Origin of the sequence: Exiguobacterium sp. s150 (assembly GCF_018618435.1) — a bacterium.
Taxonomy (GTDB): domain Bacteria; phylum Bacillota; class Bacilli; order Exiguobacteriales; family Exiguobacteriaceae; genus Exiguobacterium; species Exiguobacterium alkaliphilum.
In genome coordinates this window covers 1-57,671 of record NZ_JACSMC010000016.1, presented here as the reverse complement: position 1 = coordinate 57,671, position 57,671 = coordinate 1, and the positions used below count along the sequence as shown (strand labels likewise).

The following is a 57,671-nucleotide window of genomic DNA, read 5'->3' as shown; positions in this document are numbered from 1 at the left end:
CCGAACGAACGACCAACTCGATTGGTTGTTTGCGGTCGAGGGGGAGGGAGACAACGGCTACGCCGACTTTTTCAAGACGGTCGGCGCTGTCATCATGGGACGGAAAACGTATGAGGAAGTGCTGGTGCTCGAGCCGAACGGCTATCCGTACAAGGACATCCCGAACTATACTTTGACGCGGAACCCGGACCGGGAAGCCGAACACGTCACGTTCACCGACGAGCCGATCGACCAGCTCATCGAACGGTTGAAGCAAGACGTCGATGGAGACATTTGGATCGTCGGAGGAGGTGAAATCATCAAGGAAGCGATGGCACACGACTTGATCGACAGCTATGAGATTGCCATCGCCCCGGTCGTGTTAGGCGAAGGCATCCCACTCTTCCCAGAAGGCACGAAAGAGACGAAGTTGAGACTGACGAGCCAACGGGCGTCGGGACAGTTCGTCATGGTGACGTATGAGAAGTAAACGAAAGACCAAGTTCATCGCGAACTTGGTCTTCTCTCATACATGCTTCCGTTGAAAATCCGAAATGGCTTCGTATTCTTCCGCCAAGTGACGCGACAAGCGGATGTAAATCGGCAACAGCTCCCGGTAAACGGTCGTCGCTTCCATGTTTGGCGCATGCTCATGAGTCACTTGTGGCACGGCCGTGAAGTCATCCACGTCGCCGAACGCATACTCTCCAAGCATGACGGCACCGAGACATGAACTCTCGTGGCTTTCTGGCACGACGACCGGCGTATCGAAGATGTCGGCCATCATCTGGCGCCATAGGCTCGACTGGGCGAAGCCGCCCGTCGCGTGAATCCGGTTCGGCGCGCCTGTCAACTCGTCGAGCGCCAGCATGACAGTATACAAGTTGAAGATGACGCCTTCGAGCACGGCGCGGATGAAATGCTCGCGTTTGTGGTGGATGCTGAGGCCGAAGAACGAACCGCGTGCGTTCGAGTCCCAGAGCGGGGCCCGTTCACCCATCAAATACGGATGGAACAACAGGCCGTCCGAGCCCGGCTTCACCGTCTCGGCGATCCGCGTCAACACATCATAGGCGTCCATCCCGAGCCGTTTCGCCGTCTCGACCTCGCTCGCCGCGAACTCGTCACGGAGCCAGCGCAAGATGATGCCGCCATTATTGACCGGGCCGCCGATGACCCAATGCTTGTCGGTCAAAGCATAACAGAAGATACGTCCTTTCGGATCCTCGACCGGCTCGCGGACGACCGTACGGATGGCGCCACTCGTCCCGATCGTGACGGCGACGACGCCTGGTTCGAACGCCCCGACACCGAGGTTTGACAACACCCCGTCGCTCGCCCCGATGACGAGCGGGAAGTCCCAGCCGAGCGTCTCAACAACATCCGATTTTAGCGTTACAATCTCCGTCGTCGGCACGAGTTCGGACAGTTGTTCCGGCGTGACCCCGGCGATGTCGAGCGCCTCCGCATCCCAGTCGCAGTTCTTCAAATTAAACAACCCTGTCGCCGAGGCGATCGAATGGTCGATGACGAAACGACCGGTCAGGCGATAGAAGACGTACTCCTTGATTGAGACGAACTTGGCCGCCTGGTCGACCACGTCCGGATGTTCCGCTTTCAGCCAACGCAGTTTCGACAGTGGCGCCATCGGATGGACCGGTGTGCCGGTGCGCATATGGAGCGCGCTCGCATCGAACTCGCGTTTGATCTCTTGCGTATACGGGTTGGCCCGGCTGTCGGCCCAGGTGATGCTGTGGGTGAGCGGGCGGCCTAACGCGTCGAGCGCGATCAAGCTATGCATCGCCGAACTGAACGACGCGAAGCGGACCGGACCGTCGGCATGTGCCCGAACGGCCGAGATGGCTTCCAAGACGGCTCCGTAGATGACGACCGGGTCTTGCTCGGCCGTCTCCGTGTCCGGGGTGAGGAGCGGGTACAGCACGTTATGTACCGCGAGTTGTTGCTGATTATGGAACAGGACGGCCTTCGTACTCGTCGTCCCGATATCGACACCAATCGTATACACACACATCACTTCCTAACTTAAATGATAAATAGGCTAATCAAGAAGACGACCGCGAAGCCGGTCAATCCGATAATCGTTTCCATGACGGTCCACGACTTGAGCGTGTCTTTCACATCCAAACCGAAGTAGCGGTTGACGAGCCAGAAACCTGAGTCGTTGACGTGCGAGAGTACCGTCGCACCCGAGGCGATGGCGATGACGATGAGGCCGAGCGCGGCACCGGTGATATTTTGAAGTTCGAGAAGCGGCGTGATGAGTCCTGCCGCCGTGACCATCGAGACGGTCGCCGAACCTTGGGCGACACGGACGACGGCCGCAATCAAGAAGGCGAGCACAATCGCCGGGAGTGCTGAACCGGCCATCATTTCTCCGAGCACGTCACCGACACCTGAGTCGATCAATACTTGTTTGAACACGCCACCGGCACCCGTGACAAGGATGATAATCCCGGCCGGTTCGAGTGCTTTCGTCGCAATCTCTTGCACCTCGTCACGTGTATAGCCGCGGCGTGTGCCGAGGAAGATGAACGTGAGCAGCGTCGCGAGCGTCAAGGCGACGAACGGGTGACCCATGAACGTGAAGAACGTGCGGATGCCGTTGCCTTCTTCAAGCAAGACGGCGGACAACGTGTTGGCGAGAATCAACACGAGCGGAATCGAGATGAGCGAGACGATCATCTTGAAGCTCGGCAATTCTTTCGACGTATCAATCTCTTCGAACTCCATATAGTCCGGGATAGTGACGTGAATTTTCTTGGCGATATACTTCGCAAAAACTGGTCCGGCGAGAATCGTTGCCGGAATCCCTGCGATGACCCCGAACAAGATGACCCATCCGAGCTCGGCACCAATCAAGTTGGCAACGGCAATCGGACCCGGCGTCGGCGGGATGAAGCTGTGCGTGACGGCGAGACCCGCGAGGAGCGGAATCCCGTAGTACAAGAGCGAGCGGCCCGTCTTTTTGGCGAGGCCGTAAACGATTGGAACGAGGATGATAAAGCCGACGTCGAAGAAGACCGGGACGGCGACGATAAAGCCGGTGAGGGCGAGCGCCCATTGCGCCTTGTCTTCTCCAAACTTATTGACGAGCGTCTGGGCGAGGCGTTCCGCACCACCCGAGACTTCTAACATCTTACCGAACATAGCACCGAGACCGACGACGACGGCGACGAAGCCGAGCGTGCCGCCCATCCCGTTCTGGATCGAGGCGATGACGTCCCCGAGCGGCATACCGGCCGCGACGCCGACGAGTAGACTGACGAGGAGAAGTGAGACGAAGGCGTGGAGCTTCGTCCGCATGACTAAGAATAAGAGCAAGAAAATCCCTGCGACTGCGATTAAAATGAGTGTCGAACCCGACATATGTATTTCCCCCTTTATTGGTTGTGTAACCGTTTACAAATATTTACAAAGGAAAAGGCCACCCCTGACCTTTTCCTTGCGGTTATTTCTTGACGACCGCGTGGCCCCCGAACTCGTTGCGGAGCGCGGCGACGACTTTCCCTGAGAACGTGTCGTCCTCGAGCGAGCGATAGCGCATCATGAGCGACATGGCGATGACCGGGGCCGCCGCCTGTAACTCGAGCGCCGTCTCGACCGTCCATTTTCCTTCCCCTGAGGAATGCATGACGCCGCGGATGTCGTCGAGCTTCGCGTCTTTCGAGAACGCGTTCTCGGTCAACTCCATCAACCATGAGCGGACGACCGAACCGTGATTCCAGACGCGGGCGACCTGTTCGTAATCGTAATCGAATGGGCTCTTCTCCAAGATGTCGAACCCTTCGGCAATCGCCTGCATCATCCCGTATTCGATGCCGTTGTGGATCATCTTCAAGAAGTGGCCGCTGCCGGCAGGTCCCGTATACAAGTAGCCGTTCTCGACCGAGAGATCTTTGAAAATCGGTTCAATCGTCGGCCAAGCGTCCGCGTCACCACCGACCATCGTGCAGGCGCCGTTGCGGGCACCTTCCGTGCCGCCGCTCGTCCCGCAGTCGAAGAAGGCGATGCCTTTGGCGCTGAACTGTTCGGCGCGTGCGACCGACAGCTTGTAGTTCGAGTTGCCGCCGTCGATGACGATGTCACCCGGTTCGAGTTTTTCAAGCAGTTCTGCCAGTACGGCCTCGGTGATGTCACCGGCCGGCACCATCGCCCAGACGACACGTGGTGTCTCGAGCGAGTTGACGACGTCCTCGAGCGTCGACACGATCTCGAACGCATCGGTCGCCTCGACCTGTCCTGCGTCCGTCCCGACGACGCGATGGCCGTGGTCGCTCAAGTTCAATGCCAAGTTGTATCCCATCTTGCCCAATCCAATCAAACCGATTTCCATATCGTCACCTCTAAAATCGAATTTTATTTCATCTCTGTCTCATCATATCAAAAATAATTCGAAAAAAATATTAAAAATGAAATTAATTTCGATTTCCATACAAAAGACGCACCCGTCTCCGGTCGCGTCTCGTGTCACACACTTTTCTTATACCGATACAGGAACGAATCGAGTTCCTCGGCCGGCATCGGCTTGTTGTAGTAATAGCCTTGCGCTTGATTGCAGTCCTCGGCCTTCAAGAACTCGGCCTGCGCTTTCGTCTCGACCCCTTCGGCGATAACGTTCAACCCGAGCTCGTGCGCCATCCGGATGATCGTCTTGACGAGGGCGGCGTCTTTCGAGTCCGTCTCGATGTTTTTCGTGAAATGTTGGTCGATTTTCAGCGTGTCGATCGGGAACAGCTTCAAGTAGCTGAGCGACGAGTAGCCGGTCCCGAAGTCGTCGATTGACAAGTGGACACCGAGCGCGACGAGTTCTTCCATCGTCTCGATGGCGCTCTGGGCGCTTTGGATGACCGTCTCCGTCAGCTCGAGCTCGAGATATTCCGGCGCGAGGCCTGACGCCTCGAGCGCCTGGCTGACGATGACCGGCAAATCTTTCTGCGCGAACTGGAGTGCCGAGATGTTGACGGCGACGCGGAACGGGGTGACGCCCGCATCCTGCCATGCCTTGTTCTGTCGGCACGCCTCGTTCAAGACGAACTCACCGAGGCGATGGATGCTGCCGGTCTCTTCGGCGATCGGGATGAACTCGGCCGGGGAAATCATTCCGAGCTCCGGATGCGTCCAACGTACGAGTGCCTCGACGCCAATCAAGGCCTCGGTTTCAAGATTGATTTGCGGTTGATAATGGATCGTGAACTCGCCGCGACCGATGCTTTTTCGGAGCGCCATCGCGAGCTGCGACTTCCGGGCGACGGACTCGTTCATCTCTTTCGTGAAGAACTGGAAGCCGTTCTTGCCGTCCTCTTTCGCCCGATACATGGCGATGTCGGCGTTCTTCAACAGGTCGTCGGCCGTGTGGCCATCTGACGGATAGAGCGAAATTCCGATAGAGAGGCTCGTGAACACTTCCTCGCCCTCGAGAATGAATAATTGGTTCAACGCGTTCGTGATCTGCTGGGCACGATGGGCCGCCAGGTTGCTGCCGGTGTTCGGTGACAGGATGATGAACTCGTCACCGCCGAGCCGGGCGAGCGTGTCGGTTTTTCCGATTGTCGTCAGCAAGCGGTCCGTCACTTGACGTAAAAACACATCGCCTGTCGAGTGGCCGAATCGGTCGTTGATGACCTTGAAATTGTCGAGATCGATATAGAACAGCGAGAACGTCGACTCGTTCCCTTGGGCGAGCAAGGCGTCGAGCCGGTCGTTGAACAGGCGGCGGTTCGGCAGGCCGGTCAACGTGTCCAAGTAGACGAGGTCGTTAATCTGTTCTTGAATCTGTTTCCGCTCACTGATGTCTCGGATGATGCTGCTGAAGAACATGCCTTTCTCGGTCGTCCACGTCCCGAGCGACATCTCGAGCGGGAACTCGGTCCCGTCGTGCCGTAACCCGACGAGCTCGACCGTCTGGCCGATGACGCGTGCTTCTTTTGTCGCCTCGTACCGTTGCATGCCACGCTCGTGCGCGTCCCGAAAACGCTCCGGTATGATGAGGGTGATTGATTGGCCAAGCATCTTCTCGGCCGGACAGCCGAACAACCGCTCAGCGCCATGATTCCATTCGACGATGCGACGATCCTGGTCGGCGACGATGATGGCGTCGTTCGCTGATTCGACGACCGATTGGAAGCGCATCTCGAGCTCTTCGGACTGCGTCTCGAGTTGCTTCTCGTTCCGTACCGAGATGAGCATGAGCAGGAAGAGCGTCATAACGCTGCCGCCAATCCAATAGGCGAGCAGGGCGCTGTCCATCGAGAAGCCGGATGCGCTCTCGGTCGTGGTCGGGGTGAACTCGGCGGCGGACATGCCGATGTAGTGCATCCCGGACACGGCGAGGCCAATCAGGATTGCGCTCGTCACCTTGCGCCAATGGAAGCGCGAGACGTCAGGAAGCGAGAACATCAAGTACAAGCCGACGAGCGAGGCGACGAATGCGACGACGGCGGATAGGAGCCACATGAACGGGTCGTACGTGATGTCGGCGTCCATCAACATCGCTTCCATGCCGACATAGTGCATCGATACGATCCCGATGCTGATGAAGACGGCGCAGATGACGAGGTCGCGCGGACGGGCCGACCGTTGACTGACGGTATAGAAGGCGAACCCGGACGAGATGATTGCCGGAATGATTGAGGCGATGACGATGCCGATGTGGTAAGAGACGTCGGCCTCTAGATGGAAAGCGAGCATCCCGATGAAATGCATCCCCCATATCCCGAGGCCGAGACTGAGGGCCCCGGCGCTCACCCAACGGATGCGGGAGACGTGCTCGGAGTATTTGAGACGGCTGCTGATATCGAGCGAGACATATCCGGAGAAGATGGCGACGGCGATGGAGAGGAGGACGAGCGGGAGACTGTACGTGCTATGCAAATGGTGTTCGATGGGGACCAACCCTTTCTCTAATAAAGTCGGGACAAATGGACGAAAGCTGATAGTTTCTCAAAAATGAGCTTTCCTAGCTTAGCATATTTGTCTTGACGTGAAGGGAATGTTTTCCACAGTGGGTCAATAGTTTGGCACATTGGCGAAAAGAACGGTCAGTCTTTGATTGCGGAATTTTTTTCGAAACGGTATCGTAAAAAGAAAAAGGGTGAGACATATGGAATCGATGAACGGCCTGGCCCGCATCCGCGGTGCTTATTCGACACTCGGTAAGAAAGAGCAACGCATCGCCGACTATATCTTGAAGCAACCGGAACGCATCATCCACCATACGATCAATCAAGTCGCCGACGACCTCGACGTCGCCGAGTCGACCGTTTTCCGTTTTTGCCAGCGCGTCGGCTTCAAAGGCTATCAGGCGCTGAAAATCGCGCTCGCCACCGATGTCGTCGCACCGCTCCAAGACATCCATGAGGACATCTCGAACGAGGACACGCCGCTTGAGATCGCCGAGAAGATTTTCACGTCGAACGTGAAGACGCTCGAAGCGACGCGACAGATTTTGGACGCGACGTCGCTCGACAAGGCCGTCACGCTGTTGTTGTCGGCGCGCCGCATCGAGTTCTTCGGCAGCGGGGGCTCGGCCATCATCGCACTCGATGCGTATCACAAGTTCGTCCGGAGCGGACTGTTCGTCACGGCAAACCTCGAGTCGCACATGCAGCTCATGTCGGCGTCGCAACTGACAAACGACGACGTCGCGGTGCTCATCTCACACTCGGGCGCCTCGAAAGACATACTCGACGTGGCAAAAGTGCTGAACGAGCGCGGCGTCCCGACGATTGCCATCACCAACTATGCGAAGTCACCGCTGTCGAAGCTGTGTGACGTCGCCCTCTACACCGTGTCGCAAGAGACGGAGTTTCGCTCCGAGGCGCTCGCCTCGCGCATCGCCGAGCTCAGTCTGATCGACGCCCTGTTCACCGCCGTCATGATGCGCCGTGGGGAAGAGGGAAGAGAATCGCTCCAAAAGATGCGTGAGGCCATCTCGCTCCGGCGCATGTGAAAAGGCTGACCCTCGGGCCAGCCTTTCTTCATTTCCGTTTGATTTGATCCGCGACTTTTTTGACGACTTTCTCGACACCACCCGGGGCATCTAAATCGTGATGGAGTGTGTTATCCGGGATTTTCATGACCGGCTTTTGACCTTGCGGGGCCGGGTCGCTCAAATAGACGAAGTCGCCGGCACCGTCTGGCGCGCTGCCCGTCGCCCATTTCCCTTGGCTCGACTCATTGCCTACCGACAAGTCCCAGAACTCGAGACCGTGTTTCTCAGCTTCCAACTCGTCCTTCGCCGGGAAGCTTGCCGGCACGATGATGCCGTTCTTCTGTTCAAGCTCATCGATTGCCGCCATCCATTGGTATTGGTGGTAGCGGTCACGGGCGAGCATCTTGCGGAACACTTTCCGGACACCTTCGTCCTTCATCATATGATACAACCGTGCGACTTGCAGCCGGCCCTGTGTCTCGGCGTGTAAGTTCGAGCGCATGTCGGCGAGCAAGTTTCCACTCGCGACGATATACGAACCGTTCCATGGAACCCCATTCGAATTCGTCGGCAGTCCGCCGAGCCCGCTGACGATTAAATGCTGCGGGTTCATTCCGCCAAGGATGGCCGCTGTCGCCGGGTCTTTGGCTGCCTCGGCCTGGTCGTCCGGTGACGCCCCGTCGAGCAGTTGTGAGATGAGGGCGCACAGCATCTCGACGTGACCGATTTCCTCGGTCCCGATATCCATGAGCATGTCCTTATACTTCTCCTCCCCACGACAGTTGAAGCCTTGGAACAAGTATTGCATCATGACGGTCATTTCCCCGAATTGACCGCCGAGCACCTCTTGAATTTGACGGGCGAGCTGTGGATCCGGACGATCGACGTTCACTTCAAACTGCAATTCCTTCTGATGGCGAAACATAGAATTCCTCCTTTGTTTGAACAAGTGGTAAATGCACGACAAAGGTATAGTTCCACTATCAATAGGTATCAAACCTGATTTTGAAAAAGATTTCCAAATACAAGTAGGGGTATGGGGATCATCTGAGGGTTACAATTGATCAAAGGGTGGAATTAATAGTAACAGATTGATTTTTGTCTAAACAGAGAGGAACGACTGCTATGAACAACCTTGAATTCTTGACGACCGAACACTACGACGTGTTCAAACAGTTGGCACAGCGTCTCAACAATCCCGGCGACGTCAAGAAAGAGTATTTTTCCGCCCTGTACGTGATTGCCGGGAATGAGCGGGTACGGAATCTGTTGTTGCCGTATATGGACCTTGCGGACGGCAAAATCAGTACGGCGACCATCATCGATGACAACACGTTCGAGAAGCAGGATTTCATCCTCGTCAAACTCGTCATTCATCTGTATAACAATAAGGAATGGGTGTTACCGACGGAACTGATCACATTACCGGAACCAGATTATCAACTTGCGATGCAGGCAATCACGCTCTGTCGCGATCAACAATTCGATTAGGTGGTCATCCCGGCCGACCAAGAGACCTGACTCAGGTCTCTTTTTTTGTTTCTCCTTAACGAATGAAGGGTAATTCACCCATGCATTCGAAACTGTCGCTGATTGCTAAAAAGGAGGGACACATATGTTACAAGATTTTCCGAAATCGTATTGGCGCGACGTCGTCGTGAAGACAGTGAACCCGCTCAATGAAGATATTCAGACCGATGTCGCTGTGGTCGGAGCAGGAATCGTCGGCGTACTCGCTGCCCTGCAATTGGCTGAACGAGGGAAGCAGGTCGTCTTGGTCGAAGCGGCCCGTTTCGCGACCGGCACGACCGGATATACGACGGCCAAAGTCTCAGCCCAGCACGGTGTCGTCTATACCGAACTCATCAAGTCGCTCGGTGAGGAAAATGCGCGGCTCTATTACGAGGCCAATATGGAAGCGCTCCGTTTCCTCGAGAACCAAATTGACACGCTCGGCATCGACTGTGACCTCGAGCGGCAACACGCCTATATGTATGCCTTTTCGTCTTCGAGCTCGGCGAAACTTCTCGAGAAGGAAGAGGAGGCGTATGAGAAGCTAGGCATTGACGGAGGCGATGCGACAAATGAAGTGAATGGTCTGTTGCCGTATGAGGTGAAGAAGGCGACCGTCATGCGCGACCAGCTCCAGTTCCATCCGGTCAAATACTTACAAGGGCTGATGAACCGCTTCCTCGAGCTCGGGGGGACGCTCTATGAAATGACGCGGGTGACCGGCATTGAATACGGGACACCGCATCGGCTCGACACAATCACGGGTCACTCCATCGAGGCGCAAGACGTCGTCGTCGCGACCCATTTCCCGTTCAACGACTTCAAAGGACTGTATTTTTCGAAAATGGAAGTGGAACGCTCGTATGTCGTCTCGTCTGAAGTTGAGACGTTCCCGGAAGGCATGTTCATCAGCGTCGACAAGCCGAGCCGTTCTGTCCGTCATGTGAAGCTCGCTAATGGAAAGAAGATGGCCATGTTCGGTGGCGAGAACCATTTGACAGGTCATAAAGAAGAGACGCTGGCCTGTTATGAGGAACTCGGCAACTTCGGGACACGTCATTTCGGTGCCGAGACGTTTACCCACCATTGGTCGGCCCAAGATTTGATCACTCTCGACAAAGTACCATATATCGGGCGGATGACGAACGATACGCCGCATGTTTTCGTTGCGACCGGCTTCTCAAAATGGGGGATGAGCCAAGGAATCGTCGCGGCGCGCCTTATCGCCGACTTGATCACGAACCAACCGAACCGCTATGAGGAGCTGTATGATCCAACCCGGTCGAAATGGAAACTTGCCGACGCGGCCCGCTTCATCAAGACGAATGCCGATGTGGCCAAGGAGCTCGTCAAAGGTAAATTGAAACCGACGGATAAACAAGTGGACAAACTCGGTCTAGACGAAGGAGCTATCGTCAAACATAACGGCGAACATGTTGCCGCTTATCGCGACCCGGATGGCCACATCTCAATGGTCGGGTCGGCTTGTACGCATATGGGTTGCACTGTCAACTGGAACCAAGCCGAGCGCTCATGGGACTGTCCATGTCACGGTTCGCGCTTCAAACCAAACGGCGAAGTCATCGAAGGTCCGGCAGTTAAGTCGCTTCCACCCAAAATATGAAATCAAGTTGTAAATGTTTCTAAAAAACAATGGGTTAAAACCAAATGCCAGCGTTTCCTGTCTGCAATGGGGGGAGCGCTGGTTTATTTAGAGTTTGAGAATGAGATACAAACTATCAACATTTTACCGCGATAAAGCTGGAAAAAATTCTCGTTTTATTTAGTAAGACGAGGGAACGTTGGTCTATATACCGAGTACTTTAAACAGAGAGGAGGGACAACGATGGAAGTGAATCATGGAAAGGCATTGAGTATCAAACTAGGAGCTTTGCTCGTTGTTTTTATCGCGGTTTTGACACTCGGATTTGAGGTTCCATGGTATCACGCCGCATGGATTTCAATTGCAGTCGGTTTCATCGCCTATGGGGTGGGCGATATGTTCGTGTTACGGAAATTTGGGAATCTCACTGCAACGATTGCAGATTTCGGGCTCGTCTTCTTCTTGACGTGGTTCTTCTTATGGCTCCTTGACTTTGATCTTGCAGCTGACTCGAGTTTTGCATGGATGGCACTCTATACGGCCATCGTGACCGCCATCGTGGAATTCTTCTTCCACAAGTGGCTATTGAACCATAAACGTAGAGAAGCGGACGTCCACGCCCGCCCATCGACACGTTAAGACAAGGAGGATCAGCAATGGCAGAAAATAAGTTAGCGATTCACGAGATTTTAGAGATTCATGAGATCTTGACGATGAAACAAACAGGTCTCGTCCGGGGATATGTGAGCGAGCCGCTCATCAAAGATGAGAAGTTACAAAAGATTGCCCAAAATCATTTATCACATGCGGAACAAGTGATTAAAGAGTTGAAAGAATTACTACCAGATCGTCAATGACAAGGAGGTCGTTCTATGGGAATCACAGAAAACTTGAAACGCGCGAGTAAACAGAGGGATGAGTTGATTGCGGCTGACATGCTCATCACAGCAAAATCGGCCATCCGGGCCTATGCGGTGGCGGTGACCGAGACGGCGTCACCGGAAGTTCGGAAAGTGCTCGTCAAACAGATGAATCAAGCGATTGAGGACCATGCCGAGATCGCCGACTATATGATTCAAAACGATATGTACATGGCGTATGATATCGAGAAACAGTTGAAGCACGATAAAGATAAAGTCGACAAAGCGATGGAATTGATTAAAGACTGACGAGGGACCAGCTGAAAAGCTGGTCTTTTCGTTTCAGAAGAGCGGACGCCTAGTATCGGATAAAGACTATGCGTGAGGGAGTACATACTCATGTGTATCAATACGAAACGGCTTACCCTCGTGTTTTTCATGTCAGCCGATTGAACAGTCTGGCGTAGAGTGCCATCCCGATGAGCGACGACAGCAAGATGAGCGTGAACACGGCGAGTGGGGAGACAAAGCCCGAGACGAGCACCGTCACCGGCGCGAGGAATTTGCCGATCGTGTTTTGGAGCGTGTCGGCCGCGAGATATTGTCCGCGAGACTCGGCCGGTGCATAACGGCTGACGAAACTCTGGCTGACCGGGGAACGAATCAACTCGCCGAACGTGAACACGGTCGTGACGACGAACAAGTACCAGATGTTTGACGAGAAGGCGACGAGGAACGTCCCGAAGCCGGCGAGGAACGTCGACAACAAGAAGACACGTCGCTCGTCCCACGCCCGGAACACGCGTGTGACGGGAATGATGAAGACGACGAACAATAGGCCATTATAGGCGACGAGCCAGCCGAACAGGACCGTGTTCGAGACGTCGAACGTGGCCGGTGCCTGTTCGATCAGATAGACGGGCAAATACACGTCGAGCTGCATAATCGGGATCAAAGCAAACACGCCGGCAATCAAGTAGAGGCGGAACAACGGGTCGCGCAAAATCGTCGCATACGACCGACCCTGGGTACGGAGCGTCATCGCGACCGTCTTCCCGGTCGCGGCCGGTCGTGTTTCACGGGTGAGTGCCGCGAGCAACATCCCATATCCGAACAGGACGACGGCGCAGCCGAGGAGGAGCGCCTGGCGATGTTCGAAGAAGAGGACTGCCCCGAGGATGGGACCGAGCACGGCACCGATATTGTTCGACGCCATGAACGTCGCGAACACGTCCCGCAAGTGTTCGGCCGGCACGAGGTCGGCGACCATGGCCGAGCTGGCCGGCTTATAGATGGCGCCCATGAAGCCGATGCCGATATAGGTGATGTAATCGATGTAGCCGTTCGTCGAGAAGGCGAAGGCGAGGAACAAGATCCCTTGCGCGAACGTCCCGACGAGCATAACGGGGCGGCGTCCGATTTCGTCTGCGAGCGAACCGCCGATTAAACTGCCAAGCAACAGAAACAGCGGCGGCACGGCCATGAGCAGACCGGCCAGCTCGACGCCGAGCGTCTGGGCGAAATAGACGGTGATGAACGGGAAGTACATCCAAAACAAGAGATTGAATAGCCCTTCTCCGAACAAGCGGACCTTCAGGTTGAGGTCCCAGCGGTATGATTCCATTGAGGTGCTCCTTTCCAGAGTCTATCTTTACTGTAGGGAGTCGGAGCGAAAAAGAATAGACTTATGTTGCGGGATTTGCTACGCTAAGAATAGAAAAAGCGAATATATAGGCGCTTGTTTGCGCTGTACTATAAAACGAACATATGTTTGTAAAAATGACCTCCGATTGATTCATCGGAGGTCATTTTTATTGAGTCGTCTTCGTCGCTTTGAAACTGCGAGCGAAGAATTCCACGAATCGCTCGTCATCTTCTAGCAGTAATTTTCCGGTCATTGAGAGACGTCTCGTCGGGTAACCTGTCGAACGACTCGGCGTGACGAAGTAATCATCAGGATAGCGTACCAACGTGGAGCGGATCAGTTCACGTAGCGTGGCGCCATCGTCTTCAATCCATTGTTCGGAAGGCGCATCGATATTATCGCGTGTGACCAGGATGCGCGACCCGTCTCGGAGAAACGGGTTGAAACTGATTCGTCGCGTCTCAGGTCCCTTGAACGTACGGAACTCGTGATTGATGCCCGACGGCGTGACTTCGCCGACGATATAGCCGGTCGACCACGCTTTGCCGCATCCATCCCAGACGGAGAAGATGTGGCCGGGGTAGACGAGCTTGGCGCCCCCGCGAGAAGTGACCTCATGGCGATGATGGTGCCCGAGGGCATAATAACTAAATCCGAGTTCGCTAACGACCGATGCTGGGAACTGATTTCGGTCTCCGTGGCTGAGAAAGATGTTCGGATACGAGTCGTTCCGTAGCGGGGTATGCGCAATCTGTCCTTTCAATCCTGCCTGGTTCGTTTCACAGCTCAGCCCGTATATGCCCGCACCGAGCGCTTCATCGAAGATATAACCGGGTTGGGGGAAGGTATGTACGTGCTCGATTTGACGCCAACACGCGTCGTAAGTGAGCCTGTTGATATCATGATCTCCGTACACCAAGTAAACGGATGCACCAAGAGCGGTCCACGTCTTTAAATACGGGATGAAATCTTCAGGGTCGCTCACTTCGATGTCACCGGCAATGCATACGGCCTTGATCGATTCCTCTCGAATCACCTCAGCGAGTTGGGCGAGCTTATCAGCTTGAATCGAAAAACTCGTCCGTTCGGCCGTGATGGCGTTCCCGGTATGTCTCGCGTGGTGTAAATCGGCAATATGGATGAAGCGTGTCATGGGCAGTGCCTCCCGAATCTGGTCTATCCTGATTTTCCCATGTGGAGACAGACATGTCGACAAGATTAAGCTTCCGACGCACAGGGAACACCTAACTGTCTACTATAAGGAGGGATTCGATGAAAGCCTTATTCTTAAACTGTTCATTGAAAGGCGGGGACACGACCTCGCACACGGAAGGGTTGATGAAAGATATCATCACGCACTTCGATAAGCTCGGAATCGACTCGGAAATCGTCCGTGTCGTCGACTACAACGTCGCCTTCGGGGTGACGGAAGATGAAGGGGACGGGGACGAGTGGCCACAGATCTTCGAGAAAGTGAAAGCCGCCGATATCCTCATTATCGGCACACCTCTTTGGCTCGGCGAAAAGAGCAGCGTCGCCACGCAAGTCATCGAGCGGTTATATGGAGGTAGCGCCTTGACGAACGACAAAGGCCAGGCCATCTACTACAATAAAGTCGGCGGTGTCGTCGTGACGGGGAATGAGGACGGGGCGAAGCACGCCTGTGCGTCCATCCTGTACGGCCTATCCCATATCGGCTTCACGGTCCCACCGAACGTCGACACGTATTGGGTCGGCGAGGCCGGACCAGGTGACTCGTATATCGATGCGGGCCGCGATAATGCCTTCACGAAAAAGAACGGGCGCGTCATGGCGTACAATTTGTATCACTTCGCCAGTATGCTAAAGCAGACGCCAATCCCGGCGAAAGGAAATACATTAGAGTAAGCAGGCGGCCTCGGCCGTCTGTTTTTATATCAAATAACAGCCATGGTCGAAATTGAAGGAAAGGATATATTTCTTAGGTTAGAGATGCATTTGATACTTTTTATGATTAGATTTATAATGAATAGAAGGTTTCGTTTGTTTCGTTTGTTTCGTTTGTTTCATTTATTTCGAAAAGGAGTGATTAGAATGGAAAAGAAATTGATGGATACGCTCTTTCAAATGATTGAAGATGATCCACAGTTTAAAGTTATTGAGACGACTAAAGATTTGACGAGTGACCGTCTACGGCTTCGGGCATCAATTAGCAGAGCGGTAAATCGCTTGAAAGAAATGGAAAAAGCGCTAGACATAGAACTGACTGATGAAGATATTCAACTGATTCACAAATACGCACTACCTGAAAATGCACTTGAGACTGTTCCTGAACATTTGACTGTAGCAGAAGTGGCGGAGCTAATTGAAGTGTCTCCTCAAATGGTTCGAAGAAAATGTATGACTGGTGAAATTTTGGCGCATAGAACGTTGAATGGCAAAGGAAAATGGCGAATTCCAGCGAAGCAATTCATGACACATCCTCGTTTCGAGGAATTGGTCATGAAATATCAAATTGTGAGAACGTCTAGTGATGAATTGGCGTCCAACATGGTGAAGTTCGCTGAAGAAAATGAAAGTTCTTTGCAAGATGCGTAAATATGTTTTGGATACAAATGTGTTTCGAGATGCTAGTGCGCCAGGAAATGATGATGCGACCAAGGCTAGGCGTCAACAAGCAATCGATTTCTTTAAGGAAGTATCGGCCGATGAAAAGGCGATTTTATTAATTCCTGAAGAAGCCAAACTAGAATTAATGGTTCAAATGGTCGCAAAGGATTTGAGACCAAGTGAAAAACGAAAGATTTCGAGATGGATTAATCAATGCTCGGTCTCTTCAAACGTACTAGAATCAGAGATGGAACAATATATTCGAATGATGAGTGGTTATATTGTTAAGCGCTATCGACAGGAGTTTGAACAAGAAACAGGATTGAAAGCTCAGTATCTTCGAACTTCCGACGCACGTATACTATACGATGCTTTTTCTGAGGATGGTGTTATTGTAACGCGAAATGTAAAAGATTTTTTGCTGTATCTAGTATTGAACGACCACGAAGAAAAAGTCCTCTACAACATTGGTAATAGCAATTTTGTGAGGATATCTGCTGAACTTCATGAGACAATCCATCGAGATACTCGTTTCAGCAATTTGTTTTCTATATTTATCGGATTGGCTGAACTTCATGACGAATAAAGATAGCACTGTCCGCCTAACGCCTTCACGAAAAAGAACGGTCGTGTCATGGCGTACAACCTCTACCATTTCGCGAACCTATTGAAGCAGACTCCAATCCCGGCGGAAGGCAACGTCATGGAGTGACGGACAGCGCGACAGCCCCTAGACATCTAGGGGCTGTTCACATTAGAACCTTGATCGGAGCTCGATCTTGCGGAACTCTTTCAGCAATAAAATCGAGATGTCGTCGATGAAATGATCCCCGACCCAGCATGGTTCAAAGTGGAGCCAATTCGCATACGAGTCCGGCTGAAGAATCAGAATCCCGTTCGACAGCCAGGCCGTTCGCGCCCGGGTCGCTACACCGTCAATATAAAACATGACGTAGATATCTTTCATTTCATGCAAATAAGTCACGTGCATCTCGACGCCGCGGCCATCCTCACACGTTCGTTTCAGCTTGAGCATGTGAATACGGGTGTGGACCAGAGCGTACGCCTGACATAAGAAGTACCCGCCATGCTCGAACGCATGGAACGCTTGGGCGACGAGTTTGTCAAAGCATGCCTCCATGTCCTGCCAGTTATGATTCCGTCTCCGGAACACGGGCCTGTCTCCTGGTTCATAAAGCTCTTTCGGGATGTAGACGTTATAGTCGTGAAGTTTACGCATCATGCCGGCTCCATCTGTGTCACAAGATATGCTGCTCTTTCATCATACGCCTGCTGAAACGAAAAAAGTTTTACAGAAATTAGTACATTCAATCGCCAAATGTATAGAAATCCCATTCATATCAACGTTTGTTCGCATCGAGACGAGCGGATAACTGTCACAGTACAAAAAAACGTCGCCCGAGTTCGACTCGACCGACGCTTACAACGATTATTTTTTCTCCACCGCATGCCCGCCGAACTCGTTTCGGAGCGCGGCGACGACCTTGCCGGAGAACGTGTCCTCCTCGAGCGAACGTTGCCGCATCATGAGCGACAGGGCGATGACCGGTGCGGGGACGCCGTATTCGAGTGCCGTCTCGACCGTCCACTTGCCTTCACCCGACGCATGCATGATACCTTTGATCTCGTCGAGTTTCGCATCTTTCGAGAACGCGCTCTCGGTCAGCTCCATGAGCCATGAGCGGACGACCGAGCCGTGGTTCCAGACGCGGGCGACCTGCTCGTGATCGTAGTCGAACGGGCTCTTCTCGAGAATCTCGAACCCTTCGGCGATCGCCTGCATCATGCCGTACTCGATGCCGTTATGGACCATCTTCAAGAAGTGCCCGCTGCCACTCGGACCGGCGTACAAGTAGCCGTTGTCCGTCGACACGTCGGAGAAGAGCGCCTCGATCTTGCCGAACGCCTCCATGTCCCCGCCGATCATCGTGCACGCCCCGTGCCGTGCCCCTTCCATGCCGCCACTCGTCCCGACGTCGAAGAAGTAGATGAGCTTTTCCTTGAAGTGCTCGGCGCGTGCCATCGACTGCTTGTAGTTCGAGTTGCCGCCGTCGATGACGATGTCCCCCGGTGAGAGTAGCCGATGCAAGTCTTCTAGCACGTGCTCGGTCACCTCGCCGGCCGGTACCATCACCCAGACGACGCGCGGCGCTTTCAAGCCGTCGATGACCGCCTCGAGCGAGTCTTTCGTCTCGAACTGGCTCGTCGACACGTTGCCCGGGTCGTAGCCGAGGACGCGGTGGCCCGCATCCGTCAAGTTGAGCGCGAGGTTCAACCCCATCTTGCCTAAACCAATCATTCCGATTTCCATATCGTCACCCCTTCATGAATCTATTCTTAATAGGGTTACCCGAAATCGGTTTGCTTCAAAAGAGCCGGTTTCACTTCACTGATCCGATAGGCGAGAATCTCGCCGACAGGGATGTTCCAGCCGTCGCTCAACTCGACGAAGTCGTTCAGCGGGCTCGCGGTTTGAAGCGTCTCCTTGAACGTCCGTTCGACGTCGAACTGTGAACTCCCATACGCGTAAAACGTTACCGTTTTTCCTTCTCTCAAATAACACGTCACGACAAAGCGCATCTGCACGGCTCCCTTGATTCAAATTTGGGTTTCAATTACATTTTCATGACAACTAATACAATTATTACAAAAAATCATCCATTTGTCTCGGTCTATCCGTGTGAAAATGAGCAAACAGTCCTAAAAACGTGAACAAATGATGACGGAACCGAAGCGAATCCACATCGGTCCTAGAGATAGAATGTGACTTTCGAGGCGGTGCGAATAATTGAGAACGATTTCAATCACTACAAACCGTGGTAAGCTAACGAACGACAAGTTAAACGTTTCATGGAAACGACCGATACAATTAAAAGAGCTGGCTGTTCGACAACAGCCGACAATCATTTACCTCATTTATAAAATTTTAAAATGTCGGAATAGTTTGCATGATAAAATCATACCTGTGTCAAATCATTAACGGGTTTTCAGAAAGGTGCCACGTCATGGAAGAGCAAAAGAAAAAGAGAGTCAAGAAACGTCGTAGAAAATACTCCCCGGCCAAACGCATCGCGTCGATCGCCGGTATCGTCATCGGGCTGTTCCTGCTCATCGGGGTCGGGGCCGCGTTTTACCTATATAACCAACTCGATTCGACCGTCGACCGGTTGAACGAGTCGACAGGGCTCAGCGCCGAACGGATGAACGTCCAGACGATCTCCGACAAGCAGCCGGTCTCGGTCTTGTTGCTCGGGGTCGACCGCCGCGCCGACGAACAAGGGCGCAGCGACTCGATTATCGTCATGACGCTCAACCCGAACCAGGACAAGAGCGCGATGCTGTCAATCCCGCGGGACACGAAGACGGAGATCGTCGGCAAGGGCGTCGAGGACAAGGTCAACCACGCCTACGCGTTCGGTGGGGCCGAAATGGCGCTCGAGACGGTCGAGAACCTGCTCGGCATCCCGATCGACTACGTCGCTGAAGTCGACATGAAAGGCTTCCAAGACACGGTCGACCTCCTCGGGGGCGTCAACGTGACGAACAAGTTCGCCTTCACGTCGGGCGACTATTCGTTCGAGCCGGGGACGATCACGTTGAAGGGACCAGAGGCGCTCGCCTACACGCGTATGCGCTACGACGACCCGAGCGGCGACTTCGGGCGCCAGGAGCGTCAGCGTGACGTCATCACGGCGCTCGTCAATAAAGGGAAAGACGACTTCTCGATCGCGAAGTTCAACAATATGCTCGACGTCTTAGGCAACAACGCCAAGACGAACATGACGTTCAAAGAGATTCGCACGCTCTCGACGGACTACATGGACGCCTTCAAGAATCAGGACGTCCTCCGCCTCGAAGGGACGGGCGGCAAGGCCGGCGACGGCATCTATTACTGGAACCCGGACGCCGCCTCACTGGCGGACGTGCAAGGGTATCTGTCCGAGTTGATGGAACAATGACACGGGCGCCTCATTCCTTACGGATGGGGCGCTTGTTTTGTGCCATAATAAAGTCAAAAAAGGAGGTGACCTCGTGTCAGACCTGCTACGGCTCATCATCGACGTCCGCCACCGGTTCCGCGAGCACCATATCAACGACTATAGCGCGACGCTCGCCTTCTTCTGGTTTCTCGCCATTTTCCCGACGTTCTTCCTCCTCTTCGCCTTCACGGCGATCTTCCGCATCGACGACACGATGCTCATCGAACAGATCGAGACGCTCGTCCCGGGGGAGACCGTCCGCGACTTGTTCGCCATCGTCTATGACGTGAGCGGCAACATCAACGTCGGCCTCATCTCGTTCGGGGCATTAATCGTCATCTGGTCGGCGACGAACGGCACGGCCCGGCTCGTCAAGCTGACCGTGTTCGCCTACGGGGAGACGGAAGTGCGCGGCTACATGCGGCGCCGGCTCATCGGTCTCATCACACTGCTCGCCTGGAGCGTCGGGGCGGTCATCCTCGTCGTCTTCCACATCTTCAGCCAAGAGTTCTTGAACTTGCTGTATCGGACCGTCCCCGCCGTCGAGGAGTTCTCGCGGCTCGCGACGCTCTCGCGTTACACCGTCTCGACCGTCATCCTCGTCCTCGCGTTCTCGGCGTTCTATATGATCGCCCCGCAGCAGCGCGTCCGCCTGACGGACGCCTTACCGGGCGCCGTCTTCGCCGTCATCTCGTGGCAGCTCCTGTCGACGGGCTATAGCGTCTACGTCGATCGCTTCACGATGTTCGGCGAGACGTACGGGACGATCGGCCTCGTCATCTTGCTACAGATTTGGCTCTACTTGACGGCGGCGACGATGCTGCTCGGGGCCGAGATTAACGCCGCCTGGCCACACTATATGCGCCGGACGCCGCGCCGGACACATTATCCATGAAAATTTGAAAGATATCGCTAGCATTTTTTGGCAACATGCTATAATCAAACACGGAGAGCGGGAATTCAAACCGTATACATGTGAGGAAAGCAGGTGGCCCGATGGCGAGACATCGTAAAAAATCATCATGGAAGAAGTGGGTCCTGGTCACGCTAGGCGTCATGACCGTCTTCCTCGTCGCCGGCGGTCTGTTCGTCTGGTCGATGTACAGAGACGTCAACGAGACGGTGACGAAAGTGAACGACAATTTAGAGATTAGCGAGGAACGGAAACAGGTCGAGACGATCGAAGAGAAACGGTCCGTGTCGGTGCTCCTCCTCGGCGTCGACCGCCGGGGCAACGAGCAGGGGCGGAGCGACTCGATGATCGTCATGACGCTCAACCCGGAGACGGACGAAGGGGCGATGCTGTCGATCCCGCGGGACACGTTGACCGAGATCGTCGGTCGCGGCATCCGTGACAAAATCAACCACGCCTACGCGTTCGGCGGTGCCGAGATGGCGATGGACTCGGTCGAGGCGCTCTTAGACATCCCGATCGACTATGTCGTCGAGACGGACATGGACGCGTTCACCGACGTCGTCGACACGCTCGGCGGCATCACCGTCACGAACAACTTCGCCTTCGCGACGGACGGCTACAACTTCCCGGTCGGCGAGGTGAATTTGGACGGCGAGGGGGCCCTGTCGTACGCGCGCATGCGTTATGACGACCCGAACGGCGACTTCGGCCGCCAGGAGCGGCAACGTGCCGTCGTCGCGGCCATCGTCGAGAAAGGGCGCTCCGACTTCTCGGTCGACAAAGTGACGAAGCTGCTCGACGTCGCCGGGCGTCGCGCCAAGACGAACCTCGAGTTCAACGAGCTCGTGACGCTGTCGACGGACTATATGAAGGCGTTCCGCAACGCCTCGACGCTCCGCCTCGAAGGCGCCGGCGGTATCGAGTCGGACGGCATCTACTACTGGAACCCGGACCCGGCCTCGCTCGAGAGCGTCCGGTCCGAACTGCAACGTCTCATGGAATGAAGTCGCCCGCGTGGCGGCTTTTTTTTGTTTGAAAACGGGTGAACAGTGGGACAAGGATAAGAGAATCACAGAGGAGGGAAACGTATGATTTGGGAAAGGGTAGCACCACTCGTCGGCGAGCTCGTCGACGACCATACGGAAAACGAATGGCGCCGCCTGTTCGAGAAGTGGGACGGGCACCCGTGGCACGACGCCGTGCCGTCAGACGAGAAGACGAGCGTCCTCATGATTGACGCGAACGCCGTCACGACGGACGGGACACCGGACCTCGACGCGCTCCATGAGCTGTTGAAGGAGCACGTCCAGGCGACGATTAGCGATTTGTATCTCGTCTCGCTGTTCCCGTACGCGGCGCCGCCGACCGACACCCGCGTCGACCCGCGCATCCGGCTCGCCGAGGACTTGAGTCACGTCAACCACGAGTTCGACCTCATGTACGACGTGACGCCGGACGTGTACAACGAGTCGCAGTTCGACTTGTTGAAGGAGACGGATTTATTCTTGGAGCGGCTCGCGCAAGGGGCGACGAAGCTCAGGGTCCACGTCCAGTCGTTCCGGGGCATGCCGGAAGAGCGGATCCGGACCGTGCTCCGACTCTGGCACAATGTGCTCCATCATTATAAACCGGACGCACAACTCGTCCTCGCCTTTGAGGGGGATGCGGTCGCTTCCTACTTCGATGTCGCCGACGCTATCTGTCACTTCGACCTCGCGTCGCATACGCTGCTCGCGTTCGCGCAAGGCGACGCCGGACGACTCACCGATTGGGCGAAGCGGATCGAGTCGCCACCGGAAGGGAAGACGTACTTCAACTTCTTGTCCGTACAGGAGCGCGACCCGTTCGAGAAGAACTTGATCGAGCCGAGTGTGGACATGCTCCTCGCCGCCCACAGCATCCTGTTCTCGCTCCAAGGCATCCCGTCCGTCGACTATCGGACGCTCCTCGGTGTCACGACGCCGGTCGGCCGCGACACGCTCGTCCAAGAGCTGAAGACGGACCCGTACCGGTTGAACGTCTTCTCAGGCGTCCTCGGACAGCTGAACGTGCGCCGGACGCATCCCGCGTTCTCGCCGCACGTGCCACATGCGATCAAATCGGTCGACAAACGCGTGTTCACGGTCGAGCGGACGGGCGGGGACGAGACGGTCGTCTTGCATACGAACGTGTCGGACGAGACGGTCCGAGTCAAACAGTCCGGTGTCAACTTGTTCACCGACGAGCCGGTCGACGGCATCGAGCTCGCGCCGTACGGCTACGTCTGGATTCGACAAAATTAGGACTTATGTCTTAAAAATTAACATTTTGCCTAGGTGTATTGACGCATCGGTCTTTTAGGTAGAAAATGGAATAGAAGGAAGTTCCATGTCAACCTAGACCACTCACCGAAAGGCGGAATTTCGATGGACCAATCACTGTTTCTCTTTTTGTTTCAACTGACGATGCAATCGTACGTGTACTGGATGTTCGCCACGCTCTTCATCGCCCTCGTCGGCTACGTCGCGTTCTATATCTGGGATAAAGAGGCGGCCAACAGCTACCGGACGCTCTGGCGGAAAGGCTACTATTTGACGTTCGCCGCGTTCGCCCTGTTCGGCTTCATCGTCAACGAGTTCCCGTTAGAGGTCGCCTGGCCCCTCGCCGGCATCGCCATCCTCGTCGTCGTCCTCGACTTCGGGGTGCTCGTGACGCCGGGGAAAGAACGGCCTATCGTCCTTGAAGAAGACGCCGAAAACGCCTAATCGATTTTTCGATTAGGCGTTTTCGTATGGGCATTATCCCCGGTATCCTTCCGGGTTGTTCGATTGCCAGTTCCAGGCGTCGCGGCACATGGCGCGGACGTCGTGCGTCGCTTCCCAGCCGAGCACTCGCTTCGACTTCGATGGGTCGGCGAAACAGCTGGCGATGTCGCCGGGGCGGCGCGGCGTCACCGTGTACGGGATCGCCTTGCCACTCTCGGCCTCGAACGCCTTGACGAGGTCGAGGACGCTGTAGCCCGTGCCCGTCCCGAGGTTGAACGCCTCGGCGCCGGTATGTGCCATCACGTAGTCGAGCGCCTTCAAATGGCCGGCGGCGAGGTCGACGACGTGGATGTAGTCGCGGACGCCCGTGCCGTCCGGTGTGTCGTAGTCGTCACCGAACACGCTCAAACGCTCGAGACGGCCGACGGCGACTTGGGTGATGTACGGCATGAGGTTGTTCGGGACGTCGAACGGGTCCTCCCCGATTCGGCCCGACTCATGGGCGCCGATCGGATTGAAGTAGCGGAGGAGGGCGATGCTCCACGCGTCGTCGGCGACGGCCAAGTCGCGCATGATCTCCTCGATCATCAACTTCGTGCGCCCGTACGGGTTCGTCGCGCTGAGCGGGAACGTCTCGTCGATCGGTGTCCGTTCCGGCATGCCGTACACGGTCGCCGACGAAGAGAAGACGATCTGCTTCACGTCGAACGCGTCCATCACGTCGAGGAGGACGGTCGTGCCGACGACGTTGTTCTCGTAGTACCGGAGCGGCTCATTGACCGACTCGCCGACGGCTTTTAGGCCGGCGAAATGGATGACGGCGTCGATCGTATGTTTCAAGAAAATCTGTTCGAGCAACTCGCGGTCGAGGATATCACCGAGGTAAAAATCGACGGTCTTCCCGGTGAGCGCTTCGACCCGGTCGAGCGCCTCGCGGCGGCTGTTCGACAAGTTGTCGAGGACGATGACGTCATAGTCGTCTTCAAGTAGTTGGAGGACGGTGTGCGTGCCGATGTAGCCGGCACCACCCGTCACGAGGATCGTTGGCATAAGTAGGCTCCTTTCGAATTAAATCTCGGTGACGCGGATGCGCGTCGATGTCCCGTTCGCCCCGACGAACATGCGGAGCGAGTATTTCGGGCTTTCAAACACGATGGCGTCCTCGGTCTCGTACACAGGCGTGCCGAGCTGTCTGAACGCTTCTTTCGTCGTCGGCGTGTTCGTCCAATCGATGGCGTGGACCGCCTCGTCTTGGATGACGAAGAAGATGCCGGTGTAGAACGAGTAATCGTTCAAGGCATCGGCGTCGCGTCCGAACGGTTGGCCGAGCAGTTCGTATAGTTCGGCTTCGCTGAACGCCAAGTATTCGTCGACCGATGCCCGGTCGAGGTAGATTTGATCGACGCCCGTCTGCAAGAAGTTGAGCACTTGTTGGTCACTGAGCGTGAACGACTTCCATTCCGTCGTCGTCGACGCGACCGGCGCCCACGCCGTCATCCCGTCGATGCCGAGGTCGAGCAACAGATGGTCGTCCCGTTCTTCGAGGACGTCATAGCGGTCGCCGATGTCGCCGATATACGTCACGTTGTCGCCGTTCGGTTCGCTGAGGAGCGACACGTTCTTCTCCGTGAGCCACACTTCGGTCACGGCCGGCGTCTCGGCGACCGGTTCGGCCTCTTCGGTCGGGGCTGCGACTTCTTCGGCCTGTTCGCTCGGCTCGAACAACGCCGATACATATGGATACCCGATATAGCCGCCGCCGATGAGTAATCCGATGAGGGCGAGGGCACCGAGCCATTTGGCGCCGGACTTCTTCTTTGGCCGGGCCGGTTCGATGGCGCGTTGGTACTTCGCCCGTTCCGCCCGCGACGGGACCGGCGCTTCCGGCATGTACCGTTGCTTGACGACCGGTTCCCGTGCTTCGGTCGTGTCGTCTTCAGGAACGGTTCCGTCTTCGTCGGGCGGTGTCGCTTCGATTGCTGGTACCGCTTTCTTTGCCGTCGCACCACCGTTCTCGAGTAGTGCTACATAATATGGAAGGAACGTAGTGTCTTTCTTCCCGTCTTTGATCCACGCCGTGAAATCGGCAGCCGATTTTTCGTCGGCCGGTAACGTGTTGGACGTCTTTCCAGTCAATTCCTCGTATGAGACGGACAGCGGTTTGCCGTCCCCTAAATTTTGTTTGATGCTCGCTTGAATCGTATTCCGTGTCGACGCATCGAGCTCTGCGTACAGTTGGAGTAATCGCTCACTGACGTGCACTGTCGTATCCTCCTTTAGTATAAGGTTTCCCTACAAAGTTTAGCAGATTTATATGCCGAAAAACCCAAAATTTAAAAAATGGGTCATCATCCGACATTATTTTTGCTATAATGTTTTGGTATTGTCAGATTAAATATTATCTGCGGGAATTTTCCAGCGGTCTATCAACACATAGAGGAGAGTAGGAACAGACTATGAACGAAGAAACGATTTCCCTTGGAGAATTGTTCTCCATCTTGAAACGGAGCAAATGGCTCATCGCGAGCTTGACGATTGTCGCAGCCCTCATCGCCTTTTTGGTCAGCTCGTTCGTCATCAGCCCGACGTATGAGGCGTCGACGCAAGTGCTCGTCGCCCCGAAAGAGACACAAAACAACATGATCGACAGCAGTCAAATCCAGTCGTCGGTGACGCTCGTCAATACGTACCGCGTCATCATCCAAAGCCCGGCCATCCTCGAGCAAGTCCAAAACAACGTCGTCGGCGCCCCGGAAAACATCAGCAATTTGATCTCGGTCAACAGCGAACAAAACTCACAAGTCATCAACATTAAAGTTCAACATACGAACCCGATGCTCGCAACGGATATCGCGAACGAGATTAGCACCGTCTTCTCTAATGAAATCAAGGAGCTCATGAGCGTCGATAACGTCAAAGTGTTGTCGAACGCGTCCGTGCCGATGTTCCCGGTCAGCCCGAACATCCTCCTTAACACGGCGATCGCCGCCGTCCTTGGGATGATGATCGGCGTCGCCATCGCTTTCTTAAAAATCGTCCTCGACCGCCGCATCAAGACGGAGCAAGACGTCGAGACAATCCTCGAGCTTCCGGTGCTCGGCTCGATACCGGTCATCGACCGCGTCGAGATGCAGCAGCAACGTCAAGCGAAAGTGAAAGGGGAAGAGGTCCATGTTTAAGTTCGGCAAGAAGAAATCGAAGCATATCAAATATGACAAGACGGGCCGCGACTTGATCACGGTCCACAAACCGAAGTCCCCGATCTCGGAGCAGTACCGGACGATTCGGACGAACCTAGAGTTCACGGCCGTCGATGACGAGTTGCAGACGGTCGCCATCACGTCGGCCTCTTCAGGCGAAGGCAAGTCGACGACGGCGTCGAACCTCGCCGTCGTCTACGCTCAGCAAGGCAAGCGCGTCCTCCTCATGGACTGCGATATGCGCCGCCCGACGGCCCACTTCACGTTCCGCCTCTCGAACGGCATCGGCCTCTCGACCGTCCTCGCCAAGAAGACGACGAGCGAGAAGGCGATCCACACGACGCAAGTCGAGAACTTGGATTTGCTCGCGGCAGGCCCAATCCCGCCGAACCCGTCGGAACTGTTGTCGTCGAAGATGATGGACCGCGTGATTGAAGAGCTCAAGACGAACTACGACATGATCATCCTTGACGCGCCGCCGATGATGCAGGTCGCGGACACGCGGCTGCTCGCTCGTAAAGTCGACGGCATCGTCCTCGTCGTCGGCTGCGACAAGTCGGACCGCCAGATGGTCGTTAAGGCGAAAGAACAGTTGACGCTCGCCGACGCGCACATCCTCGGCGTCGTCTTGAACAAGCGCGAGCCGCAAGGCAGCGACGACTATTACTATTACTACGCGTACGAGTAAAGGAGAAACGCCATGATTGATATCCATTGTCATCTCCTCCCGGCCGTCGATGACGGACCTGAGACGGTCGAACAAGCGATTGAAATGGCGAAACGCGCAGCAAGCGAAGGGGTGACCGCGATCGTGGTCACCCCCCACGCGTTTCACCCCCAGTTCGAGACGGGTGAGTTGAACGTCCAACACGCCGCCTCGACGTTACAGACGATCCTCCATAAAGAGGGCATCTCGCTCGATCTATACCCGGGCCAAGAGATTCGCATCTTCGGTGACTTGGTCGCCTCACTCGAGAAAGGCGAGGCGCTCTCGCTCGCCGGGTCACGCTACGTCCTCGTCGAGTTCCCGAGCGACTCGGTGCCGGCCTACGCCGAGCAGTTGTTTTTCGGTCTACAGACGGAAGGCTACACGCCGGTCATCGCCCACCCTGAGCGAAACAAAGAGTTCGCGACGAACCCGAAGCGGCTCATGGACTTCGTCTCGTCTGGAGCGTTGTCGCAAATCACGACGTCATCCTTGACGGGAGAGTTCGGTCAAAACGTGCAAGAGCTCGCCTTCACGTTTCTCCGCAACGGGCTCAGCCACTTGATCGCCTCCGATGCTCACAGCACAGGTCGCCGTACGTTCTACTGGACGGACGTCGAAGCGGTCGTCACGAAAGAGCTCGGTCACGACAAGTGGGAGACATACATGACGAACGCCGAGGCGATCGTGAAAGACGAATTCATCTTCATCGACCCGCCCGTTCTTCCGACGAAGAACTGGAGAGGGAAATGGAAGAAATGATTTCCCTTTTATGACAAATAACTCTTGACATAAGGTATACGAATATGATTTTTTGTCGACAGTTGTCGAACGATTTTAGGTTTTAATTCCCTATCATTGGTTTTTTAAGAAGCAATAACGTGATAACCTTAATTTATAATTTTCAAGGGATGTTAAATGCATCCTTTTTTATATGGTTTAGATAATTAATAGTTTCATATACAGAGGAGGAGTATCATGACAATCAAAAAAGTGAGAAAAGCCGTCATCCCGGCGGCGGGTCTCGGTACACGTTTCCTCCCGGCGACGAAGGCGATGCCGAAAGAGATGTTGCCGATCGTCGATAAGCCGACGATTCAATACATCATTGAAGAGGCGGTTGAGTCGGGTATCGAGGATATCTTGATCGTCACGGGGAAAGGCAAACGTGCGATTGAAGATCACTTCGATTCCGTGCCCGAGCTCGAGCAGACGTTGATCGAAAAAGGAAAGTCGGAGTTTTTGAAGCTCGTCGAAGAGACGACGAATATTAACATCCACTTCATCCGTCAATCGAAACCGATGGGACTCGGTCACGCGGTGTTGCAGGCGAAAGCGTTCATTGGAGATGAACCGTTCGTCGTCATGCTTGGCGACGACATCGTCCAGGCGGATGTGCCGTGTACGAAGCAATTGATTGAGCAATACAATAAAACGGAAAGCTCGATTATCGGCGTGCAATCGGTCTCGCGTGACGTGACACATCGTTACGGGATTGTCGACCTTCAATCGACGCTTGAAGGCGGGTTACATAAAGTCGAGTCGTTCGTCGAAAAACCGGCACCTGGGACGGAACCGTCGAACTTGGCGATTCTCGGCCGTTATTTGTTCACACCGCAAATTTTTAAGTTTTTAGAGACACAAGACGCGGGTGCGGGCGGCGAGATTCAATTGACGGACGCCATCACGCGTTTGAATGAAGTGCAGCGCGTCTTTGCCTACGAGTTTGACGGCAAACGTTACGACGTCGGCGAAAAGCTCGGCTTTATCCAGACGACGCTCGAGTTTGCGTTGAACCGTGACGATCTTCGAAATGACGTCTTGAAGATGATCACGCAATTAGTTGAAGAACAAACTGCAATGAGTGCAGTCAAGTAAGGGGAGGGAAACCGATTGTCGATTCCTGAACTCGGTCGTAAATCTTTACGGACCGGTCTATTGGTCACGCTTGATATCATCGCAATTTTGTCGTCGATGGTACTGACTTATTTTTTCTTATATCCAGTTGAATTCATTCAAAATATCGATCAAAACCACTTTTTAGAGTCTGCATTCCTTTATAGCGCCCTCTTTATCGTCATGGCCGGGGTGAGCCGGTTGTACCAGGTGGCGTGGCGCTTCGCAAGCATGTCCGAGGCGATCCGTCTCGCTTCGACATTATTCATGAGTACGGTCACGTTACTGCTCATTCAATTCGCGGTATACGGTGAGGCGATGGAGCGGATGCTGTTCCTCAGTTTTTGTTTGTCGCTTCTTATGCTTGGAGGGATTCGCTTAGGCTCACGCGTCTATGTTACGTGGAAACAGCAGCAATACTCCATTTTTCTCGGCCGCAACATGAAACGCCGGAAAGATGTGAAACGAACGCTCGTCATCGGGGCCGGACAAGCCGGACGCATGTTGGTTCGACAAATCCAACAGTCGGATAACCATCGCATGAACCCGGTCGCATTTATTGATGACAATCGTCATCTCCAAACGTTGACGGTCAATGGGGTACGTGTTGTCGGGACGATTGAGCAGTTAGAACAAGTTGTCGAGAACGAGGCGATCGATAAAATTGTTTTTGCAATCCCATCGATGAGCTATCAAGAGCGTCTCGCCATCATTAAGCGAGCGAAGACAGTCTGTACGAACGTGCATACGCTTCCGATGATTGAAGAAGTCGCAGCTGGTAAGGTCGCTGTCAACCAGATGCGTCAAGTGTCGATTGAAGATTTGCTTGGTCGTGAACCGGTCGAACTCGACATTTCTGGCATCCAGTCGGAAGTGGAAGGAAAGACGGTATTAGTGACAGGTGCTGGTGGATCGATTGGGTCCGAAATCTGTCGTCAAATTTTGAAGTTCAGTCCGGAACGGGTGCTTTTGCTTGGGCACGGTGAGAACAGTATTTATTTGATTGAGCGCGAACTGCGGGAGTTGAAAGTGGATGTCGAACTGATTCCAGTTATCGCTGATGTGCAAGATGTTGAGCGGTTACGAGACGTCTTTATGACGCACACGCCGCACCTCGTGTTCCATGCGGCAGCCCACAAACACGTCCCGTTAATGGAAGCAAACCCACATGAAGCGGTGAAGAATAATATCTACGGCACAAAAAATGTCGCAGAGATGGCAGATGAATATGGGGCAGCCCGTTTCGTTATGATTTCGACAGATAAAGCGGTCAACCCGACGAACGTCATGGGCTCAACAAAGCGCATCGCCGAGATGATTGTCCAAAACCTGGCGAAGACGAGTCGGACGAAGTATGCGGTCGTTCGTTTCGGAAATGTACTCGGTAGCCGTGGGTCGGTTATCCCACTCTTTAAGACGCAGATTGAAAAAGGTGGTCCGGTCACGGTCACGCATCCGGATATGACGCGCTACTTCATGACGATCCCTGAGGCGAGTCGTCTCGTCATTCAAGCTGGGACGCTCGCCGACGGAGGCGAAGTGTTTGTGCTCGATATGGGTGAACCGGTTAAGATTGTTGAACTTGCCCGCAATATGATCAAGTTAAGTGGCTTTACCGAAGATCAAATTTCGATAGAGTTTAGTGGCATTCGTCCCGGAGAGAAGATGTTTGAAGAGTTGTTGAAAGAAGGCGAAGTGCACCCCGAGGCGGTCTATCCGAAGATTTTCACAGGCATCGTTACAGAGGAAGCTGATTTACAAGGGAAACTTGATCGCATGAACGAACTGAAAACCAGCGAAGCGCTCGGACTATATCTCGTCAATTGGGCAAACGATTGTCTCGATTCAGTTGAGCATAATCAACTAAAAGAAACCGTTTAATTAATGGAGTGTGAATGATGAAGTATATTGAACAGAAGCGGAAAATCGACTTTATGTTGTCGCTAATTGGACTGATTGTACTGGCACCGTTATTTATTGGAATTATGATTGCGATTAAGCTCGAGTCGAAAGGTCCGGTCTTTTTCAAGCAAAAACGAGTCGGACTTCATCAGTCGCACTTCAATATTTTGAAGTTTCGAACGATGCGAATCGACGCACCGAAAGACACACCTACGCATTTATTAGGTGATCCGGAGCAGTACATTACGAAAGTCGGGAAATTCTTACGAAAAACAAGTCTCGACGAATTACCACAAATCATTAACATTCTTAAAGGAGAGATGGCGGTGATTGGGCCACGTCCTGCGCTTTGGAATCAATATGATTTGATTGAAGAACGTGAGAAATATGGGGCAAATGATATATTACCTGGACTCACGGGATGGGCGCAAATTAACGGGCGGGATGAACTTTCGATTGAAATAAAAGCTAGACTTGATGGAGATTATGTAGAAAAAATGTCAATAACAACGGATTTTAGATGTTTTATAGGGACATTTGTAAGTGTGTTGAAAAGTGACGGTGTTTTAGAAGGTGGAACAGGAATAGTTACAAATAAAAATAAAAAAGATGTAAACTAGGTAGTACTACACAATAAGACTCCTTAATTATTTATTTATTTTTAAAATGTGACATACCCTCGTTTTAATAAGTTTGGTGGAAGGTGAAAAAGTGAAAAAGAAAGTTCTATTTTTAGTAAATCATGAAATAGTAATTTATAACTTCAGAAAAGAGTTGGTGGAAAAGTTACTTGACGCTGGTTATGAAGTATATATTTCTTCACCGAATGGAGAGAAGATTAACGAATTAGTGTCATTAGGATGTATTCACATTGACACTAATATATCTCGACATGGAAAGAACCCAGTAGACGATATTAAATTAACTTATATTTATGTTGAGATGATTAAAAAAATTAAACCTCTAATTGTTTTGACATATACTATTAAGCCAAATATATATGGTGGCATCGCTTCTGTATTAACAAAAACACCATACGTCGCGAATATAACTGGTCTGGGTACCGCTTTAGAAAAAAAAGGTTTTCTTCAAAAGATTACAAAACTTCTTTATAAATTCTCATTCATAAAAATTAAAAAAGTTTACTTCCAAAATGAGGAAAATAAAATATTTTTTGAAGAAAATAAACTCTCTTCAAATAATTATCTTTTACCAGGGTCGGGAGTGAATTTAAATCAATTCAAACCACTTCAATACTCATACCAAGATGGGGATATTCATTTCGTATTTATTTCGAGAATAATGAAAGAAAAAGGAATTGAACTTTATTTAGAAGCAGCGAGGAAATTAAAAGAGAAATACCCATGGACCCATTATCATATCTGCGGTTTTTGCGAAGAGAATTATGAAGAAATTTTAGAAAGCATGCAACGAAATGGAATAATAAAATATCATGGAATGATAAAAGATATCAGAACTGTTTTGAGAAATACTCATTGTACTGTTCATCCTTCAAATTATCCTGAAGGATTGTCTAATGCACTGTTAGAAAGTGCTGCAGCCGCACGTCCAATCATTACAACGAATAGAAGCGGATGCCGTGAACTAGTTGATCATGGAATTAATGGTTATTTAGTAGAACCAGAAAATGTTAAGGATTTGATTGAGAAAATGGATCGGTTTATAAACTTAGATATAGATATAAGAAGAGAGATGGGTAAACAATCAAGAAAAAAAGTTGAAAAGAACTATGATAGAAAAATTGTAGTTGAAGAATATATGGAAACAATTTCAAGTGTTTAATTATGAAATGTGCGAAGTTGAAATTTCAATATAGTATATACTTTTCTTTTTTTAAAAATAAACTAAGAAGAAAAAGATTATTATAAATGGTATTTCATTTTTATATTATCAGCTATATAGAAAGAAATGGTGGAAAAAGTGATTAACAAAATCATTAGATTAAGGACGAAATTAACATGGTCTTTAATTGGTAATTTACTTTATGCATTATCTCAATGGGTTGTAATCTCTTTGATTGCTAAGTTTGGATCCTTGGAAGATTTAGGTTTATACACTTTTAGTTATGCTATTACTGCTCCCATAATGTTGTTTTTCAGTTTTCAGTTAAAATTATTATTAGCAACCGATGAAATGAATGAATATCAATTTACACAATATTTAGGTGCTCGAATAGTTCATTTATCTTTAGGATATATTTTCATTATTTTATTGAGCTTTTTAATAAGTGATAGCCTTTATATGACAGCTATTTTGTTAATGGTTGGAGTAATTAAGTTTTTTGAAGGTTTAAGTGATATATCGATGGGGGCACTTCAAAAAGAAAGTAAAATAGATATCATTGGTAAATCTTTTGCGATTAAAGCTGTTTTAATATCTATTATTTTTGGAACTGTTTACATGAGCACTAATAATTTGGTTATGTCTGTATTTAGTTTATGTTTAGTATCTGCAATTAGATTTTTTTATTATGATCTAAAAAAATTAGGGGAAATAATAGATACTACACCTAGATTTGATTTTTCGGTGCTTCAAATAGCGAAAATAGCATTCCCTTTAGGAATTACATCACTAATCATATCGTTAAATACTAATATTCCTAGATATTTTTTAGAACATTATAAAAGTGTAGAAGATGTGGGTATATTTTCAGCTTTATACTACATTATTGTAGTAGGAACTATGTTTGTTACTCCTATAGTACAACTAGCTGCACCGAAAATTGCATATGCATATCATAAAGCAGAAACTAATCAATTTTTGAAAATGAACTTACTGTTTATTGGGGCAATGACATTATTTTCTTTTACGATTATAATGGTCGTTTATGTTCAAGGAGAATTTATACTTGAAATGATTTATGGATCGGCTTTTTCACAATATAGTAAAGAGTTCTTATTAGTAACATTCGCTTTGTTCTTTGGCTTTATAGGTTCAATTCTTAACATTTCTATTGTCGCAGCTCGAGAAGTGAAATATCAAACTTATATAAGCCTAGTTGTTCTATGTGTCTCATTAGTTTCTAGTTATATTTTTGTTAAACCTTATGGGATTACCGGAGCTGCTTATGCGATTATATTTTCTCGATTTATACATATTTTTCTCTATATTATTCTAATGAAAAAAATTATAGTAAGTCGAAAGAATAATATATAAATCAAAGATAAAAAATGTATAGAGAGAAAGGAAAGTGAAAAGTGAAAACAAATTTATTGAAATATAGAATTGACAATATTGCAATGATTAGTGTACTGAGTGCTTGTATATTAGGCTTCTTAGTTGCGACTAATATAGAATTAATTAGTTATTTTCTAATTATAATGATGAGTTTCTTCTTACTTCTATTTGTAAGCCAAATAAATAATCCATATTTGATAATAGTAGTAGGTGCAGGTTTTATTATACGCTTATTTCTTTCCTTAATAAACGCATACTATTGGATTTTACCTTCTGGAAGAAATGATGCTGTAAATTTTGAAGCGACAGGATGGCTTATCGCAACGACATCAACAACCTTGGCTGAAATATTCAGTTATCCAGTCGAATTTTATAGAAAATTTATAGCTGTTATATATTTCTTTTTTGGACGAAATCCTCTGTTGATTCAGCATATTAGCCTCGTTGCAGGAGTTTTATTAATATATGTAGTTTATAAAATGGTGTTTGAAATTTCAAATCACCAAAACGCTTCAAGATTAGCAGCGATAATAGTGGCGTTTCATCCAGGGTTAGTACAGTTCTCTGTTTTTACAAGAAGAGAAAGTTTAATATATTTCTTGACTGCTCTTTCTGTCTATTTATTTATTAAGTGGTTTAATAATGGAAGTGGAAAAACATTTTTTCTTTCCATTATTTCTTTGATTGGAGCCAGTGTATTTCATTCTGGAGTTATTTTCTTAGGAGTAGTCTATATTTTATATTATGTTTTTTTTATCCCTAAAAACGGAAAGTGGAATATTTCTTTCACTAAAATAATAATATCAAGTATCATTTTGATGACTGTAATTAGTCTTGGAGAACTAGTATTTAGAAAAATTCCAGAGTTGTCAGTTACTGAAATAGAAGAAACTGTTTCTAGAAAATCGATAGATGGCAGGACTGGATATTTACAGAATCTACAACCCGATTCGGTTGTGGATTTAATAATTCAAACACCAGTAAGGATAACATATTTTTTACTTACACCATTTCCATGGCAACTTAAAAGTATTAATGATCTCTACGGGTTTATCCTTGATGTGTTACCTATGTATGTCTTTTTATTTTTTTCGTTTAAATATTTAAAGTATATTCGAATAAACAATTGCAAGTTATATATCGCTATTAGTATTATATTACTTGTAATTATTTTACCATTTGCATGGGGTACCTCTAATTATGGTACCGCATTAAGGCACAGACAAAAAGTAGTTTGGCTATTTATTTCATTAGCTTCTATTGGATATTACGTTAATAAAAAGAAATTAAAACGCAAGGACTAAAATAAAATGTTCAATTTTTTTTAAAGGGGTGTGAAAATGAAGAAAAAAATCGTCTATATAATTAATCATTTTAGACCAGGTGCCATTCCTAATATTTTGAAAGATATTGCACCTCATATTAGTAATGAATTCGATGTAAAGGTTTTGTCTCTACAGAAATTTAATAAGGAACCATCTCTTTTTGATGAATTTGAAAAAATCGGGGTAGAAGTGCAGTCTTTAAATGTTAATAAATGTCAATTGATTTCCACTTTTCACAAACTGAGACAGTTCATTAGAGAACAAAAACCTGACATAATACATTCTCATTTAGGAAGAGCAGATTTCTTTTCAGCAATTTGTAAGAATAGGTCAAGTAGGCTTATAACAACTTTTCACAGTATGCAAAGTAACTATAATCACATAACAAAACTTAGCTACTATTTTACTAATAGGCTAGCTGATCATAGGACATCTGTTTCTGATGCTGTTAGAGATAGTTGGAAGTCAAACAGTAGTAATTGTGATAACATTACAATTTATAATCCTGTATCAATAAATGATTATTCTGAAAAAATAATTAACAATGGATTAAAAGAAAGTTTAGGAATTTCTAAACAAGATTCGATAATTATCAATGTAGGAAATTTAAAAAAGCAAAAAGGTCAAATATATTTGGTCAGAGCTTTTTACGAGGTTTTAAAAACAAAACCTAATACGTCGCTAGTAATTGTAGGGCGATCTGGTGATGCTGAAAAAGAATTATTGTCTGAAGTTAAGAAATTAGATATTGAAAATAAAGTACATTTGATAGGATTTCGAAAAGATATATCTCAACTACTAAATTTATCTGATGTTTTTGTATTTCCTTCTAAATCTGAAGGTCTAGGTATTTCTGTTTTAGAAGCCATGGCTTCTAAAACACCAGTCGTAGCATCAGACCTTCCATCAATTTCAGAATATATATCAGAAAATGAAACTGGATTTTTGGTTAAATATGACGATATTAATGAAATGTCTTCAAAAATAATAAGGATATTGGAAGATGAGAGCTTAAAAGATTTTATTGTTAATAAAGCATTTGATAAAGTGCAAAAAGAGTTTAATCCTATAGTAATAGCTAATAATTATTTATCTCTTTACAATAAGGTGTTAAAACAAACGAAAAGTGAGATTAATTGATGCAAAAAATGTACACAATTAAAAATATACAAACAAGTATTTGCATAGAAGAATTATTTGGAATGCCTGCTGTGGGAAAAAGTAGCTGGGTTGAAGCTAATCGGACGGAATCGCATTATATTAAAGTCAATGAAATGCTTCCGATTAACCCATTAAAAAGAAATTTTATTAAAATAAAAAAAATATTTTCTTATACCATATTGCATCCAAGAACACTTTTCTATGATTCTTGGTTGATTTTAAATTCTCGGCAAAAGACACTAAAAGACCTCTTAATTGTATGGAGCAATTGGTTCTTTGTTCTATCTTTATATTCATCATGTTCTAACGGAAAATATACTTATATTTTTGATCAAGGAATGTTTCAAGCGCTATGGTCCATAAGATTAAGTGCAAAAGAAGAGATTGATTTCAAAAAGTTTATAAAGGATAAATATTTACCAGGTAAAATATTTTTTTTAGATGAAGATGAAAGTATACTGAGACAAAGAGAATCTACAAGAGCGAAAAATATTAGATTAAATTATTGCATAAAGAGCGATATTCAATTAGGACGAAAAACTTTAAACGACGTTATGGAAGTAATCGAACAAAAGTATAAACTTGTAGAATAAACTTAAACAATAGTTAGGAAGGAAGCTAATTGATAAAAAAAATTATAAAGTATATTTTATTGCAAAAAATCAGGTTGAAATATATAAATTGTACAATATCAACTTCTGACATAGGAAGAGAACTATGCTTAGGAAAAAAAAGTTCAATTTCAAAAAATGTCAGCGTAAGAAATAGAGTTAGCATAGGGAATCATTCGTATATTAATTCTGGAAGTTATATAAGCGAAGGTGTAAAAATAGGGAATTTCACTTCTATATCTTATGATTGTAAAATTTCCCCAAGTGAGCATCCGACTAATTTTATTTCAACAAGTCCAAGGTTTTATGGTAATAGCGACATTTTGAACAATCAAATAGTATTTCAACAAAAAAAAGGATCAGAAATTGGGAATGATGTTTGGATAGGAGCCAATTGCATTATATTGCGCGGAGTAAATATTGGTGACGGAGCAATAGTGGCAGCAGGGTCAATAGTTACTAAAGATGTGCTTCCGTACTCTATAGTGGGTGGTGTTCCTGCTAAGTTAATAAAAATGAGGTTTGATGATGATCAGATTTCATTTCTTTTAGGTTGGGAATGGTGGAACTTAACAGATGAAAATATAGCTAATTACAAGGGGATTTTTATGGCGAAAGATGAATGGTATTCAGCAGTATTGGAAACCACTTTGAAGGAGCGGGGATAAATGTTGAATATTGTTGTGGCAGGAACAGGTTACGTTGGCTTAGTTGCGGGCGTTTGTTTCGCTGAAATAGGTCATATGGTTAAATGTGTAGATATAAACCAAGATAAAGTTGAAAAAATGAAATCTGGTGTTTCTCCTATTCATGAAACCGGATTAGAAGAACTGATGATAAGAAATTATGAATTTGGTCGAATTGACTACACAATCGATTATAAAGCTGCTTATAAAAATGCCGACGCTATCTTTATCGGTGTAGGAACACCTGAACAACCAGATGGCTCTGCAAATCTTTCTCACATCGCTACGGTTGCTCGTCAAATCGCTGAGTCTGTAGAAAAAGATTGCTTAGTAGTTGTGAAATCAACGGTTCCAGTGGGTACTAACGATAAAGTTGAACAGTTCATTCAAGATTTTTTAGTAAATGATGTCCGAGTTGAAGTTGCATCTAACCCTGAATTTTTGGCTCAAGGTTCTGCTGTTCATGACACGTTATATGCAGAACGGATAGTGATTGGTACGGAGAGCAAGTGGGCAGAAGAACTACTAACAAAAATCTACGAACCATTCAATATTCCGATTGTGTCTGTTAACAGAAGATCTGCCGAGATGATTAAATATGCTTCGAATGACTTCCTTGCACTTAAAATATCTTATATGAATGATATCGCGAATCTTTGCGAGCTTGTTGGAGCGGATATTCAAGATGTTGCTAAAGGTATGAGCTATGACGGACGTATCGGAAGCAAGTTCTTGAATGCTGGTATTGGATACGGCGGCTCTTGCTTCCCGAAAGATACGAAAGCTTTAGAATACATCGCTAAGCAAAATGGCTATGAATTAAAAACTGTAAAGGCAGCGATTGATGTGAACCAAGATCAGAAGACAATGCTTTATAAGAAGGCAAGCAAACGTCTTATCACATTCAACGGCTTAAAAGTTGCCGTCCTAGGACTAACATTCAAGCCAGGTACCGACGACTTGCGTGAAGCTGCGTCTTTAGAGAATGTACCATTGTTATTAGAGCAAGGTGCTGATATTTTTGCGTTCGATCCTGTCGGTGCTGATAACTTTTCTCGCGTTTATCCAGAAGGGAAACACGGTAAGGGGAGCATGACATACGTCGACAATATCGATGAAGCCCTAGAAGATGCAAACGTCTGCTTCATTTTCACAGAGTGGGGAGAAGTCAAAGCGTTGACTCCTGAGATGTATAAAAAAATGATGCGTACCCCGCTTATTTTCGACGGTAGAAACATTTATCGCGTCGAGGACATGCAGGCAGCTGGCATCGAATATCATTCGATTGGAAGAAAACCTGCTACTCGTGCAGTTGCGAAGGAGTCAACAAATAGTGAACTACAAAACTCTTGATGTGAGTAAGGCATATTTAATCACCGGAGCCGCTGGTTTTATCGGATATTATTTATCTAAAAAGCTATTGGAACAAGGCTGTAAGGTCATTGGTTTTGATAATATTAACGATTACTATGATGTAAAACTCAAGCACACCCGGTTAGATAATTTGAATTCGTATGAACAGTTTGACTTTATCAAAGGCGACTTGGCAGATAAGGATACGGTCATGTCTACTTTTGAGAAATATGAGCCGAACGTCGTTGTAAACCTTGCCGCTCAAGCAGGAGTCAGATACTCGATTGAAAACCCAGATGCATATATTCAAAGCAATGTGATTGGTTTTTATAATATTCTGGAGGCTTGCCGCCATCATCCAGTCGACCATCTTGTATATGCTTCTTCAAGTTCTGTGTATGGAGCGAATAAGAAAGTTCCGTTTGAAGAAACTGACTTTGTTGATACACCAGTGTCTTTATATGCTTCTACTAAGAAGTCGAATGAGTTAATGGCACACACGTACAGTCACTTATATCAGATTCCGGCGACTGGTTTACGTTTCTTCACGGTATATGGTCCTTTAGGCCGACCGGATATGGCTTACTTTGGATTTGCCGATAAGTATTTTGCGAATGAGCCCATTCAAATTTTTAACAACGGTGATTTTGAAAATGATTTATATCGTGACTTCACATACATCGATGACATCGTCGAGGGAATCGAACGATTGATGAGTCAACCGCCAGAAGGTGAGGTTCAACATAAAGTCTACAATATTGGGAATAACAATCCTGAAAAATTGATGACGTTTATTCAGACGTTAGAGTCGGCGCTGACCAACGCACTAGGTAGGGATGTTCAATTCGATAAACAGTTTGAACCAATCAAGCCTGGGGATGTACCGGCTACTTATGCTTCAACGGATCAACTTCAACAAGCTGTAGGGTTCAAACCTCAAACTTCGATTGAAGAAGGCTTACAACAGTTCGCGAATTGGTATGTAGCTTACTACGATAAGAAATAAGTGAAAGCATGAGGTTGAACGCCTCATGCTTTGTCTTAAATTAAAATTGTATAGTCTACTATTTTAATTTACTTAACGCCTGGTTTTCTTCGATGAATAAGTATAGCTCCGCGCCTAAGTAAAGATAAGACACGGAGCCGACAACTGAGGGACTGATTGACGCACCAAGATTATATAACTCTGGACGGAAATAATTAAAATCACTCACTTCCGTCGTGAATTAACCCTTTACTTTTTCTGATTCAACCCATCAATCAACTGACGTGTCCGCTCTCGTGACACATGAAGGTAACGCTCGGTCGTGCTAATTGACTTGTGTCCGAGTAGCTCTGCGACACCGACGATGTCTTTTTTCTGCTCGTACAACGTCGTCGCGAAGCTATGGCGCAACATGTGGCTCGTCAGATTCAGCCCAAACTGTTCGGCCGCGATTTCTTTCAGGTCTTTGTTCACGAATCCCGGCTGGACGACGCGTCCGGTCGGCATTAAAAAGACGCGTTTCGAGTTTCCGACCTTCGGGCGCCGGACGTCGATGTACAGCTTCAACTCTTTCGTGAGCCGCTGCGTCATCGGCACGACGCGCGTCTTGCCACCTTTGCCTTTCATGACGGTGAGCAAGCGCTCTTCAAAGTTGATGTGATTGAGTTCCAAGTCCAAAATCTCGCTAATCCGTAGTCCGGCATCGCCCCCGACGAGGTAAATCGTATAGAGCGTGTAGTTTTTGGCGTGATACAATACGACATCCAATTGGTCGCGGCTGATGATCGTCGGTGGTTCGGTGACGCCTTCTCGCGTGACGATGCGGGCAAATGGATTGTGTTCCATCCAGCGCTGCTCGACGGCGAACGTGAACAGCCCACGGACGCGCATGATATAGGATCGGACCGTATTGTCGGCCTTGTCGCTCAACTGCTTCTTGTACGGGATCGCATAGCCCATCTCGGTGATGTCTTGGATGTACACGGCGCCCCGTTCGGTCGCATACTCGGCGAAGCTCCGTAGCGTGTTGCGTTTGCTTTTCAGCGTCGTCTCCGGGGACTCCTTTCGTTCTTTCAAGTCTTCTAAGTACAGGTCGATCGCATCGTTCAGTAACACACGTTTCATCACAATCACTCCTTCAAGGTTATTGCCGCTCGCAGTTCCCGTTGGACGTCGGCCTTATATGCCCGCAAGCGGCTCGCGGAATACGGTAGCGTCTGCTCGGTCCCGTCAATCAAGTGGCAGAGGAGCTCGAAATGGCGTGGTGACAGCAACACCCGTTGTTCATCGAGCCAGTCGAACAGACGACGCTCGGACGTCATACATTGTTCCGGAATGCGCTCGGCCGCGACTTCATGCTTCAAGTGTCGGGCGTTCTTTTGTTGGTGGTTGAGGATGGCGCCCCGTATCCGTTGGAAGCAGTACGTCTTCGATAACGTGCAGCCGCGGTTCAATGCCTCCCATAGCGCGATCCGTGCGATTTGGGCGCAGTCTTCTTGTTCGTTCGGGTGGATGTGGAGATGCCGGATGACGTAATGGATCATCGGCTCCCATTCTACGATTTGGTCATCAAGCTGGTTCATGGATGGATTCATTTCCGAGCGCTCTGTTGATTTTCCTAGGTTAATTCGAGTATAGTCATCGATATCCGAGATGGGACAGCGCCGTTATCGCACATAAGCCCCGGGCTTGTTTGAGATATCGGCTTACAATTGATAGATGGAGCCGAGAGGCGTACGTACAGCAACACCCAATCCACGAATATCGATGAATATTCGAAGAGGCAAGGGGATGTGACCATGGGGAAGTGGCGAGATGTGGCTCTACTTGCGATCGGTATGATATCGAATGTCGGCATATGGTAAAATGAACACATCGAGAGACAACTGCTTCACGCTTCGGCTGGGACGGTTGTTCTTTTTTATGAGGAGGGCGACAGATGAAACGAGTATTGATCACCGGCGCGAGCAGTTACGTCGGCAACGCGTTCAAGCAGTGGGTCGAAACGAAGTATGCGGACGACATCCACGTCGACACAGTCGGGATGAAGAACGGGGAATGGAAAGAGAAGTCGTTCGAGGGGTATGACGCGATCCTCCATGCGGCCGGGATCGCCCACGTCTCGACGGATAAGAGCATGGAAGACCTCTATTACGAAGTGAACACCGATTTGACGGCCGAGGTCGCGGCGAAGGCGAAGAGAGACGGCGTAAGCCAGTTCATCTTCCTGAGCAGCATGATCGTCTACGGGGACGCCTCGAACGCCCAGATGATCACGACAGACACGGAACCGAAGCCGACGAACTTCTACGGCAACAGCAAGCTCCAGGCCGAGAAGAAGCTCGAGGCGCTCGCGGACGAATCGTTCCGCGTCGCGAACGTCCGTCCGCCGATGATTTACGGGAACGGCTCGAAAGGGAACTACATCAAGCTCGCCGGGCTCGCGCGAAAAGTGCCTTTCTTCCCGGACTATCCGAACCGCCGCAGCATGATCCACGTCGACAACCTATCAGAGTTCTTGGCGCTCCTCATCCTACACGAAGATCACGGCACGTTCCATCCGCAAAACGCCGACTACGTCTGTACAACGGAGCTTGTCAAGACGATCGGCGCCGTCCACGGCAACCACGTCCGGACGACGGGGCTCTTCAACGGGGTCATCGGCACGCTCGTCGACAAGAACATGACGATGAACAAGCTGTTCGGCGACTTCGCCTATGCGAAGGAGTTGTCGATGTATCCGCATGACTATCACGTCCGGGACTTCTTTGACAGTATCGTCTTGACGGAACGACAAGAATAAGAGTAAGACACTACTTCTACGGGAATGAACAGATAAACTAGTCGAAGTAGGTGAGCGAGTGAAACAAGCAACGATTGAAAACGCAAACGGCATGCGCCTGTCGGCCATCGATTATGGCTGCGCCATGACCGAGTTGACGGCGCCGGACCGGGACGGGAACTATGAGTCCGTCATCTTGAAGTACGGTGACCCGAAACAATACTTAGAAAACCCGGTCTATCTGGGTTCCGTCGTCGGACGCATCGCCGGACGGATCCGCAACGCCGAGATTGATGGGGTGACTTTGACCCCAAGTGAGGACCCGCATCATATTCACGGCGGCGAGGAGGGCATCACGGCCCGGTATTGGGACATGGACGTCGACGGACAAGCGATCGTCTTCACGTACCTCAGTCCGGACGGGGAGGAAGGTTACCCTGGAAATGTTCGCTTCAAAGTCATGTATGAACTGACGGACGACGATGCGCTCGTCGTCACGATGACGGCCGATACGGACGCGCGGACGTGGGTCAACTTGAACCACCACAACTATTTCAACCTCGGCGGACGGCCGACGGTGCACGACCATGTGTTGACGCTGCCAGCGGATCGCGTGGCACGGTTAGATGACGAGTCGCTACCGACGGGCGAGTTCCTCGAGGTTGAGGGGACGCCGTTTGATTTCCGGGCTGGGAAAGAGGTCGGCGCGGCGATTGCGTCCGAGGACGAGGCGATCGTGAAGGCTGGTGGACTGGATCATCCGTTCCTGTTGAAGGACGGGGTGACCCGATTGCACGACCCGGTGTCCGGACGCGTCATGGACGTCGAGACGAACCAGCCGGTCATGGTCGTCTACACGGCGAACTTCTTAAGTGAAGAGACCCCGGTGACGCTCGAAGGACGGCAAAAGCATAGCGCCATTTGTTTAGAAGCCCAAGCGTTCCCGGACGCGCCGAACCATCCGGGCGTGGCGACTTCAATCGAACTGAATCCGGGGGAGTTGTATTACTCGAGGACGGTTTATAAGTTTAGCGCAGAATAACAAAGAGCCTCACTACGTGGAAAACGTCGTGAGGCTTTTTGCGTGAATTCACTACGGAAGAGTCTACACCGATTTTAAGATGGGTAAATATATAGTATACTTTAAATAGATAAAACGAATATTAACGTGTTAAAAACAAGGTTCAAGTCGATTTGAGTATGTTTTTATTAGACTTTTTTAGAGGGGTGATTAGAGTGGAGCACGACAAAACAATGACGATTGAAGAAGTGGTCGCTAGAAATGTGAAGTCTTACGTTCAGGCAATCGATAAGACGAATAAATGGGTATACGAAAAAGCGGGCATGTCGAAACAAACGTATTATAATTTGTTGGCCGGAAAAGGAGAGGTCACTCGGAATATTGAAAAGTTAAATCGCTTATTTCGCATTCAAGATCCGATGTATTTTTATCAAGCAGACTTTGTCCCGCCGTTGTCTGTTGAAGAAGTTGAAAAGACGAGTAATTTACAACAGTTAGCGGCTGCGAATTACCACGTCGGTTCGACCGGTTCGGAAGCGCAACAGTTGCAACACACCTTCAAAACACTGGATGAAGTCATTGATCTGCTCGATACGCTTCATACCGTCGCCGAGGTGAATGAATTGTGATCACAAAAGACAATCTTCTACAGGTCGTCGAGTCAAACCACCGGCTGTTGCCTGGTGTCTTAAGTAAAGTAGAAGAAACGAAAGAAACGAATTTGCTGTTTCGCTATAAGCCTGTGGAAATGATTAAACATTATTTGATGCAGGAAGCGAACGTTATTTTATTCCCAAGCTCGTTCCCGAACTACGGCGGGATGGTGACGTATCGAAATCACCGATTTTATATTCATATTAATACAGCACAACCTCGCGTATATGAAAACTTCGTCTGGGTGCATGAATACTATCATTTCAAATATGAACAATCAAAAATAAAAAATGCGGCGATTCAAACTTTTTTTGAAGACTCGGTATTAAATGAGCATGAGAGGCAGGCGAACCTATTCGCGGCAGAACTGTTAGTGGATGGTCGACTTCTTCGTGACTTGTTTCAACAAATGACGCACACGTTACGACATCGTCCGTTAGTCGATTGGGTGCTTCATCTCATCCCTATTTTTGAAGTGCCGTTCAAGGTGATTGTCATCAAGTTATTGCAGGACGGTTTGATTCAAGAAGAAGAGGCACTTGGTTTGATTGACTACGATTATCAGAAACAGTTGCCTGATGACTTTGACCATTCCATCTTGCAACCCACATTAGTGATCAAGTTAGACGATTTGGATGAAATGTTGAAAGATCCTGCGATTACGTCTGGACTCCGGGAGAGTGACTTAGCGAGCATCCGAAATCGCGCTTCCACGCTCCAACAGCAAATACGTGAGGAGCGCGATCGGTATGACTGAACCTTGGTCTTTTGACAATCCAGTCTATGACGCGATTCGTTCCTATGTGACAACAGATTGGGGTTATGGCGCAGACCACACCCTGTATGTGTTGGATAATATGTTGTTGACTAAATTGGCCACTGTAGCTAGAGATTGTCCAGACGAGTTTGGAGTCATGATCGCTGCATTCACAAAAGAGCAGGCCATTTTTTTCATACCTGACATCATCTTTGAAGAAAGTGCAAGGTCAGAGCAGACAACTTCTGAACAATATGCGGGGTGGTATGGCGATTTATTTAGTCAACTGTCCGGAGCATGTAAAATCGTGCGAATCGATTTTCAAGCCGTCTATGACATCATGACGGAAGGGGCTGCCAGTCTGGACAAAGGGTTTATTAAGTTCCGCCTCGTCACAATGGAGACGGTGCGCATGAACCCAGACTTGTTAGATCGAGTTGCTGCTGCAACGACTGTTCATGGTATGAAAGAAGGGATTCATTCGTTTCAAAAAGACTGCGGCGAGCGTGTCATCCATTTACTCGTCTGTGCCTTGTTGTCAAATGGTGCGCAGTCTGTGACTGTGTTAAGCAATGAAGAGACGGGTGTGTTCAAAGTGCGCCAGATGCTTGCGAGAAATGAGCGTTTATTACAGCTCCTGTTCATGCAAGATAATTATGTGTTTTTAGATGGCTACCGCCTCTACTCATTTGACCGACTGCTTTCTCACGTCTTGTCCAATCAAAACGTAGGGGACATCCTTGAATTTGTGAATGCAGTGCGGGATTCGCGGGACCAATCCCGTTACGTCAGAATGATTTTTGGTGATGAAAGCGATCGAAGTCAGCTCGACAACGTTCAGTTCACAAATATGATTGTAGATGGCAAAGCCAGAATCACCTTTTGAGACGAGACGAAGGATAGACCATCACCCTGTGAAAGGGGAGATGGTCTTTTTTAGACGTTGATTGTATACAGGTCTTCCAATACGTCGGTCACGGTTGCGCTGAACGACCGAAACGCGGGTGCGTCAATCAATGACGTCATCGCCTCTTTCACGACGGTTGCGTTCGTCCAATCGGAGACGTCGGTCGTCTCGGTATAGATTCGGGTGAACTTCTTCCCTTCTTGTTTTCCGGACTTCCAGAACGAGATGTTCTTCGCTTCGAGCGCTTCTAGAAGTGGGAGGCGCTCCTTATAATCGATTGGGCCGACTTCGACGTAGAGCTTGAGACGCTTGCTGCCTTTTCGTTCGAACCAGATAATCAGTCCATAGTTGAGCCAATAACGATTTAATCGGTCCATCCGTTCCAAGTAGGGCATCCAGTCGTCCATGACGAAATGAGGGACACGCGCGTGCGGTGAGTGAACCGTGATGCCATGCGTGTCAACAAAATCGAGGAACGCTTGACGGAGAATGTTGCCGCCTGTCTCGAAGATGTAGTTGATCGTCTGGCGCTTTCTGTTATAGATGAGAAGCAAGTGACGTTTCGTCTCGGCATCGAACGTGGCGAGCGTCTTGACTGCCTGACGAAGTTCGATTTGTTTTTGCTTCGCCGGATTGGCGTTCGCATACAATAAATGAATGGCCGATGTATAGTCTTGATACAGTTGGAGCGCCATGTTTGCCGTGTCTTCGTCCTCGACGAGTCGTTCTTCGAGGAGGGCGACATAGTATGACAAGAAGTCGTGGATATTGTCGGCGATTGTAGCGCGGTTCAATTCAAGTTCTTGCTTGATGATGCGTAGCACGTCCTCGTACGTCAACATCCAGTACGCATCGTGCGACGGCGTATCACCCGACAGTGTCAAGAACACAGGGAGAACGTTCCATTCTGGATAGTGATTCGTCACGCTAGTCAAATAACGGGCCAACTGACCTGAGGATTCAGCTGAATGAACTTTGTTTTCGATAAGCAGGACGATACTTAACGTTGGAATTTCAATAAGTAAATCGACCGCCCCATTCCCGTTCGTCGACCACTCACGATGGACGACAACATCGGGTAATGACGCATGGGCGAATGACAAGTAGGGAAATTCATCGATTTTATTTTCGTTGTCGGCTCTCGTCACAAGATTCATGAGCACATTGCGTAAGAAGAAGCTTCCGAGCCGATGATTCTCGCTCGGGTCGAAAAGCCATGCGAGCACGTTCGAGTGGCGAATCTCGTATTTGGCGACGCGTAGTATTTTGAACGGGTTAAACTCATTGAATTGTTGATCGAGTTTGTTGAACTCTGGTGTGTTTTCAAGTTGTAGAATGGTGTCGAGTGAATAGGTCATGATGGACTCCTTTATCCGAATTATTTTTGCTAGTGAAAGTCACGAAAATTAATCCCATATATTTCTTATAAAGGTGTTATATACTTACAAATGGGTTAATGTATGGTGATTATTATGTAAGGTGCATACAAAATAAAGAGGAGGTCAGGGATGAACGGCATCATGTATCTGATGATTATGCTCGTGGCGGGAGGGGCATTCTTCCTATTGTTTCAAAACAGCCGCAATCGGCTGCTCGTCCATTTGGCGTTAAGACGGAAACTTCGTCCCATGAGGCACGAGTTGGATCGTTGCAAACATAATCCAGCGCAACAATTCGAGTTACTCGATCCAATTTATCGAGGTGTCTTGTTCCAACTATATCCGAAGGTGAAGATGGAGCGGTCGAAACTCGATGAACTCGTGAACGATGAATTGAATCGGTTGATCAAAAACAAGCGCTCCTCGCTCTGGTCATCCATCGTCGTAACTGGTCGTGGTGTGCTCGCGTTGATCATGCTCAGCATGAGTGTGGTGAGCGGCTATGTCGCTTACTCGGAGACGGATATGACGAGTTGGTTCGGACCGAAACATGTCGTGAGCGAGACGACGGCGCTGCTCGGGGACACGTTCGAACTGCCGAGACAAATCACGTCATCAGAAGAACTCGGGATGGCGCTCGCTTATCATATGAGCCGATTCGACGAGTCGTTCCAGATCCGGTACGTCGGCAAGACGAACGATTTTGATGAGACGATGGAATCGGCGTGGGACTGGCTCGAGGCGAACCACATTTATGTCTTCCGTTTGTCGCGCGGCGGGGAGAGTCAATACCGGGACCACGGTGGCTATGTCGACCTCGACATGAAGTTGGCATACGATATGACGACCGAGGAGTCCCATCAAATTGCAGCCCGCGTCGAGCGCATCATTCAAGAGATGCCGATCGGTCTGAACGATTATGAGAAAGTGAAATACGTGAACGACTTCGTCGTGTTAAATACCGCGTACAATTTGGATAGCACGGCGAACCCGTATACGCCGTATTCGATTCTGTTCAACGGGGAAGGTGTGTGCGAAGGGTATGCGCTGACGACGTTGCTTCTATTGGAAGCGGCAGGCGTCGAGACACGATATATCTCGGGGGAGGCGGGGACGGAACTGCATGCGTGGAACCTCGTGAAGCTTGACGGGGACTGGTATCATCTCGACACGACGTGGAACGATCCCGTCCCGAACCGGCCAGGGGAAGTCGGGTACGATTACTTCTTAGTGTCTGATGCGACACTTCGAGCGGATCATACGTGGGAGGAAGGGAAGTATCCGGTGGCGAGTAACAACTATCATTGAAGAATGGAGTGAAGCAAATCATGCTTCGCTCTTTTTTGTTGAATCATACACTTGTTTTTAAAAATAGGTCATTCCGTTTTTGAGAAACGTGCTATATTTTTAGTTGGGATTTATAGGATTCATATTCAAAAACATACACATTGATTAAAGAGAAGAGGCAAATATATGAAAAGGCGGTTAGGTTGATTTTAGAATTAACTATATACGACGGTTGTCTAGCTGTTTCTGTACGATATACAAAGATTGAACGAAGTAATATAAGGAGGATGTTCATGTGAAGAAATTTATAAGTTTACTCATTTGCACTATGCTACTTTTTGGCGCCCACATCGATTCTTTTTCTCTAATCGTGAATGCGCAAGTGGATACAATCAAGCCGGAATTAAAAAGTATTAGTCTAGACAAGAAATCCGTCATCCCAGGGGAGAGCGTCGGCATCACAATTGACGCCTTTGATGAGGGAAGCGGGATTCGTACGGTCGATGTCTACTACAGTAGCCCGATCACAGCCAAAACGAAGAGCGTACGTCTGACGTTGGGCGAGGACGGGAAGTATCGGGGACAGCTCGCGATGACGTCAAACGACGAGTCAGGGGCTTGGATCATCTATCATGTGTCGATATACGACAACATGGGGAACTATCTAGAGGTTTACAATTCGAATCATAGCAATGTGCTTTCATCTTGGAACAAGAGAGACTTCAGCGAGTATAACTTCGAATTGAATGGAACGCAGGTGGACACGGTCAAGCCGATGTTGAAGAGCATCAGCCTCGACAAGAAATCCGTCTTGCCATGGGAGAGCGTCGGCATCACAATTGACGCTTTTGATGAGGGAAGCGGAATTCGTACGGTCGATGTCTACTACAGTAGCCCGGTCACAGCCAAAACGAAAAGTGTACGTCTGACGTTAGGCGAGGACGGGAAGTATCGGGGACAGCTCGCGATGACGTCAAACGACGAGTCGGGGACCTGGATCATCTATCATGTGTCGATATACGACAACATGGGGAACTATCTAGAAATTTACAATTCGAATCATAGCAATGTGCTTTCATCTTGGAACAAGAGAGACTTCAGCGAGTATAACTTCGAATTGAATGGAACGCAGGTGGACACGGTCAAGCCGATGTTGAAGAGCATCAGCCTCGACAAGAAATCCGTCTTGCCATGGGAGAGCGTCGGCATCACAATTGACGCTTTTGATGAGGGAAGCGGAATTCGTACGGTCGATGTCTACTACAGTAGCCCGGTCACAGCCAAAACGAAAAGTGTACGTCTGACGTTAGGCGAGGACGGGAAGTATCGGGGACAGCTCGCGATGACGTCAAACGACGAGTCGGGGACCTGGATTATCTATTACGTTTCTATTTATGACAACATGGGGAACTACTTGACGACATACAATTCGAATCATGACAAAGTTCTTTATTCCTGGAATAAAAAAGATTTTAGCGATTATAATTTTGATTTAATTGAGGACAACACGGTTCCTATTTTTGAAAAAATCGAATCAACTTCATTTGAATTGGACGACGATGGCTTCCAATCGTTTACCGTCTTCACTTCTGACAATTCAAAATTGAAGTCAGTTGATGCCACGTTTGTGAACGAGTCCGATGAAACGATGACGTTATCGAGTACGAATGTCACGACAGATGGGTTTAACATGGAGTTGCCTCGTAACGAGTTCCCTAAAGAAGCTGCGATTTGGAAACTTCAATCTTTGCGTATAAAAGATATGAACGGGAATGAAACGACGGTGACGGAAGGCTTATCTGTTACGATTAAAACGCTCGCTCCCATAACGCCTATCGATGCGCGCATTGTCACATCAAATGAAAAATGGACTAACACAACCGTGAACCAAGATGTGTACATCATGCCAGGCGTCACATTGACGCTCGGCCAAAGTACGGTCCTCACCGGAAAGGTATATGTCGGCGGGCGGTTGCTGCTCACTGGAGGTGTGACAGCATATGGGCAAGTTCGTGGAACTTATTTTATTACCGGCTACTATACACCTTCCCAAGATGGGATGGTCGTAATATCAGGATCGAATCTTGTATATTCAAAAACCGCGACGAATCAATTGTATGACACATTGCCATTCCGACTTGAAGCCACACCTGTATTCGAAAAAGACGACATGGTGTCAATATCGGGATCCTTCATTCCGCTGTCGACTCTCTACTTGAACGGAGAACCGCTCCAAACAAAAGCAAACGGAACATTTCGTGTTGATATGAAGGCGCCGCAAGACCAAACTTTACGTTTCTCGATGACTGATATGTACGGTAAGATTCATCGATGGTCGTATCGAGTGTATAAAACGGATGCTCCGATTGTAACTGCCACACTCGACAGTGGCATCTATTTGAAAGGTCAGACGGTTGGATTGACGACGACCGATGGAACGATTCATGTCACACGTGACGACCAATCATCTGTATACGAAGGACCTTTCACTCTCGACAAGACGGTGAGCCTCTCTGTTTATGCCAAAGATGAGATTGACCGTACGTCTGAGACCATATCACGTCGATATGAAGTCATGACAATTAACCCTGTGACGAATCGAGATACGTCGATTCAAGGAACGGCGGAACCGGGTACATATGTGACATTGTCACTCGGCGCAAACACCTCTACAGTCATGACCGATGAAACGGGTCGTTTCGTCTTCGACGCACTACGTCTAACGAATAACTCTACGTTCTCCGTCCAAGCCACTCACGGGATGTTGACGAGTGATCTTTGGACGAAGTCAATTCAAGACGTCATCGCTCCAATCGTGACCGGTGTCTCGCATGACCAGTTCTACGCTCAACCTATTTTGTTCACATTTAACGAAGGGACAGCGACGTTGAATGGCAATGTCGTCACGTCGCCTGTCCGTGTGGAAACGGACGGCACTTACGAGCTAGTTGTCAAAGATGAAGCGAACAATCAGACAACGATGCGCTTCGTGTTAGATCAAAAAGCGCCTGTTTTGACGGGAGTACCGAACGGTGTGACAAATCAAGTCGTGACACCGACCTTCAATGAAGGTGTAGCGCTTTTAAACGGGAAGCCATACCTATCCGGGACGCCGATCATGGCGGACGGTGCCTACACGCTCATCGTGACAGATAAAGCTGGAAACACCACGACGCATACGTTCACGATCGACCGGACCGCACCGCTCGTCACAGGTGTGACGAACGGGACGTTCAATCAAGACATCACACCTATATTTGACGAAGCGGCGACGCTAAACGGACAAGTCTTCACAAGCGGCACGATTGTCACGGAGGAAGGGGTGTACGTGCTCGCCGTTACAGATCAAGCAGGAAACGTGACGGAGATTCGTTTCACCATCGACCGGACGAAGGTCGAAGTGATTGGTGTCGAAGATGGGAAGGCATATGTTGGAGCGACACCGCGCTTCAGCGAAGGAAAGGCCACATTGAACGGCGTCCCGTTCGCGTCTGGCCAAGCGATTACAAAAGACGGGAGCTACACGTTGCGCGTCGTCGATGAAGCTGGGAACGAGACGGTCGTCCGTTTCACGATTGATGCGACATCTCCTACTTTAAGCGGTTTGACGAAAGGGAAGACACATTACCGTGAAGTCGCACCCCTCTTTACAGAAGGGACGGCGACGCTGAACGGGCAACCGTTTGTATCAGGGACACGTATTTCCCGGGAAGGTATGTACACGCTCCGTCTCGTCGATTCAATCGGAAACGAGACGATTGAGACGTTCACGATTGACCGAACGCGGCCTGTCGTCACCGGTGTCACGGCGAACCAACTGACGAACCAATCCGTCACGATTCGTTTCAATGAAGGGACGGCGACGCTTAATGGCAAGGCGTTCCGTACGAACACGCAAGTGAGCGCCTCTGGTACATATGCGCTTCGCGTGACGGATGCAGCCGGAAACTATAGCTCGATTTCCTTCACGATTGACAAGGTCGGACCGACGAAGCCGACCATTCTCACGCTGACGAACAAGTCGACACGAGTGACTGGTAAGACAGAAGCGGGTGCGACTGTACTGGTTACGTATGACGGGCGGACGTACACGACGAAGGCGAGCTCGACCGGGGTGTATGCCTATAACGTGAAAACGACGAAAGCGGGTGCGACCGTCGCTGTCCGCGCTCGCGATGCTGCCGGGAACGCTTCGAGTTTGACTTCGACGAAAGTGCTCAACACGTTCCCTTCGTTCACAATCAATGCGGTCAAATCGACGCAAACGGCTGTGACCGGGAAAGGGAATCGGAACGCGACCGTTCAGGCTTTTGTCGGGACGAAAGCGATCAGCAAGCCGGTGAAAGTCGATGCGAAAGGGAACTACCGATTGACGATTCCGAAACAAAAGACGGGCACCGTCATCACGGTGAGCATGACCCAAACCGGATACGAAGGAATGAAGAAGACGAGTAAAGTCGTCAGATAAGAAAAAGCAGCCTCAGCCGAATCCGGCCGAAGCTGCTTTTCTCATTTCTCCACGGATGCCGCAAGCGTCAGTTCCGCTCCGTTCGTTGCAATGACTTGCTTATACCAATCGAAACTCTTCTTCTTCGAGCGGACGAGCGTGCCGTTTCCAGCGTTGTCTTTATCGACGTAGATGAAGCCGTAACGCTTCTTCATCTCACCGGTCGAGGCGCTCACCAAGTCGATCGGCCCCCAGCTCGTGTAACCGAGGATCTCGACGCCGTCTTTGATGGCCTCATGCATCTGTTCGATATGCTTCGTCATATAGTCGATGCGGTAGTCATCCTCGACATAACCGTCTTTTGGCGTGTCGACGGCACCGAGTCCGTTCTCGACGACAAACAGCGGTTTCTGGTAACGGTCATACAGCTGATTCGCCGTGATGCGGAAGCCGGTCGGGTCGATCGTCCAGCCCCATTCCGACTTTTCGAGATACGGATTTTCGAGCGAGCTGAAGACGTTGCCTTCCGTCGTCTTGTTGATTTCCGGGTCCGTGCTCGTCGTCCGGCTCGCGTAGTAACTGAAACCGATATAGTCGACCGTATGTTGTTTCAACAGGTCAAGGTCGCCGTCTTCCACCTGAAGCGTGATGCCGTGTTCATCGAGATAACGTTTTGCGTAGCCTGGGTACTCGCCGCGCGACTGCACATCGATGAAGAAGAACGATTCGCGGTCCTTGTCCATCGCGTCCAACACGTCGTCCGGATTGCACGAGTACGGATACGTCTGACCGGCCGCGAGCATACAGCCGACGTGCATGTCCGGGTTGATGGCGTGCGCCGCCTTGACCGCTTTCGCGCTCGCGACGAGCTGATGGTGCGCCGCCTGGTATTTCACTTGCTGCTTATTTTCACCTTCTGCGAACACGAGCCCGGCACCGATGAACGGCAAGTGCAGCAACATATTGATCTCATTGAACGTCATCCAATAGGTCACTTTGCCGTTGTAGCGGGTGAACAGCGTCATCGCGTACGTCTCAAAGAAATCGACGAGGCGACGGTCGCGCCAACTGCCGTAGTTTTTAATGAGACTGACCGGCACGTCGAAGTGAGCGAGCGTGACGACCGGTTCGATGCCGTGCTTCAACAACTCATCGAAGACGTCGTCGTAAAACTGGAGCCCTTCCTCGTTCGGCTCGGCGTCGTCCCCGTTCGGGAAGATGCGGGCCTATGAGACCGATAGGCGGAGCGCCTTGAAGCCCATCTCAGCGAACAGCGCGATGTCTTCTTTATAACGATGATAAAAGTCGATCGCTTCGTGCGACGGGTAGAACTCACCCGGCACGGGCTCGAGTGACGGCAAGTCGCCGAACATGACGTCGAACCGTTTCTTACCCGTAGGCAACAAGTCGACCGTCGTCAATCCTTTACCGCCTTCTAAGTACGCACCTTCAGCTTGGTTCGCGGCGATGGCGCCGCCCCATAAAAATCCGTTTGGAAAACTCATCAAATCCATCCTTTCTATAGTAGGGGAGGGACGGGCCCTCCCACAATTATTCGTTGATGACGAAAATCGGTTCGCCCGTTTGGACGTGTGACGCTTTGTTCGGAGAGATCATTTTCCGGTTCGTGACGATGACCGGCGTCGTGAGGGCCCTGCCTGAGCGTTTGATTGCGTCGACGTCGAACTCAATCAACAGCTGTCCTTTCTCGACGAACTCGCCTTGCGTGACGTGTGCTTTAAAATGTTTCCCTTCCAATTGAACCGTATCCATGCCGATGTGAATCAATACCTCGGCCCCTGTCTCGGTCGTGATGCCGATGGCGTGATGTGTCGGGAAGAGGGCGGACACCGTACCCGAGACCGGGGCGACGAGCTTGCCTTCTGTCGGTTCGATGGCGACACCTTGGCCGAGTGAGCCCGATGAGAAGGCGACGTCCGAGATGTCTTTCAAGTTGACGACGTTCCCGGCGAGCGGGCTAAGGATCTGTTCTTGGCCGACTTTCGTCGCGGATACTTCTTGTGCGACCGGTGTGACTTCGGGTTGTGGCGTTGCGGCGACCGCTTTATTGACGCCACCGAACAAGTACGTCAAGACGAAACCGACGACGAAGGCAGCTGCTGTCCCGATGAGTGAGCCGTAGAAGCCGGTCGTGATGCCTTCCGGTGAGATGTTCGACGGGTAGCCGAAGACGCCAAGACCACCGATGATATACACTTGCGTACCCATGATGCCCATGATGGCCCCACCGACGGCACCACCGATACAGCTCATGATGAACGGTTTCTTAAGTGGGAGTGTGACCCCGTAAATGGCCGGCTCGGTGACACCGAAGATGCCTGAGATGAAGGCCGGGATACTGAGCGTCTTGATCTTTTGATTTTTGATGCGGAGGAAGACCGCGAGCACGGCACCGATTTGCGCGAATGAGGCTGCGAAGACGAGTGCGAGAATCGGGTCTGATCCGAGTGATGTCAAGTTGTTGATGGCGACCGGGACGAGTCCCCAGTGCAATCCGAAGATGACGAATACTTGCCAGAGACCACCGAGGAAGATCCCGGCGATGAGCGGGCTCAAGTTGTAGACGGCGACCGTGGCGCTATCGAGCAACATGCCGGCCCACGTCGCGATTGGTCCGATCAAGATGAACGTGAGCGGCACGATGATGAGCAATGTCAACAATGGAACGATGAACATTTTGACGACGTCCGGGATGACCGTCTTCAAGAAGTTCTCAAGCTTCGCTGCGAAGAACGCCGCGATGATGATTGGGATGACCGATGTCGAATACGTCATCAAGATGACCGGCACACCGAAGAACGTGATGTGAATCGGTGACTCGAACATGGTGCCGGCGAAAACGGTGTAGAGCGGGTCACCGGCCGTGAGCGTCGACAGCGTCGGATAGACGAGCGCCGCCCCGATGGCCATCCCGATAAACGGACTGCCGCCGAACTTCTTAATGGCCGTATAGCCGAGGAAGATCGGGAAGAAGTAGAAGAGCGAGTCGCCGATGGCGTTCAACAGCTGATACGTTCCGGATGTGGCGTCGAGCCAACCGAGGGCGATGAAGAGGGCGTTGAACCCTTTAATCATCCCGGTCGCGGCCAAGACGCCGAGGACAGGGGTGAAAATGCTAGAGATGATATCGATGAATCGGCTGAATAGGGATCCTTTCGGGCCGTCCTCTTCTTCAACAGGTGACTGGTTTTGGAAGCCGCCGACTTCAACGACCGCTTTATACACGTCCGGGACGTGGTTGCCGATGACGACCTGATACTGGCCGCCGCTCTTCATGACGGTGACGACACCGTCCATATTTTTGATGGCTTCTGTGTTGGCTTTATTTTCATCTTTCAATTTGAACCGCAAACGGGTGATACAGTGGACGACGCTGTTGACGTTCTCTTTGCCGCCGACTTGTTGGATAATGTCGCGTGCGAGCTGTTCGTATTTCATGTCCGTCTCATTCCTTTACAGATTTTACGAACGGGAAAGCCGATACCGGGCATAGCCCGCCTTTAGGCATGGGATGAAAGTGAGTTCGGATGTGAAGAACATCCGACATTCGGGTATATATATTCCATAGACAAGTACAAGTCTCTAAAACGCCC

The 57,671-nt window shown here is 49.8% G+C and carries 51 protein-coding genes and 2 pseudogenes (1 of these 53 running past the window's edge); 36 read left to right on the top strand and 17 right to left on the bottom strand.

The genetic code is table 11. From position 1 onward, the window contains the following. Positions 1-469, top strand: the 3' portion of a protein-coding gene (locus KNP76_RS09340; protein WP_214844384.1) for a dihydrofolate reductase family protein. The gene continues 50 nt to the left of window position 1, outside the view; only the last 469 of its 519 coding nucleotides appear in the window; its start codon lies off the left edge, out of view; its stop codon occupies positions 467-469. A gap of 36 nt (positions 470-505) precedes the next feature. Here KNP76_RS09340 and gntK read toward each other — a convergent pair whose 3' ends face one another. From gntK to KNP76_RS09320, 4 genes are all read right to left on the bottom strand, one after another. Further along, a complete protein-coding gene (gene gntK / locus KNP76_RS09335; RefSeq protein ID WP_214844382.1) occupies positions 506-2,011 on the bottom strand; it encodes a gluconokinase in 1,506 nt (501 codons plus the stop codon). Between the two features lie 11 nt (positions 2,012-2,022). Beyond that, positions 2,023-3,366, bottom strand: coding sequence for a GntT/GntP/DsdX family permease (locus KNP76_RS09330; protein ID WP_214844380.1), 1,344 nt, complete (start codon positions 3,364-3,366; stop codon positions 2,023-2,025). 82 nt (positions 3,367-3,448) lie between these two features. Then, the gene (gene gnd, locus KNP76_RS09325; protein WP_214844378.1) at positions 3,449-4,333 is read right to left on the bottom strand and encodes a phosphogluconate dehydrogenase (NAD(+)-dependent, decarboxylating); all 885 of its coding nucleotides are present in this window, start codon (positions 4,331-4,333) and stop codon (positions 3,449-3,451) included. A 134-nt stretch (positions 4,334-4,467) separates the two neighbouring features. Continuing rightward, on the bottom strand, positions 4,468-6,870 hold the full coding sequence (locus KNP76_RS09320) for an EAL domain-containing protein (RefSeq protein WP_251137417.1): 2,403 nt from the start codon (positions 6,868-6,870) through the stop codon (positions 4,468-4,470). Between the two features lie 229 nt (positions 6,871-7,099). On the opposite strand from KNP76_RS09320, the gene KNP76_RS09315 reads away from it, so the two are divergent. Beyond that, positions 7,100-7,948, top strand: a complete 849-nt coding sequence (locus KNP76_RS09315; protein ID WP_214844371.1) for a MurR/RpiR family transcriptional regulator — start codon at positions 7,100-7,102, stop codon at positions 7,946-7,948. A 28-nt stretch (positions 7,949-7,976) separates the two neighbouring features. Here the strand turns inward: KNP76_RS09315 and KNP76_RS09310 are convergent, their stop codons facing one another. Beyond that, complete coding sequence (locus tag KNP76_RS09310) at positions 7,977-8,855, bottom strand: manganese catalase (protein WP_214844368.1); 879 nt, start codon at positions 8,853-8,855, stop codon at positions 7,977-7,979. A 200-nt stretch (positions 8,856-9,055) separates the two neighbouring features. Here KNP76_RS09310 and KNP76_RS09305 point away from each other — a divergent pair, with 200 nt between their 5' ends. The 5 genes from KNP76_RS09305 to KNP76_RS09285 all read left to right on the top strand — a co-directional run bounded on the left by KNP76_RS09305 (position 9,056) and on the right by KNP76_RS09285 (position 12,214). Next, positions 9,056-9,421: a hypothetical protein gene (locus tag KNP76_RS09305; RefSeq protein ID WP_214844366.1), complete on the top strand. Its 366-nt coding sequence runs from the start codon at positions 9,056-9,058 to the stop codon at positions 9,419-9,421. A 124-nt stretch (positions 9,422-9,545) separates the two neighbouring features. Continuing rightward, entirely contained in the window at positions 9,546-11,066 is a 1,521-nt protein-coding gene (locus KNP76_RS09300; RefSeq protein WP_214844364.1) for an FAD-dependent oxidoreductase, read from the top strand. A 222-nt stretch (positions 11,067-11,288) separates the two neighbouring features. Beyond that, entirely contained in the window at positions 11,289-11,684 is a 396-nt protein-coding gene (locus KNP76_RS09295) for a DUF2512 family protein (RefSeq protein ID WP_214844362.1), read from the top strand. A 17-nt stretch (positions 11,685-11,701) separates the two neighbouring features. Beyond that, on the top strand, positions 11,702-11,902 hold the full coding sequence (locus tag KNP76_RS09290) for a spore coat protein (protein WP_214844360.1): 201 nt from the start codon (positions 11,702-11,704) through the stop codon (positions 11,900-11,902). Between the two features lie 15 nt (positions 11,903-11,917). Beyond that, positions 11,918-12,214: a spore coat protein gene (locus tag KNP76_RS09285; protein WP_214844359.1), complete on the top strand. Its 297-nt coding sequence runs from the start codon at positions 11,918-11,920 to the stop codon at positions 12,212-12,214. Positions 12,215-12,341: 127 nt separating this feature from the next. Here KNP76_RS09285 and KNP76_RS09280 read toward each other — a convergent pair whose 3' ends face one another. Both KNP76_RS09280 and KNP76_RS09275 read right to left on the bottom strand, forming a co-directional pair. Further along, entirely contained in the window at positions 12,342-13,529 is a 1,188-nt protein-coding gene (locus tag KNP76_RS09280; protein ID WP_214844358.1) for an MDR family MFS transporter, read from the bottom strand. 187 nt (positions 13,530-13,716) lie between these two features. Then, positions 13,717-14,703, bottom strand: a complete 987-nt coding sequence (locus KNP76_RS09275; RefSeq protein ID WP_214844357.1) for a metallophosphoesterase family protein — start codon at positions 14,701-14,703, stop codon at positions 13,717-13,719. A gap of 119 nt (positions 14,704-14,822) precedes the next feature. Between KNP76_RS09275 and KNP76_RS09270 the strand changes: the two genes are divergently transcribed. From KNP76_RS09270 to KNP76_RS09260, 3 genes are all read left to right on the top strand, one after another. Next, the gene (locus KNP76_RS09270; protein ID WP_214844356.1) at positions 14,823-15,437 is read left to right on the top strand and encodes a flavodoxin family protein; all 615 of its coding nucleotides are present in this window, start codon (positions 14,823-14,825) and stop codon (positions 15,435-15,437) included. Between the two features lie 186 nt (positions 15,438-15,623). Then, positions 15,624-16,127 (top strand): helix-turn-helix domain-containing protein, encoded by a 504-nt coding sequence (locus KNP76_RS09265; RefSeq protein WP_214844355.1) that lies wholly within the window; start codon positions 15,624-15,626, stop codon positions 16,125-16,127. Continuing rightward, positions 16,120-16,725, top strand: a complete 606-nt coding sequence (locus KNP76_RS09260; RefSeq protein WP_214844354.1) for a PIN domain-containing protein — start codon at positions 16,120-16,122, stop codon at positions 16,723-16,725. Before KNP76_RS09265 ends, KNP76_RS09260 begins: the two co-directional genes overlap by 8 nt. A 168-nt stretch (positions 16,726-16,893) precedes the next feature. Here the strand turns inward: KNP76_RS09260 and KNP76_RS09255 are convergent, their stop codons facing one another. The 3 genes from KNP76_RS09255 to KNP76_RS09245 all read right to left on the bottom strand — a co-directional run bounded on the left by KNP76_RS09255 (position 16,894) and on the right by KNP76_RS09245 (position 18,740). Beyond that, entirely contained in the window at positions 16,894-17,379 is a 486-nt protein-coding gene (locus tag KNP76_RS09255) for a hypothetical protein (protein WP_214844353.1), read from the bottom strand. A 210-nt stretch (positions 17,380-17,589) separates the two neighbouring features. Next, positions 17,590-18,471, bottom strand: a complete 882-nt coding sequence (gnd, locus tag KNP76_RS09250) for a phosphogluconate dehydrogenase (NAD(+)-dependent, decarboxylating) (protein WP_214844352.1) — start codon at positions 18,469-18,471, stop codon at positions 17,590-17,592. A gap of 35 nt (positions 18,472-18,506) precedes the next feature. Beyond that, complete coding sequence (locus tag KNP76_RS09245) at positions 18,507-18,740, bottom strand: hypothetical protein (protein ID WP_214844351.1); 234 nt, start codon at positions 18,738-18,740, stop codon at positions 18,507-18,509. A 425-nt stretch (positions 18,741-19,165) separates the two neighbouring features. On the opposite strand from KNP76_RS09245, the gene KNP76_RS09240 reads away from it, so the two are divergent. From KNP76_RS09240 to KNP76_RS09220, 5 genes are all read left to right on the top strand, one after another. Then, the gene (locus KNP76_RS09240; RefSeq protein ID WP_214844349.1) at positions 19,166-20,119 is read left to right on the top strand and encodes an LCP family glycopolymer transferase; all 954 of its coding nucleotides are present in this window, start codon (positions 19,166-19,168) and stop codon (positions 20,117-20,119) included. Between the two features lie 73 nt (positions 20,120-20,192). Continuing rightward, positions 20,193-21,035 (top strand): YihY/virulence factor BrkB family protein, encoded by an 843-nt coding sequence (locus KNP76_RS09235; protein WP_371816201.1) that lies wholly within the window; start codon positions 20,193-20,195, stop codon positions 21,033-21,035. A gap of 101 nt (positions 21,036-21,136) precedes the next feature. Further along, positions 21,137-22,060 carry an LCP family glycopolymer transferase gene (locus KNP76_RS09230; protein ID WP_214844345.1) on the top strand — a complete coding sequence of 308 codons (924 nt, stop codon included), beginning with the start codon at positions 21,137-21,139 and terminating at the stop codon, positions 22,058-22,060. An 84-nt stretch (positions 22,061-22,144) separates the two neighbouring features. Then, entirely contained in the window at positions 22,145-23,338 is a 1,194-nt protein-coding gene (locus KNP76_RS09225) for an alpha-amylase family glycosyl hydrolase (protein ID WP_214844344.1), read from the top strand. 123 nt (positions 23,339-23,461) lie between these two features. Then, positions 23,462-23,800 (top strand): hypothetical protein, encoded by a 339-nt coding sequence (locus KNP76_RS09220; RefSeq protein WP_214844342.1) that lies wholly within the window; start codon positions 23,462-23,464, stop codon positions 23,798-23,800. 33 nt (positions 23,801-23,833) lie between these two features. Here the strand turns inward: KNP76_RS09220 and galE are convergent, their stop codons facing one another. After that, positions 23,834-24,850, bottom strand: a complete 1,017-nt coding sequence (galE, locus tag KNP76_RS09215; protein WP_214844340.1) for a UDP-glucose 4-epimerase GalE — start codon at positions 24,848-24,850, stop codon at positions 23,834-23,836. Between the two features lie 18 nt (positions 24,851-24,868). Beyond that, the gene (locus KNP76_RS09210; protein ID WP_214844338.1) at positions 24,869-26,062 is read right to left on the bottom strand and encodes a hypothetical protein; all 1,194 of its coding nucleotides are present in this window, start codon (positions 26,060-26,062) and stop codon (positions 24,869-24,871) included. Positions 26,063-26,256: 194 nt separating this feature from the next. Here KNP76_RS09210 and KNP76_RS09205 point away from each other — a divergent pair, with 194 nt between their 5' ends. From KNP76_RS09205 to KNP76_RS09140, 14 genes and pseudogenes are all read left to right on the top strand, one after another. Beyond that, entirely contained in the window at positions 26,257-26,979 is a 723-nt protein-coding gene (locus KNP76_RS09205; protein WP_214844337.1) for a YveK family protein, read from the top strand. Then, entirely contained in the window at positions 26,972-27,688 is a 717-nt protein-coding gene (locus KNP76_RS09200; RefSeq protein WP_029334354.1) for a CpsD/CapB family tyrosine-protein kinase, read from the top strand. The genes KNP76_RS09205 and KNP76_RS09200 overlap by 8 nt, the downstream gene beginning before the upstream one ends. Before the next feature lie 12 nt (positions 27,689-27,700). Next, positions 27,701-28,468, top strand: a complete 768-nt coding sequence (locus KNP76_RS09195; protein WP_214844335.1) for a tyrosine-protein phosphatase — start codon at positions 27,701-27,703, stop codon at positions 28,466-28,468. 216 nt (positions 28,469-28,684) lie between these two features. Further along, positions 28,685-29,584 carry a UTP--glucose-1-phosphate uridylyltransferase GalU gene (gene galU / locus KNP76_RS09190; protein ID WP_251137416.1) on the top strand — a complete coding sequence of 300 codons (900 nt, stop codon included), beginning with the start codon at positions 28,685-28,687 and terminating at the stop codon, positions 29,582-29,584. Between the two features lie 15 nt (positions 29,585-29,599). After that, positions 29,600-31,483: a polysaccharide biosynthesis protein gene (locus tag KNP76_RS09185; RefSeq protein ID WP_251137415.1), complete on the top strand. Its 1,884-nt coding sequence runs from the start codon at positions 29,600-29,602 to the stop codon at positions 31,481-31,483. A 17-nt stretch (positions 31,484-31,500) separates the two neighbouring features. Further along, positions 31,501-32,124 carry a sugar transferase gene (locus KNP76_RS09180; protein ID WP_214844333.1) on the top strand — a complete coding sequence of 208 codons (624 nt, stop codon included), beginning with the start codon at positions 31,501-31,503 and terminating at the stop codon, positions 32,122-32,124. Between the two features lie 76 nt (positions 32,125-32,200). Further along, complete coding sequence (locus tag KNP76_RS09175; RefSeq protein WP_371816199.1) at positions 32,201-33,307, top strand: glycosyltransferase family 4 protein; 1,107 nt, start codon at positions 32,201-32,203, stop codon at positions 33,305-33,307. A 129-nt stretch (positions 33,308-33,436) separates the two neighbouring features. Beyond that, complete coding sequence (locus KNP76_RS09170; RefSeq protein ID WP_214844331.1) at positions 33,437-34,681, top strand: lipopolysaccharide biosynthesis protein; 1,245 nt, start codon at positions 33,437-33,439, stop codon at positions 34,679-34,681. A gap of 41 nt (positions 34,682-34,722) precedes the next feature. Further along, positions 34,723-36,006: a phospholipid carrier-dependent glycosyltransferase gene (locus tag KNP76_RS09165; protein ID WP_214844329.1), complete on the top strand. Its 1,284-nt coding sequence runs from the start codon at positions 34,723-34,725 to the stop codon at positions 36,004-36,006. Between the two features lie 36 nt (positions 36,007-36,042). Further along, positions 36,043-37,167, top strand: a complete 1,125-nt coding sequence (locus tag KNP76_RS09160; protein ID WP_214844327.1) for a glycosyltransferase family 4 protein — start codon at positions 36,043-36,045, stop codon at positions 37,165-37,167. Beyond that, positions 37,167-37,781, top strand: a complete 615-nt coding sequence (locus KNP76_RS09155; RefSeq protein ID WP_214844326.1) for a hypothetical protein — start codon at positions 37,167-37,169, stop codon at positions 37,779-37,781. Before KNP76_RS09160 ends, KNP76_RS09155 begins: the two co-directional genes overlap by 1 nt. Positions 37,782-38,161: 380 nt before the next feature. Continuing rightward, positions 38,162-38,392: pseudogene (locus KNP76_RS16060) on the top strand (CatB-related O-acetyltransferase); the annotation flags it as partial. 75 nt (positions 38,393-38,467) lie between these two features. Then, positions 38,468-39,838, top strand: coding sequence for a UDP-glucose dehydrogenase family protein (locus tag KNP76_RS09145; RefSeq protein ID WP_214844324.1), 1,371 nt, complete (start codon positions 38,468-38,470; stop codon positions 39,836-39,838). Continuing rightward, complete coding sequence (locus KNP76_RS09140; RefSeq protein WP_214844322.1) at positions 39,819-40,844, top strand: SDR family NAD(P)-dependent oxidoreductase; 1,026 nt, start codon at positions 39,819-39,821, stop codon at positions 40,842-40,844. Before KNP76_RS09145 ends, KNP76_RS09140 begins: the two co-directional genes overlap by 20 nt. A 228-nt stretch (positions 40,845-41,072) precedes the next feature. Here the strand turns inward: KNP76_RS09140 and KNP76_RS09135 are convergent, their stop codons facing one another. Together KNP76_RS09135 and KNP76_RS09130 are read right to left on the bottom strand one after the other, a co-directional pair. After that, complete coding sequence (locus tag KNP76_RS09135; RefSeq protein ID WP_214844315.1) at positions 41,073-41,948, bottom strand: tyrosine-type recombinase/integrase; 876 nt, start codon at positions 41,946-41,948, stop codon at positions 41,073-41,075. 5 nt (positions 41,949-41,953) lie between these two features. Then, positions 41,954-42,406, bottom strand: a complete 453-nt coding sequence (locus KNP76_RS09130) for a sigma factor (RefSeq protein WP_214844313.1) — start codon at positions 42,404-42,406, stop codon at positions 41,954-41,956. Positions 42,407-42,762: 356 nt separating this feature from the next. On the opposite strand from KNP76_RS09130, the gene KNP76_RS09125 reads away from it, so the two are divergent. The 5 genes from KNP76_RS09125 to KNP76_RS09105 all read left to right on the top strand — a co-directional run bounded on the left by KNP76_RS09125 (position 42,763) and on the right by KNP76_RS09105 (position 46,923). Continuing rightward, positions 42,763-43,626: an NAD-dependent epimerase/dehydratase family protein gene (locus KNP76_RS09125; protein ID WP_214844311.1), complete on the top strand. Its 864-nt coding sequence runs from the start codon at positions 42,763-42,765 to the stop codon at positions 43,624-43,626. A gap of 58 nt (positions 43,627-43,684) precedes the next feature. After that, complete coding sequence (locus KNP76_RS09120) at positions 43,685-44,647, top strand: aldose epimerase family protein (RefSeq protein ID WP_214844309.1); 963 nt, start codon at positions 43,685-43,687, stop codon at positions 44,645-44,647. A gap of 212 nt (positions 44,648-44,859) precedes the next feature. Further along, entirely contained in the window at positions 44,860-45,255 is a 396-nt protein-coding gene (locus KNP76_RS09115; protein ID WP_214844308.1) for a PLP-dependent aminotransferase family protein, read from the top strand. Next, positions 45,252-46,037, top strand: coding sequence for an ImmA/IrrE family metallo-endopeptidase (locus KNP76_RS09110; protein ID WP_214844305.1), 786 nt, complete (start codon positions 45,252-45,254; stop codon positions 46,035-46,037). Before KNP76_RS09115 ends, KNP76_RS09110 begins: the two co-directional genes overlap by 4 nt. Next, positions 46,030-46,923, top strand: a complete 894-nt coding sequence (locus tag KNP76_RS09105) for a hypothetical protein (protein ID WP_214844297.1) — start codon at positions 46,030-46,032, stop codon at positions 46,921-46,923. The genes KNP76_RS09110 and KNP76_RS09105 overlap by 8 nt, the downstream gene beginning before the upstream one ends. A gap of 50 nt (positions 46,924-46,973) precedes the next feature. Here KNP76_RS09105 and KNP76_RS09100 read toward each other — a convergent pair whose 3' ends face one another. After that, complete coding sequence (locus KNP76_RS09100; RefSeq protein WP_214844295.1) at positions 46,974-48,302, bottom strand: PDDEXK-like family protein; 1,329 nt, start codon at positions 48,300-48,302, stop codon at positions 46,974-46,976. 150 nt (positions 48,303-48,452) lie between these two features. Here KNP76_RS09100 and KNP76_RS09095 point away from each other — a divergent pair, with 150 nt between their 5' ends. Both KNP76_RS09095 and KNP76_RS16055 read left to right on the top strand, forming a co-directional pair. After that, positions 48,453-49,631, top strand: a complete 1,179-nt coding sequence (locus KNP76_RS09095; RefSeq protein WP_214844293.1) for a transglutaminase domain-containing protein — start codon at positions 48,453-48,455, stop codon at positions 49,629-49,631. Between the two features lie 274 nt (positions 49,632-49,905). Beyond that, positions 49,906-54,078, top strand: coding sequence for an Ig-like domain-containing protein (locus KNP76_RS16055; RefSeq protein ID WP_214844291.1), 4,173 nt, complete (start codon positions 49,906-49,908; stop codon positions 54,076-54,078). A 41-nt stretch (positions 54,079-54,119) separates the two neighbouring features. Here the strand turns inward: KNP76_RS16055 and KNP76_RS09085 are convergent. After that, positions 54,120-55,571: pseudogene (locus tag KNP76_RS09085) on the bottom strand (6-phospho-beta-glucosidase). Between the two features lie 37 nt (positions 55,572-55,608). Further along, positions 55,609-57,516, bottom strand: coding sequence for a beta-glucoside-specific PTS transporter subunit IIABC (locus tag KNP76_RS09080; protein WP_214844289.1), 1,908 nt, complete (start codon positions 57,514-57,516; stop codon positions 55,609-55,611). Positions 57,517-57,671: the final 155 nt, after the last annotated feature.

Excerpts from the sequence above, each read along its gene's own strand:
- gntK (WP_214844382.1), bottom strand. The coding sequence starts at position 2,011 with ATGTGTGTGTATACGATTGGTGTCGATATCGGGACGACGAGTACGAAG.
- KNP76_RS09330 (WP_214844380.1), bottom strand. The coding sequence starts at position 3,366 with ATGTCGGGTTCGACACTCATTTTAATCGCAGTCGCAGGGATTTTCTTG.
- gnd (WP_214844378.1), bottom strand. The coding sequence starts at position 4,333 with ATGGAAATCGGTTTGATTGGATTGGGCAAGATGGGATACAACTTGGCA.
- KNP76_RS09315 (WP_214844371.1), top strand. The coding sequence starts at position 7,100 with ATGGAATCGATGAACGGCCTGGCCCGCATCCGCGGTGCTTATTCGACA.
- KNP76_RS09310 (WP_214844368.1), bottom strand. The coding sequence starts at position 8,855 with ATGTTTCGCCATCAGAAGGAATTGCAGTTTGAAGTGAACGTCGATCGT.
- KNP76_RS09305 (WP_214844366.1), top strand. The coding sequence starts at position 9,056 with ATGAACAACCTTGAATTCTTGACGACCGAACACTACGACGTGTTCAAA.
- KNP76_RS09300 (WP_214844364.1), top strand. The coding sequence starts at position 9,546 with ATGTTACAAGATTTTCCGAAATCGTATTGGCGCGACGTCGTCGTGAAG.
- KNP76_RS09295 (WP_214844362.1), top strand. The coding sequence starts at position 11,289 with ATGGAAGTGAATCATGGAAAGGCATTGAGTATCAAACTAGGAGCTTTG.
- KNP76_RS09290 (WP_214844360.1), top strand. The coding sequence starts at position 11,702 with ATGGCAGAAAATAAGTTAGCGATTCACGAGATTTTAGAGATTCATGAG.
- KNP76_RS09285 (WP_214844359.1), top strand. The coding sequence starts at position 11,918 with ATGGGAATCACAGAAAACTTGAAACGCGCGAGTAAACAGAGGGATGAG.
- KNP76_RS09280 (WP_214844358.1), bottom strand. The coding sequence starts at position 13,529 with ATGGAATCATACCGCTGGGACCTCAACCTGAAGGTCCGCTTGTTCGGA.
- KNP76_RS09275 (WP_214844357.1), bottom strand. The coding sequence starts at position 14,703 with ATGACACGCTTCATCCATATTGCCGATTTACACCACGCGAGACATACC.
- KNP76_RS09270 (WP_214844356.1), top strand. The coding sequence starts at position 14,823 with ATGAAAGCCTTATTCTTAAACTGTTCATTGAAAGGCGGGGACACGACC.
- KNP76_RS09265 (WP_214844355.1), top strand. The coding sequence starts at position 15,624 with ATGGAAAAGAAATTGATGGATACGCTCTTTCAAATGATTGAAGATGAT.
- KNP76_RS09260 (WP_214844354.1), top strand. The coding sequence starts at position 16,120 with ATGCGTAAATATGTTTTGGATACAAATGTGTTTCGAGATGCTAGTGCG.
- KNP76_RS09255 (WP_214844353.1), bottom strand. The coding sequence starts at position 17,379 with ATGCGTAAACTTCACGACTATAACGTCTACATCCCGAAAGAGCTTTAT.
- gnd (WP_214844352.1), bottom strand. The coding sequence starts at position 18,471 with ATGGAAATCGGAATGATTGGTTTAGGCAAGATGGGGTTGAACCTCGCG.
- KNP76_RS09245 (WP_214844351.1), bottom strand. The coding sequence starts at position 18,740 with ATGCGCTTTGTCGTGACGTGTTATTTGAGAGAAGGAAAAACGGTAACG.
- KNP76_RS09240 (WP_214844349.1), top strand. The coding sequence starts at position 19,166 with ATGGAAGAGCAAAAGAAAAAGAGAGTCAAGAAACGTCGTAGAAAATAC.
- KNP76_RS09230 (WP_214844345.1), top strand. The coding sequence starts at position 21,137 with ATGGCGAGACATCGTAAAAAATCATCATGGAAGAAGTGGGTCCTGGTC.
- KNP76_RS09225 (WP_214844344.1), top strand. The coding sequence starts at position 22,145 with ATGATTTGGGAAAGGGTAGCACCACTCGTCGGCGAGCTCGTCGACGAC.
- KNP76_RS09220 (WP_214844342.1), top strand. The coding sequence starts at position 23,462 with ATGGACCAATCACTGTTTCTCTTTTTGTTTCAACTGACGATGCAATCG.
- galE (WP_214844340.1), bottom strand. The coding sequence starts at position 24,850 with ATGCCAACGATCCTCGTGACGGGTGGTGCCGGCTACATCGGCACGCAC.
- KNP76_RS09205 (WP_214844337.1), top strand. The coding sequence starts at position 26,257 with ATGAACGAAGAAACGATTTCCCTTGGAGAATTGTTCTCCATCTTGAAA.
- KNP76_RS09200 (WP_029334354.1), top strand. The coding sequence starts at position 26,972 with ATGTTTAAGTTCGGCAAGAAGAAATCGAAGCATATCAAATATGACAAG.
- KNP76_RS09195 (WP_214844335.1), top strand. The coding sequence starts at position 27,701 with ATGATTGATATCCATTGTCATCTCCTCCCGGCCGTCGATGACGGACCT.
- galU (WP_251137416.1), top strand. The coding sequence starts at position 28,685 with ATGACAATCAAAAAAGTGAGAAAAGCCGTCATCCCGGCGGCGGGTCTC.
- KNP76_RS09180 (WP_214844333.1), top strand. The coding sequence starts at position 31,501 with ATGAAGTATATTGAACAGAAGCGGAAAATCGACTTTATGTTGTCGCTA.
- KNP76_RS09160 (WP_214844327.1), top strand. The coding sequence starts at position 36,043 with ATGAAGAAAAAAATCGTCTATATAATTAATCATTTTAGACCAGGTGCC.
- KNP76_RS09155 (WP_214844326.1), top strand. The coding sequence starts at position 37,167 with ATGCAAAAAATGTACACAATTAAAAATATACAAACAAGTATTTGCATA.
- KNP76_RS09145 (WP_214844324.1), top strand. The coding sequence starts at position 38,468 with ATGTTGAATATTGTTGTGGCAGGAACAGGTTACGTTGGCTTAGTTGCG.
- KNP76_RS09135 (WP_214844315.1), bottom strand. The coding sequence starts at position 41,948 with ATGAAACGTGTGTTACTGAACGATGCGATCGACCTGTACTTAGAAGAC.
- KNP76_RS09130 (WP_214844313.1), bottom strand. The coding sequence starts at position 42,406 with ATGAACCAGCTTGATGACCAAATCGTAGAATGGGAGCCGATGATCCAT.
- KNP76_RS09125 (WP_214844311.1), top strand. The coding sequence starts at position 42,763 with ATGAAACGAGTATTGATCACCGGCGCGAGCAGTTACGTCGGCAACGCG.
- KNP76_RS09115 (WP_214844308.1), top strand. The coding sequence starts at position 44,860 with ATGACGATTGAAGAAGTGGTCGCTAGAAATGTGAAGTCTTACGTTCAG.
- KNP76_RS09105 (WP_214844297.1), top strand. The coding sequence starts at position 46,030 with ATGACTGAACCTTGGTCTTTTGACAATCCAGTCTATGACGCGATTCGT.
- KNP76_RS09100 (WP_214844295.1), bottom strand. The coding sequence starts at position 48,302 with ATGACCTATTCACTCGACACCATTCTACAACTTGAAAACACACCAGAG.
- KNP76_RS09095 (WP_214844293.1), top strand. The coding sequence starts at position 48,453 with ATGAACGGCATCATGTATCTGATGATTATGCTCGTGGCGGGAGGGGCA.
- KNP76_RS09080 (WP_214844289.1), bottom strand. The coding sequence starts at position 57,516 with ATGAAATACGAACAGCTCGCACGCGACATTATCCAACAAGTCGGCGGC.